We start from the raw sequence: 57,382 nt of genomic DNA, 5'->3' as shown, positions 1-57,382 counted from the left end.
TGCCGCTCCGGCATGGGCTGGAGCGGCCTGGTTCCCATACGGCACCAGGACGGCCGCAGTGTCGTCGTCGACCTGCGGGTCTCCGCCTCCTTCAGCATCGGCGGCGAGGAGTGCTTCCTGCTCTCGGCGCGGCAGCAGCGCCCGCAGTGGACGGTGGGCCAGTCCGTCCTCGACGGGTTCCTCACCCGGTCACCGATCGGCATGGCCGTGCTGGACCCGGAGCTGCGGTACGTCTGGATCAACGACACCCTGGAGCAGTTCGGCGGGGTCCCGCGCGAGCAGCGCCTGGGCCGCCGGCTGAGCGAACTGCTGCCCGGCCTGCACGCGAACACCATCGAGACCCTGATGCGCAAGGTGCTGGCGACCCAGGAGCCGGTCACCGACTACGAGTACCTCGGCTGGAGCTGGTCCGATCCGCACCGCCAGCGCGCCTACTCGACGTCGTTCTTCCCGCTCGTCGACGCCGACGACTCCGTGACCGGCGTCTGCTACATGGTCTCCGACGTCACCGAACGCTGGAACGCCCGGCAGCTGCTGTCGCTGGTCAACGAGGCCGGCACCCGCATCGGCACCACCCTGGACGTGCTGCGTACCGCCCAGGAACTCGCCGACTTCGCCGTCCCCAGGTTCGCCGACTTCGTCGTCGTCGACCTCCTGGAGCCCGTCCTCAGCACCGAGGGGCACGGCACCTGGCTGACCGACGCGGGGCCGGCGCCCGCCCGGCCGGTGATGCGGCGCGCCGCGCTGAAGACCGTCCGCGAGGGCGGCCCCGAGGCCGTGGCGCGGGTCGGCGACCAGGTCGACTTCCTGCCCCCGACGCACGGCGTCGACCTGCTCATCAAAGGGGAGCCGGTCCTCATCCCCGAACTCGCCCCGGAGGACCACCTGTGGATCACCGCACAGCCCACGCGGACCGCCCGCATCCGGGAGTTCGGGCTGCACACCCTGATCTCGGTCCCGATGCGGGCGCGCAACACCGTCCTGGGGCTGACCACGTTCGCCCGCTCGCTCAACCCGCTCTCCTTCGAGCCCGATGACGTCCTCCTCGCCCAGGAACTGGTCGCCCGCGCCGCCGTCTGCGTCGACAACGCCCGCCGCTACACGAGGGAGCACACGGCGGCCGTCACCCTCCAGCGCAGCCTGCTGCCCCAGGCCCTGACCGGCGGCACGGCGCTGGACGTGGCCTCCTCCTACCGGCCGGCGGACGCGGCGGACGGTGTCGGCGGCGACTGGTTCGACGTGATCCCGCTGTCCGGCGCCCGGGTCGCTCTCGTCGTCGGCGACGTGGTCGGCCACGGCCTCGCCGCGGCGGCGAGCATGGGCCGGCTGCGCACCGCCGTGCAGACCCTCGCGGACATGGACATGCCCCCCGATGAACTCCTCGCCCACCTCGACGACCTCGTGCTGCGGCTGGCGGAGGAGGAGAACACGGGCGCGGTGGGGGAGGGGAGCACGGACACGTTCGTCGGGGCGACCTGCCTGTACGCCGTCTACGACCCGGTGACCCGGCGGTGCGCGATGGCCCGGGCCGGACACCCGCCTCCGGTCGTCGTGTCACCCGACGGGCACGTCCACTTCCCCGAGATCCCGGCCGGACCGCCACTCGGGCTCGGCGGCATGGCCTTCGAGGCCACCGAGATCGAACTCGCCGAGGGCAGCCTGTTCGGTCTCTACACGGACGGCCTCATCGAAGGCTGCGACCAGGACGTCGAGCTGGGCATGGCCCGCCTCCGCTCCGCTCTGACCGGCTCCGGTCCCGGCGCCGACCTCGACACGCTGTGCACGGCGGCCGTGCAGCAGCTGGTCGCCGTTCCCCAGCCCGACGACATCGCCCTGCTGCTGGCCCGCACCCACGCCCTGGGCGCCGGCCACGTCGTCTCCTGGGACGTGCCCGTCGCCCCGGCCGCCGTCGCCGAGGTCCGGGCCGAGGCGGTCCGCCAGGTGGTCGCGTGGGGCTACGACGAGCTGGCGACGACCACCGAACTCATCGTCAGCGAACTGGTCACCAACGCCATCCGCTACGCCGAACCGCCCATCCGGCTGAGGCTGTTGCGCGACGCCCGGCTGACCTGCGAGGTCGCCGACGCCAGCAGCACCGCACCCCGGTTGCGGCACGCCCGCAGCACCGACGAGGGCGGCCGCGGCCTCTTCCTGGTGGCCCAGCTCGCCCACCGCTGGGGCGCCCGCTACACCGGAGAGGGCAAGATCATCTGGGCTGAGCAGGAGATCCCCGGAGTGTGACCGGGGCCGCCCGGACGCCCTCGCGCCCTGTCGAATTCGCACGTATGGCCGTACGCTGTCAATTCATAGGAATTCGGCAGCAATTGGGGGAGCCGCCATGTCCGGGGACGCGTACGGTCCGCATCAGGAACCGCCGAACCAGGGACCGCAGAACCACGGCGTCCCGAACCAGGGCTTCCCCGGACCCGGATTCCCGAATCCCGGACCCTACGTGAATCCGGGCCCCTACGTGCCGCCCATGCCGTCGAGTCCGCCAGCCGCCCCGCCGGACCCCCTGCGCGCCACCGCCGTCGCCCTGCTCAACCTGAGCGGCCTCGGCCTCGGCTATCTGCTCCTGCGAAGACGCGTCCCGGCGGCCGCGTGTCTGGCGGCCACCGTCGTCCTGCTGCTCGTGGCCCTGCCCGCGGACGCCGACGGCGTCCCCGCGGCCGCGCTCGTGCTGTACGCCGTCTTCCTCCTGCTGGCCGCCGTCCACGGCTGGTTCGCCGGCCTGCGCACCCGCCTGGTGTGGCCGCAGCGGCCCGTCGCGCTCGTGCTGGGCGTCGTCCTGCTCGCCGTCCCGGTGGGCGGCACGCTCTGGTACGACAGCGCGCGGAAGGAAGCCGTCGAACGCGCCCTCCTCGACCGTCTCGACCACGCCGACCGACAGGTCGGCGCGGCCGGCCGGCAGGACTTCGCCACCGCCGAGTCCGGCTACCGGGACGCCCTGGCCGTCTACCGCGACCTCGCCGTCCACCACGCCGGCTCACGCGCCGCCGCCCAGGTTCCCGACCGCCTGAAGACCTACTACGCGACGGTCGCGGAGGCCTACAGCCACCGCGACTACTGCTCGGCCGTCGCACCGCTCGAATACCTGCGGACGGTGCCCGACTCCATGCCCAAGGACCAGCTCGGCACGCTCACCCACTGGCCCGACGACCGGCTGGCCACCTCGCTGTACGAGTGCGGGGCGGACGGCCTCGCCACCGGCGACACCGGCTGGGTCACCCGGTTCGGAGACCTGCTGAGCACCTTCCCCGACTCCGGCCAGGCCGCCAAGGTGGTACCCGCCGTGGACGCGGCCGAGAAGAAGGCCGCACAGGCCGTCTCCGGCAGCGACCCCTGCACCGCCGTCGAGCGGTTGCACACGCTGAACACCCAGATCACCCAGCTCTCGAACGGGACGGCCGCCGAGGCCGACGGCCTGACCGCGGTCGCCGGCCGCGCGGGCCGCAGCGGTGACGCCGGGGAGTACGAGTGCGGCGTCAAGCAGTACCGGGACGGTGACTTCGAGCAGGCACAGCAGACCATGCAGCAGTTCGTCACCGACAACCCGCACCACAGGAACGCCGGCCGGGCCCGGAAGATAGCCATCGGCGCCGAGGTCGCCCAGACCCTTCCGGCCGCCGGCAAGAAGCTGCCCACCACCGGCTCCGGCGGCGGCATCTCCGTGACCGTCAAGAACGACAGCCCCGACGACATCACCGTCCTGTACACGGGCCCGGTCACCGGCAGCTTCACCCTGAAGGCGTGCGGCAGTTGCAAGGCGTACTCGTTCGCCAGCTCGCTCATCAGCGGCTGGGAGCCGTGCAGCGACAGCGGCAAGAACTACCCGCAGCGCACCATCAGCCTGCCGCCCGGCACCACGTACTTCGTGCACAAGCCGAAGCACGACAGCACCGCGGCCCCGGGCTCCGACACCGCCAAACTGCGCTACGGCTACGTCTACACGGAGTGCGCTTACACGACGCAGACCCTGGGGTCCGCCTACTGAGCGAGGTGTGAGCCTGTCGGCGGGGCCAACTAAGCTCCCGCGCATGAACGACGAGGGCAGGGACGACCCCGCCAGACGGGTGGTCGACGGGCGGTTCGAGCTGGTGGCACGGCTCGGTGGCGGCGGCATGGGCATGGTGTGGCGGGCCACCGACCTGGTGCTGCGGCGCAGCGTCGCCGTGAAGGAGGTACGGCCGGCCGACCCCGGGCTCGCCGAGTGGGACCCCGAGGCCGCGCGGCTGCTGCGGGAACGGGTGCTGCGGGAGGCCCGCGCCCTGGCCCGGGTCGATCACCCGAACGTGGTGACGATCCATCACATCGTCGACGGCGGCCCGGGGACCTACCCGTGGATCGTCATGGAGCTGGTGACCGGCGGCTCGCTCGCCGACCGCCTCGCCGCCGGCCCGATGAACCCGGTCGAGGCCGCGCGCATCGGCCGCGAGGTGCTGGCGGCGCTCCGTGCCGCCCACGAGGCGGGCATCGAACACCGTGACGTGAAGCCGGCCAACGTCCTGCTGCGCCCCGACGGCCGCCCCGTGCTCACCGACTTCGGCATCGCCGCCGTCCGTGAGGCCACCGCCCTGACCGCCACCGGTTCGGTCATCGGCACCCCCGACTTCATGGCGCCGGAACGCGTCTCAGGCAAGGACGGCGGGCCGGCCGCGGACCTGTGGTCGCTCGCGATGATGCTGTACGTCGCCGTCGAAGGCCACCACCCGCTGCGCCGGGGCACGACTCTCGCCACGCTCGCCGCGGTCCTCGCCGAGGACGTCCCGCCACCGGTCCAGGCCGGGCCCCTGACGGACGTCCTCACCCGTGTCCTCGTCCGCGACCCGGAGGCCCGCCCGGACGCCGCCGCACTGGAACGGATGCTGGCCCGGGCCGCCCGGCAGACCGAGTCCCCCACGTCCTTCCCGCTGCAACCCCCGACCGCGCCACCGCAGGACACGTCACCGCAGGGCGCCCTGCCGTGGGACGCGCGGCCGCAGGGCGTCTCGCCGCAGGCCACGGCGCCCATGACCGCCGGGGCCGCCCGGCGCCGCCGCCGGACGCTGCTCCTCCTGCCCACGGCCGCGGTGGCCGTCGCCGGCGTGCTCGCGTGGACGCTGCTGCCGCGCACGGGCGACCACACCTCCGGGGCCACGGACTCCGGCACCGCGCGCACCACGACATCGCCCTCGGCCGGGAGCGGGAGTACCGCCTCACCCACGGCCGCGCGGCAGGCCGCCACCACGGACCTGCTGACCCCGCAGGGCATCCGCACCGCCGTCGCGGCCTTCGAGAAGCAGACCGGCCGGGACCGCTTCGGCAAGCTCGTGGTCTACCCGGGCTACGTCATCGCCTGGCTGATGGTGAAGGGCAGCGACACCGCCTACGACATGTACACCTACCGCGCCGGGCAGGGCGTGCAGAAGGACATCATCTCGGGCACCCTGCCCGGCGACGGGACGCCGGTCCGCCTCGACGGGTTCGCCTGGGACAAGGTCCCCGCCCTGCTGGCCCAGGCCCGCAGACAGCTCAAGGTGCCCGACCCGAACACCCGCTATCTGGTCGTGGACCTGCCGGGCAACGCCTTCGGCGACCCCGCGGGGATGTCCGTCTACCTCAGCAACAAGTACAGCCAGACCGGATACCTCCAGACGGACAAGGCAGGCAAGGTCGTCAAGGTGATGCCGTACGACGGCTGAGCGCGCGCCGCCGCTGCCGCGCCGGGTCTCCGGCGCCTCCTCGGCCACCAGGGTGTACTCGACGGAGGCCCGGCCGACGGCGCGGCGGAAGCAGCGGACGGTTCACCCTGTGAGGGTCCGCACCGGTGTTCCGGCCCGCCATGCCGCGATGTCCTCGACCGCGTCCCGGTAGAACACCTCGTACAGATCCCGGCTGACATAGCCGATATGGGGGGTCACCACGGCGTTCGGCAGGGACCGCAGCGGGTGGTCGGAGGGCAGGGGCTCGTGATCGAAGACGTCCAGCGCGGCCGAGGCGATGGTGCCCTCGGTCAATGCCCTGATCAGCGCCGCCTCCTCCACCACGGGCCCGCGTGAGGTGTTCACCAGGATCGCCGTCGGCTTCATCAGGCCCAGCTCGCGGGCGCCGACGACGCCCCGGGTGCGCTTGCTGAGCACGACGTGGATGCTGAGCACGTCGGAGCGCTCGAACAGTTCGTCCCGTGCCACATAGGTCACCCCCTTCGCCTGCGCGTCCGCGGGCGTCAGGTGCTGGCTCCAGGCGATGCACCGCATGCCGAAAGCGCGGCCGATCTCCGCCACCGCGGTCCCCAGCCTGCCGAGGCCCAGCACCCCCAGCGTGGCACCCCGCAGACTTGTCCCCAGGCCCTCCTGCCAGCCGCCCCGGCGCACCGAGGCCACCTGCTGCGGGATCAGCCGCGCCGCGGAAAGGATGAGCCCCCAGGTGAGTTCGGCCGTGGGATGCGACGCATACCCGGTACCGCAGACCGTGATCCCCAGCCGGCGCGCGGCGTCCAGGTCGATGGCCGCGTTGACCGGCCCGGTGGTGACCAGCAGCCTCAGGCGCGGCAGCTTCTCCAGAGTCGACGCCGGGAACCGAGTCCGCTCGCGCATGGCCACGACCACCTCGTAGTCGGCGAGCGCGGCCACCACATCTCCCTCGTTGCCGAAGGCATCCGAGAAGGCCCGCACGTCGGCACCGAGCGAATCCCAGTCCGCGAGACCCAGTGCCACACCCTGATAGTCGTCCAGGATCGCGATCCGCATCCGCATTCCTCTCGCTCTGTGCTCCGGTCTCCAGGGTGGCACCTGAGCCGTTCCGGAGGCGTCAGGTGCGGTACGCGGTCCGCCCGCGAGGCCTCGCGAACCCGGCCGCCGGACCGCGGCGCCCGCACGCACCCGAGTCCCCCGCCGTCGACCGGTCCTGGGCCCGGAGGAGCCGTACGGCACCGAGGTGGCCGGGGAAACCGGCGACGGCCCGGTCGGCGTCGTCGGCCCGGCGCGCGAACTCGTCCTCCTTTCCCGCGGCGACCACCCGGGTCACCACGGCGGCGGCCACCCGCCGCACCCGCACTTGGTCTGCACCATTGACATGTACGCGCGGTGGGGCCTTCAATGCGGCTCAACCACATATGTATCCGACGGCCACGTATGAGGAAGGCCACCCATGACCCCCCACCCGCACCTCTCCTGGCCCCGCACCCTGTTGAGACTCTTCGCCCTGGTCGCGATCGTGCTCGGCATCCAGGCCGGCCCCGCGCACGACGCCCGCGCCGCCACCCCCGTGAACGTGATCGCCTTCTACGACGGCACGTACGACGCGGCACACATCAGCTTCGACCACGAGGCCAACTCCTGGTTCCCGCAGGCCGGCGCGGCGAACGGGTTCACCTACACCGCGACCACGGACTGGAGCCGGCTCAACGCCTCGACCCTGGCCGGCTACCAGGTCGTCATGTTCCTCGACGACTACCCCCACACCGCCTCCCAGCAGGCCGCCTTCCAGACCTACATGGCGAACGGCGGCGGCTTCATCGGCTTCCACGTCTCGGCGTACAACGACGACACCGGCGACTGGCCCTGGTACCACAACACGTTCCTCGGGACCGGCACCTTCAGGAGCAACTCCTGGGGACCGACCTCGGAGACCCTGCAGATCGACGACCCGAGCCACCCGGCGACCGCGAACCTGCCGGCCACCATCACGTCCTCGGTGAGCGAGTGGTACAGCTGGCAGAACGACCTGCGGCAGAACCCGGCCATCGACATCCTCGCCTCGATGGCCCCGTCCACCTTCCCGGTCGGCACCGACCCCAACCAGACCTGGTACAGCGGCTACTACCCGATCGTCTGGTCCAACCGCGACTACAAGATGGTCTACAACAACTTCGGCCACAACGCGATGGACTACTCGACCAACACCACCCTCTCCTCCACGTTCGCGAGCGCCGAGCAGAACCAGCTCCTGCTCCAGGAGATCAAGTGGGCGGCCGGACAGTCCGGTCCGGTGACCCCGCCGACGAGCGCCACCGGTCCGATCCACGGGTACGGCGGCAAGTGCGTGGACGTCGCGGGCGCCGCCACCGACAACGGCACCGCCGTACAGCTCTACGACTGCAACGGCACCAGCGCCCAGAACTGGACGGTCGGCGGTTCCGGAACCCTCAGCGCCCTCGGCAAGTGCATGGACGTGACCGGGGCCGGCACCGCCGACGGCACCAAGGTGCAGCTGTACGACTGCAACGGCACCGCTTCACAGGTCTGGCAGGCGGGCTCGAACGGCTCCCTGGTCAATCCGCAGTCGGGCAAGTGCCTCGACGCCACCGGCCCCAGCTCGGCCAACGGAACCCGGCTGCAGATCTGGTCCTGCTCGGGAGCCGCCAACCAGAACTGGACCCTCCCGTCCTGAACCGCGGGCGGGCCTGCCGTCGAGCACCACACGGCATGCCCGCCCGGGTCAGTTCGCCGCCCTCTTCACGAGTTCCGCGATCCTCGCCTCGGCGGCCGGGGTCAGGGCGGTCAGAGCGAAGGCCGTCGGCCACATGACGTCCTCGTCGAGGTCCGCCTGGTCGCTGAAGCCGAGTGTGGCGTAGCGCGACCTGAACTTCTCGGCGCTCTGGAAGTGGCAGACGACCTTGCCGTTCCTGGCGTACGCGGGCATCCCGTACCAGAGCTTCGGCGCCAGGTCCGGGGCGGTCGACGTGACGATGGCGTGGATCCGCTCGGCGAGGACCCGATCCGCCTCCGGCATCTCGGCGATCTTCGCCAGCACCTCGCTCACCGCCTCCGCCGCCTTGTCCGCGCGCGAACCGCGGCGAGCCGCCGCCTTCAGTTCCCGCGCGCGCTCCTTCATCGCGCCGCGCTCCTCCTCCGTGAACCCGTCGTACTTCTCCTCGGCGGCGGCACCGGTGGCGGAGGTCTGTGTGCGCTTCATGTCGGGATTCCTCTCCGGCGGAACGTGATGAGGACTCCATGCTAGAAATCCGCGGCACCCGGGGGCTTCTCCGAAACTGACCGGTCAGGCGTCAGCGGCGTTCACCTTAGGTTGCAGGTCCAAGGGCATCTCCGCAGGCCGCACGTAGGTATACGGTCCGAAGCGCTTGCCCCGACAGAAGTGGCTCACGTCAACGGGGATTCGGGCCGAACCCGCCGCGCAGGCGTCGCGCGGACGGCGGCCGGGACCTACACGACGTGGCTCCCGCTGTCGGCCCGGCGGCAGAGCCGCGGTGAACCGGTCGATCGGGAGTCGACAGGCCACCCAGCGCCGCCCCCGTACGTCGCCCTGTCACTCCACTGCTCCGAGGTGCCCTGTGGCCATGCCTTCTCCTGCCTCGTCCCCGTCGTCCGCGCCGCCCGACACCGGCACCCGGCACATCACGGCCACCATCGTGCTGGCCTGCCTCGGGGTGTTCGTCTCGTACCTGCCGGTCGTGGGCGTCTCGGTCGCGCTGCCCGTCATGCAACAGGCACTCGACGCCTCCACCGAGGGCCTGCAGTGGATCACCGACGCCTTCATCCTGCCGACCGCGGCGCTGCTGCTGACCTGCGGCATGGTGGGTGACCTGTACGGCCGCAAGAAGACGTATCTCGCCGGGCTCGCGCTGTTCAGTCTCGGCTGCCTGGTCTGCCTGACCGCGGGCAGCGTCGTCCAGGTCTGTGCGGGCCAGGCGCTCACCGGCATCGGCACCGCCGCGCTGCTTCCGTCCACGCTCGCCCTGATCGGCCACGTCATCCCGGACCCCCGCAAACGCCGTCACGCGATAGCCCTCTGGACGGCGGCCCTCGGCCTCGGACTGACCCTCGGCCCGGTGGTCAACGGCGTGATCGTGGCCCACACCAGCTGGCGCTGGATCTTCCTGCCCTCGCTCGTCCTCGCCGTGGTCACGGCCGTGATCGGCGCCGTCGTCCTCACCGACTCCCGCGCGGAGCGCGAGCGTCACCTCGACATCCCGGGCCAGCTGCTCGCCATCGTCGCCATCACCGGCCTGGTCTACGGCGTCATCGAGGGCGGCAGCGCCGGCTGGTCCTCCGCCCAGGTCGTGATCGCCTTCGTGGCCGCCGCGCTCGGCGCGGTCGGTTTCGTCCTCGTGGAACTGCGCTCCGCCTGCCCGATGCTGGACATGCGCCTGTTCAAGTCGTCCGTGTTCTCCGGAGCGGCGCTCGTCATGGCCGTCACCCTGTTCGCCCAGGTCGGCCTGGTCTTCGCGCTGAGCGAGTACTTCGGGCTCGTCCACCACGCCTCGACGCTGGACATCGGCATCCGTCTCATCGCCATCAACGGTTTCACGGTGGTGCTCGGCCCGCTGGTCGGGAAGCTGATGAACCGGGTCACGCCCGGCCTGCTCCTGGTCACCGGGCTGGTGGTCGGCGGCATCGGCGCGCTGCTCATGAACGCCTTCCAGGCCGGCACCGGCACCGGCGAGGCCGCCCTGGTCATCGGCGTCCTCGGCATCGGCATCGCGCTCGCCATGGCACCGATCACCACCATCGCCATGGACGCCCTGCCGCACCGGCTCGGGGGCACCGCCGCCGCGGCCAACAGCGCGCTCCGCCAGATCGGCAGCGCCCTCGGCCCCGCCGTCTTCGGTGTCATCCTCACCCACCGCACCCTGGCCACCCTGCCCGGCCACCTCGCCTCGTCCGGGCTGAACCCCGCAGACCAGGGCCAGGTGAGCGGCCTGGTGTCCCACGTCGGCATCCAGGCGGGCGCCTTCCTGCAGCTGAAGACCCCGGCGAGCACCGGACAGGCCCAGGCTGCCTACGGCGCGAGCTTCACCGACGCCCTGCACACCTGTGCCCTCGTCGGCGGCGTCGGGATGCTGGTGGCCGCGGTGATCGCGGTGGTGCTCATCGGGATCCGCCCGGCGCGCGCCCCGCAGGCGGCGCCGGAGGCGGCGGTGCACCCGGCCGGCGCCGCCGGCTGAGGCACAGCGCGAAGAAGCCGGCCACCGCCCGGTGGCCGGCCCCTTCGTCTTTCGGTACCCGTCAGCGCGCGAGCAGTTCGAGCGTGTCGATCACCCGGTTCGAGAAGCCCCACTCGTTGTCGTACCAGGCGACCACCTTGACGTGGCGACCGTCGACGCGGGTGAGGGCCGAGTCGAAGATCGACGAGGCCGGGTTGCCCGTGATGTCCGACGACACCAGCGGGTCGTCCGAGTACTCGAGGACGCCCGCGAGCGGCCCCTCGGCCGCCGCGCGGTACGCGGCCAGCACCTCGTCGCGCGTGACGTCCCGCGACACGGTCGTGTTGAGCTCGACGATCGAGCCCACCGGCACCGGTACCCGGATCGAGTCGCCCGACAGCTTGCCGTCGAGGTTCGGCAGCACCAGACCGATCGCCTTGGCGGCGCCGGTCGTGGTCGGCACGATGTTGACCCCCGCGGCACGGGCGCGCCGGGGGTCGCGGTGCGGGCCGTCCTGGAGGTTCTGCTCCTGGGTGTACGCGTGCACGGTCGTCATGAACCCGTGCTCGATTCCGGCGAGTTCGTCCAGCACCGCGGCCAGCGGGGCGAGCGCGTTGGTGGTGCACGAGGCGTTGGAGACGATCGTGTGCAGCTCCGCGTCGTACGCGTCGGTGTTCACGCCGTACGCCAGCGTCACGTCGGCCCCGTCCGACGGCGCGCTGACCAGCACCTTCCGCGCGCCCGCGTCGAGGTGGGCGCGGGCGGCCTTCGCCGAGGTGAAGCGGCCGGTCGACTCCAGCACGATGTCCACGCCGAGGTCGGCCCACGGCAGCTGCGCCGGCTCGCGCTCCGCGAGGACCTTGATACGGCGGCCGTCGACGACGAGGACGTCCCCGTCGACGCTCACCGGGCGCCCGAGACGGCCGGCCGTCGAGTCGAAGGCGAGCAGCCGCGCGAGGGCTGTCGGCTCCGTGAGGTCGTTGACGGCGACGATCTCCAGGGTGCTGTCCCGCTCCAGCAGGGCCCGCAGCACATTGCGTCCGATGCGGCCGAATCCGTTGACGGCGATACGAGTCATAAGTGGTGTCCCTTCGCTACACCACCAGGTTCGCGGCCCGCGCCCAGCCGGGACAGCGGCGAGATCGCCATGGTTCAAAAGGATCCCGCCATCCGGCCGTCCCGCCGTCCGGCCGGCGCCCCGGCAGTCCTACTCGCCCTTGGTGAAGGTGCGCCGGTAGTCGCTCGGCGTCGTGCCGAGAATCCGCTGGAAGTGCAGCCGCAGGTTGGCCCCGGTGCCGAGGCCGACGTCGTCGGCGATCTGCTCGACGCTCCGCTCCGACCGTTCGAGGAGCTCCCGGGCCAGGTCGACACGGGCCCGCATCACCCACTGCATCGGCGTGTACCCGGTGTCCTCCGCGAACCGCCGCGAGAAGGTACGCGCCGACACCCCGGCGTGCCCGGCGAGCGCGTCGAGGGTGAGCGGCTCGCCGAGCCGGTGCAGCGCCCACTCCCGGGTCGCGGCGAACCGCTCACCGAGCGGCTCGGGCACACTGCGCGGCACGTACTGCGCCTGGCCGCCGCTGCGGTAGGGGGCCGCCACCAGCCGCCGGGCCGCGTGGTTGGAGGCGGCCACGCCGAGGTCGCCGCGCAGGATGTGCAGGCACAGGTCGATCCCCGAGGCCGCACCGGCCGACGTCAGCACGCTCCCCTCGTCGACGAACAGCACGTTCTCGTCGACCTTGACCAGCGGATGTTTCTCGGCGAGGGCCCGCGTGTAGTGCCAGTGCGTGGTGGCCCGCCGGCCGTCGAGCAGGCCCGTCGCGGCGAGCGCGAAGGCCCCCGTCGAGATGGCGGCCAGCCGCGCGCCCCGCCGGTGCGCGCCGAGCAGCGCGTCGACGACCGCCTGCGGCGGGTCGTCCCGGTCCGGGAACCGGTACCCCGGCACGAACACGATCTCCGCCCACTCCAGCGCGTCCAGGCCGTCGGCGACGTGGTACGACAGCCCGTCCCCGCCGGTGACCAGACCGGGCGCCGCGCCGCACACCCGTACCTCGTACGGCATGCTCGCCCGGGTCGTGAACACCTGCGCCGGGATACCGACGTCGAGGGGCTTGGCTCCCTCCAGCACGAGGACGGCGACGCGATGCAGGTGGACGGCAGACACATCGACCAGGGTACGAGGACCCGGTCCGGGCCCGGCGGCCCGCCCGCCGGCGTCGCCGGGATCAGAGCTCCTCCTCCATCCGGATCGCCTTGCGCAGTTCCTCGGCCGCTTCCTCCGAGTGCTCGCCGTCGCGCTGGTCGAGCAGCGCCGCGGCGATGCTGTCGAGCTTGCGCTGGATGGCGTGTTCCGCCCGGCGCTCGGAGTTCTTCAGCAGGGCGAGCAGCAGCAGGTTCACGGAGGTCATGACGTCGCCGACGAGCAGCTGCCAGGTCAGTCCGAGGCCCGAGAGGTGCACGGCGACGAAGGCGGCGACCAGGGTGACGCAGAAGCACATGAACGCAATCGAGCTGGTCATGTTCGAGGCAGCCTCGGCCAGCCGCTCGAACCAGCCGCGCCCGTCACGGGAGCGCTCGGCAGGATGCGTCAGGGACATGGAAGAACTCCCACGCGCGCGCGGTGCCCTTCACCACGGTCCCGGCCCGGGTACCCCGTACCGTCCCCCGTCATCCCCGGCCCTGCCACCTCCGGGGGCGGAGATCCGTTCGGGTGGACACCCGCGGGCCGGGACGCCGGCCGGGCGCCCGGGCACGATCATGGAGCCATGTCTGGAGCGGATGCGGAGGTACCGGTGCTGATCGTCGGCGGCGGGCCGGTCGGGCTCACCGCGCGGGCGCTGCTGGGCCGCTGGGGTGTGCCGGCCCTGCTGGTCGACAGGCGCCGGGAGCTCTCCCCGTTTCCCCGCTCCCGCCTGGTCAACGTGCGGTCCATGGAGATCTTCCGGCAGCTCGGGATCGCCGAGAAGATCACGGCGGACGCCTTCGCACCCGAGTACGGCCGGGTGCGCTTCCGCGACACCCTGCACGACCCCGACTTCGCCGGCGCCGTCATGGTCGGGGTGCGCGCCCCGGTCCCCGAGAGCCCGGTCGTCGGCGTGGTCACCTCGCAGGACCGGCTGGAGCCCACCCTGCTCGCCGCCCCCGGGGGAGAGGTGCGGTTCGGGACCGGACTCGTCGGCCTGGAAGCGGACGCGGACGGGGTCCTCGCCGTACTCGTCGACGGCGAGCGCGGCGCGCGGAGCCGGGTCCGGGCCCGGTACGTGGTCGCCGCCGACGGCGCGAACTCCACGGTCAGGAAGCTGCTGGGCATCGCCACCGCCGGGCCGGGAACGCTCGGCGACTACACCACCGTCGTCTTCGACGCCGACCTGGCTCGCTGGTGCGCACACCAGCCCGCCGGGGTCTACTTCACGGCGTTCGGCACCTTCGCGCCGCTCTATCCGGAGGGCGGCTGGGCCTGGTTCGGCCCCAGCCCCGAGGGCACCGGGCAGGCCGACTGGTCCGGCCGCGTCTCGCACGCGCTCGGCTCCGGTGCCGGCGTCCGGGCCGACGTGGTGCGGGTCCAGCACTGGCCGATGACCGCGTACGTCGCCGAGAGCTTCCGGCGGGGCCGGATCCTGCTGGCCGGGGACGCCGCGCACGCGGTCCCGCCGATCGGCGGCCTGGGCATGAACGCCGGCGTCGCGGACGCGCACAACCTGTCCTGGAAACTGGCCGGCGTGCTCCAAGGCTGGGCCGGGACCGCACTGTTGGACACGTACGAAACCGAGCGGCAGCCGGTCGCCCGCGAGACCCTCCGCCAGGCGGTCGCCAACACCCGGCTCCTGCGCCAGGTGCAGAACCTGCGCCGGGAACAACTCCGCGGCGGCTCGGCGGCACCGGTCGAACTGCCCTGGTCGCAACGGTACTTCGCACAGCTCGGCCTGGTGCTCGGTACGGCCTACGACTCCGCCGCCGTCCTCGGCGACGACGACCCGCCCGAGGCCTCCGGCACCGAGTACGTGCCCACCGCGCGGCCGGGCCACCGCATGCCCCATCACTGGCTCACCCCCGGCCGCTCCACACTCGACACGCTCGGCGAGTGGTTCACCCTGCTCACCCCGGACCCCGGCCGCTGGCTGCGCCACGCCACCGGGCCCTGGCCGCTGCGCGTCGAACCGCTGCCCGGGGAACACGCCGGCCGGTACGGCCTGAGCCCGCACGGCGGCGCCCTTCTCGTCCGCCCCGACGGCCACATCGCCGCCCGCTGGGACGGCCTTCCGCTGGCCGGCTCGGCCCTGCGCGACGCCCTGAGCGCCGTCACGTCGTGCGCGGCGGGGCGGTGCTGTCCCTGATCACCAGGCGGGCCGGGACGAGGTCGGTGCCGGGGCGGGAGTCGTCGCCGGTGCGGATCTGGCGCAGGACGCCCTCCACACAGCGGCGGCCGACCTCGGCGAAGTCCTGGTGGACGGTGGTCAGGGGCGGGATGAAGAAGGCCGCGTCGGGAGTGTCGTCGAAGCCGACCACGCTGACGTCGGCCGGGACGGACCGGCCCCGCTCGTGGAAGGCGCGCAGCAGCCCCAGGGCCATCTGGTCGTTGGACGCGAACACGGCCGTACAGTCCGGCTCTTCGGCGAGCGCGAGCCCGGCCGCGTAACCGGACTCGGCCGACCAGTCGCCGCGGAAGGGGGCGGGAGCCGGACATCCCGCCTCCTCCAGCACCGCCCGCCAGGCCTGGGCGCGGCGCTGGGCCGCGTACGAGGACTCGGGGCCCGCCACATGCCACACCGTCCGATGGCCCAGCTCCAGCAGATGCCGGACGGCCCTGCGCGCGCCGTCGGCCTGGTCGGTGTCGACCACGCCGTAGCGGTCCCCGGCGTCCGAGTCCACGACCACCACGTGGACACCGGGGGGCAGTTGCACGGTGGCGGTGTCGAGCAGATGGATCTCCATGATGACGATGACGGCGTCCACCGCCAGCTCGCCCATCCGCGTGAAGGCGCCCAGCACGTTGTCCTGCGTGGCCACGTCGATGGGGATGAGGGTGATCGCGTAGCCCTCGGCGGCGGCATGCGTGGCGATCGCCTCCACGGTGCGGCTGCTGCCCGTGGACGACAGGCTGAACAGGATCACCCCGATGGTGTTGAACCGGCCGTAACGCAGCGCGCGGGCCGCGCTGTTGGGCCGGTAGCCGAGCTCGCGCATCGCGGCCAGCACCTGCTCCCGGGTGGCAGCGATCACCCCGGCATGCCCGTTGGACACCCGCGAGACCGTCTGCGAGGAGACACCGGCGAGTTCGGCGACGTCCGCCATGGAGACCCGCTGCTTGCGGCGCCCGCCCGGCACCCCGGAACCGCGCCGCCCCGCACCGCCCGCGGCCGGTGCGGCCGGCTGCTCCGGCTCGTTCAGGACCATCGCCCCACCCCTCAAGTCTCCTTCATACACAGGAAGTCGGGACCGGGAATCTTGACGGCCGCAGGAGCGGGTGCCACGATTCCGACGCTTTCGAGTTTACGTAAACATCGCCATGTGACCAGCCCGGACGGAGATCCCGTCCACACGTCGCGCAGCGGATGTTCACGTGAACACGTCCGCCTGATGTTTACGTGAACACGCATCCTGGGATCCGATCCCCCCGCGCCGAGCCGCCGTCTTTCGAAAGGGCACGTCGATGCGCAAGACCCCCGCCAGAACCCGTATCACCCCCCGCACCCGCGCCGCCCTCGCGGCGGTCGCGGTCGCCGCGGTCGGCGCCACCACCCTCATCGGCGGCCCCGCGGCCGCCTCCGCCGCCGCGCCCGGCCACGGCACCAGCCAGTTCAAGGGCGTCAACTGGGCCGACCCGCGCGACAACTACGCCGACGACCCCGTGGTCCTGTCCGGCCTGTCGCTCTCCGACAGCTACGCCCGGACCTACGCCAAGGCGACCCGCGTGATCGCGGCCTTCCGCGCCAACCTCGGGGCCAACACCGTACGGCTGCCCATCAACCCGTACACGGTCAACGGCTCGTACTGGAAGTCGTACCGCGGGGTCATCGACGCGGCCTCGGCGCAGGGCTTCAAGGTGATCGTCTCCTACTGGGAGGGCACCGGCGCCGACAAGGACGGCTTCATCGACGACGAGGCCACCTACTGGCCCATGTGGGACACCGTGGTGAAGGCCTACCGGCACGACCCCCACGTCTACTTCGAGCCGATGAACGAGCCGCACGGCTACACCGACGCCGAATGGGCCGACCTGGCGGCGAAGTGGCTGGCGGCCTACCCGTCCGTCCCGCACGACCGCGTCTTCGTCAGCGGCGCCGGCTACAACGACCACGTCACCACCGTCTGCGCCGACCCGCGCCTGAAGGGCACCTACCTCTCCCTGCACCACTACGGCTTCTGGAAGAGCTACGCCACCTACGACCAGTGGGTGGCCGACCTCAAGGAGCGGCTCGGCGACTGTGCCGACCGCACGGTCGCCGACGAGTTCGGCGCTCCGATGACCACGGGCCTCGACTACGACAAGCCCGCTCCCGACGACAACTCCGTCAACTTCATCCAGGCCGACACCGACACGTTCCGCAAGCTCGGCATGGGCTCGGTGTACTGGCCGGGCCTGCGCACCGACGACACCTACTCGATCCAGAAGCTGATCGGCGACGCGTCCCGCCCCTGGCTGGCCACCACCAACCAGTCCGGCGCCGACCGCCTGGCCTGGGCCTGGGGCCGCGGCAGGCCGGTGACCGGCTGACCGACCCGACGGCGGCCGCGGTGCCCACCGGCGCCGCGGCCGCCCCGCCCGGCGCCGTTGCCCCGCATTGAGCCGTGCCCGCCCAGGGCTCTCGGGCCGGGCTGGACCCAGGCACTGCCCGCCGCCCACGACGCCGGGCTCTGCCCGTTGCGGAGCGCTCACCCGGCCCCCTGCGAAGACCGGACCAAGCCGCCCGCACCCCCGATCAGGGCCGCAGACTGCGCAGATACGTCAGCCCCGGCCGGCCCGAGAGCCGGGTCTCACCGGTCACGGTGAATCCGGTCCGGGCCAGGACCGCCCGGGAGGCGGTGTTGTCGAGGGTGGTGGCGGCCCGCAGGGCGGTCAGTCCGTAGGAGTCGACGGCACGCCGGCACACCTCCCGCACGGCCGAGGTGGCCAGCCCCTGTCCCGCGGCCCGCTCGGCGATCCGGTACCCCAGGTCGGCGGCGCCGTCGGCGACGTCCACCAGATTGACCCGCCCCAGCACCGCGCCCGCGGGGTCGACCAGCACATGGAAGTAGCAGATCCCGGCTTCCTGCTCGGCCAGCAGTGCCCGCAGCCGCTCGTCGAACCGGGCGAAGTAGTCGTCGCCGCGATCGGGGATGGTCGCCGCGAAATAGGCGCGGTTCTCCTGCTCGAAGACGAGCAGTGCCGGGGCGTGGTCAAGGCGGAGCGACTGGAGCTCGGGCATGACGACGACAGTAGACACCCCGGCCCGGTGTCCGCCACGGAGTTAGGACTGCCGCAGGTCCTTGACCCGGCGGAGTTTGCCGAGCGAGCGCTCCAGCGTCTCCGGGTCGACGACGGCGACCTCCACGGTGACGCCGACGCCGTCCTTGATGCCCTGGGCGATGGCCTTGGCGGCTGCCTCACGGTCGGCCGGCGCGGCGTCGTGCCGTGCCTCCACGCGGACGGTCATGTGGTCCATCCGTCCGCGCCGGCTGAGCTGGATCTGGAAGTGCGGGGCCACCCCGGGCGTCCGCAGCACGATCTCCTCCACCTGGCTGGGGAAGACGTTGACCCCGCGAAGGATGATCATGTCGTCGCACCGGCCGGTGATCTTCTCGATCCGGCGGAAACCGGGACGCGCCGTACCGGGCAGCAGCCGCGTCAGGTCCCGGGTGCGGTAGCGGATGACGGGCAGCGCCTCCTTCGTGAGCGAGGTGAGGACCAGCTCGCCGCTCTCGCCCCCGGCCAGCACCTCGTCGGTCAGCGGATCCACGACCTCCGGGTAGAAGTGGTCCTCCCAGACGTGCAGGCCGTCCTTGGTCTCCACGCACTCCTGCGCCACCCCGGGGCCGATGACCTCGGACAGCCCGTAGATGTCGACCGCGTGGATGTCCAGGCGCTCCTCGATCTCGCGGCGCATCTCCTCCGTCCACGGCTCCGCGCCGAAGATGCCGACCTTCAGGGAAGTGGAGCGCGGGTCGACGCCCTGGCGCTCGAACTCGTCGAGCAGCGTGAGCATGTAGGAGGGCGTGACCATGATGATCTCGGGCCGGAAGTCCTGGATGATCTGCACCTGACGGGCGGTCATGCCGCCGGAGGCGGGGATCACGGTGCAGCCGGCGCGTTCGGCGCCGTAGTGGGCGCCCAGACCACCGGTGAACAGGCCGTAGCCGTAGGAGACATGGACCTTGTGTCCCGGACGGCCGCCGGCCGCCCGGATGGAACGGGCGACGACGTCCGCCCACATCGACAGGTCGTTCTCGGTGTACCCGACGACGGTGGGGCGGCCGGTGGTGCCGCTGGAGGCGTGCACGCGCCGCACCTCGGACATCGGCACGGCGAACATGCCGAAGGGGTAGGTGTCCCGCAGGTCGGCCTTGGTCGTGAAGGGGAACCGGGCGAGGTCCGCGAGGGTGTGGCAGTCCTCCGGGCGCACACCGGCCGCGTCGAACTTCTCGCGGTACAGCTTCACGTTGTCGTACGCGTGCCGCAACGTCGTGCGCAGCCTGGTGAGCTGGAGCGCCTGGACCTCCTCGCGGGACATCCGCTCGGCCTCGTCCAGCAGTGCCTCGGGAAGCGGCTCTCCCCGGCGGGTGCCCCTGCGGTCGGGCGCGGTCACTTCGCTGCTCATTGCGGCTCCTCATTCTGCGTGCGCAGGGTGCGACTGCGGCCGCGGAACTCCGCGATCACCTCGTCGCCGCGCACGACACTCACGTCGTAGACACCGCTGCGGCCGAACCGGACCCGCTCCCGAGCGGTGGCGACCAGCACGTCGCCCTCGTACGCGGGCGCGACGAAGTCGATGTCGGCGCCGGCGGCGACCGTCACCGGCCCGTGGCTGTTGCAGGCGCAGGCGAACGCGGTGTCGGCGAGCAGGAACACGTGTCCGCCGTGGGCGATGCGGTGTCCGTTGACCTGCGCGGCGGTCACGGTCATCCGCAGTACAGCCGTACCCTCGCCGTGCTCCAGCAACTCGATCCCCAGCCGCCGGGACGCCTCGTCCGCGGCGAACATCGTCTCGACGGGGCCAGGCGCGGTACCGGGTACCTGGGGGGTCATTTCCACCACCTTGTGAACCGACCGAACATTCGGTTAGCGTGCGGCGAGGTCAAGTAATCCAGCAACACACCTGCATGTCAAGAGGTGGACAGCAGGCCGCGGAAGTGCCCGGCGGCCCCTGTCCGGGGCCGCCTGCGCCATCGGCCGCCCGCCGCCCCGCGGCGAGGGCGACCCGCGGCGACGGCGCCCCGTCCACCCCGGAGCCGAGGAGACCGCCTGATGCCCGACGTCTATCTGATCGACGGTGCCCGTACCCCGCAGGGCCGCCACGGCGGCGCCCTGGCCGCCGTACGGCCCGACGACCTCGCCGCCCTCGTCGTGGGCGAGGCCGTCCGGCGCTCCGGCGTCCCGGGCGAAGCCGTGGACGAGGTCGTCCTGGGAGCCGCCAACCAGGCGGGCGAGGACAACCGGGACGTGGCCCGGATGGCGGTGCTGCTCGCCGGACTGCCGCACACCGTGCCCGGCTACACCGTCAACCGGCTCTGTGCCTCGGGCCTGACCGCCGTGGCCTCGGCCGCCCAGACGATCCGCGCCGGTGAGGCGGACCTCGTGGTCGCCGGGGGAGTGGAGTCCATGACCAGGGCGCCCTGGGTGATGGAGAAGCCCGGCACCCCGTGGGCCAAGCCGGGACAGGTGCACGACACCGCCCTGGGCTGGCGGTTCACCAACCCGCGCTTCACCGCCGCCGACCGCGCCGTGCCCGGGGACGCCGGACCCGACGCGGTCAAGGTCACGCTGTCCATGGGCGAGACCGCGGAAGAGGTCGCCGCCCTCGACGGCATCACCCGTGCCGACTCCGACGCCTTCGCGCTGCGCAGCCACCAGCGGGCCGTGGCCGCCCAGGAGGCGGGCCGCTTCGACCGCGAGATCGTGCCCGTACCGGTGCGCGACGGCGCGGTCACCCGGGACGAGGGCCCCCGCCCCTCGACCACCCTGGAGAAGCTGGGCTCCCTGCGCACCGTCTTCCGTGCGGACGGCGTCGTCACGGCGGGCTCCTCCTCACCGCTGTCCGACGGCGCGGCCGCCCTGGTGGTCGCCAGTGCCGACGCGGTCGAGCGCTACGGCCTCACCCCGCGGGCCCGGATCGTCGCCTCGGCCTCCGCCGGCGTGCAGCCCAACCTCATGGGGCTCGGCCCGGTCCCCGCCACCGAGAAGGCCCTGGCCCGCGCGGGCTGGCAGGCCGCCGACCTGGACGCCGTGGAGCTCAACGAGGCGTTCGCCGCCCAGGCGCTCGCGGTGATCCGCCGCCTCAAGCTCGACGAGGCCAAGGTCAACGCCGACGGCGGCGCCATCGCCCTCGGTCATCCGCTCGGCTGCTCCGGCGCCCGCATCCTGCTCACCCTGCTCGGCCGCCTCGAACGTGAGAACGGCCGCCGCGGCCTGGCCACCCTCTGTGTCGGCGTGGGCCAGGGCGTCGCACTCCTCGTGGAGCGGGTGTGAACACGTCGTACGACACCCTCCTGGTCGAGGAGCGCGCCGACCGGGTCGTCGTGACCCTCCACCGGCCCGAGGCCCGCAACGCCATCAGCGGCCGGATGATCAGCGAACTGCACCAGGTCTGCGAGCGGCTGGAGCGTGATCCCAGACTGCTCCTCCTGACCGGACACGGCGGGGTCTTCGCGGGCGGCGCCGACATCGCCGAACTGCTGGAGCGCGGCCGCGACGAGGCGCTCCAGGGCATCAACAGCCGCCTGTTCGACCGCGTCCGGCGGCTGCCCATGCCCACCCTGGCCGCCGTCGAGGGCTGGGCCCTGGGCGGCGGGGCGGAGCTGGCGTACGCCTGCGACCTGCGGATCGCCGGCCCCGGTGCCGTCTTCGGCAATCCCGAGCCCGGCCTCGGCATCCTCGCGGCGGCCGGCGCCTGCTGGCGGCTGCCCGAACTGGTCGGGGAGTCGGTCGCCAAGCAGATCCTGCTCGCCGGCCGCACCCTCGACGCGCCGGCCGCGCTCGCCGCGGGCCTGGTCATCGACGTCGTGCCCGCCCAGGAACTGCTGACGGCGGCCCACGCGCTGCTCGACCGGATGGCACGCTCCTCGGCCACCGCCCTGCGGCTGACGAAACTCGTCGTCGACTCGCCCGGCGCCCACCCCCTCGCCGACGACCTGGCACAGGCCGTGCTCTTCGAGGGGCAGGACAAGAAGGACCGCATGACACGTTTCCTGCAGAGGCGCGCGTCCGAGAGCACGTCGAAGAACGCGTCGACGAACGTATCGAAGACCGCATCGGGGGATGCGTCGAAGAACCCGGAGCAGAAGAGGAGACCCGTATGACGTCGGCACCCAGGACCGTCGTGGTCATCGGCGGCGGCCGCATGGGCGCGGGGATCGCCCAGTCCTTCGCCGCCGCAGGCTCGGCCGTCACCGTCGTGGAGAGCGGGGCGCAGGCCGCCGCCGCGGCGCTGGAGCGGATCGCCGGCAGCCTGCGCCGGGCCGCGGACCGGGGCCGTCTGGCCGAGGCCGCGGATCAGGTGGCCGGCCGGGTGACCGCCGTACCCGCCATGGCGGCGCTGCCCGCGGAGGCCGAGCTGGTCGTGGAGGCCGTGCCCGAGGACGCGGCGCTCAAGGCCCGTCTCCTGAAGGACGCCGAGGACGCGGTGGGCGCCGCCGCGGTCCTGGCCACCAACACCAGCTCCCTGTCGGTGACCGACCTCGCCGCCGTCCTCCGGCGTCCGGACCGCTTCCTCGGGATGCACTTCTTCAACCCGGTGCCCGCCTCCGCGCTCGTCGAGATCGTCGTCGCCCCCGGCACCGCCCCGCACACCGTCGAGGCGGCCCTCCAGTGGACCAGGGCGCTCGGCAAGCAGGACGTCGTCGTCAAGGACTCGCCCGGCTTCGCCAGCAGCCGGCTCGGGCTGGCGCTGGGGCTGGAGGCGATCCGCATGGTCGAGGAGGGCGTCGCCGCGCCCGAGGCCATCGACGACGCCATGCGGCTCGGCTACAAGCACCCCATGGGCCCGCTGCGCCTGACCGACCTGGTGGGGCTCGACGTACGGCTCGCCATCGCCGAGCACCTGCACGAGGCCCTCGGCGACCGCTTCGCACCGCCGCGGCTGCTGCGCGACAAGGTGGCCCGCGGCGAACTCGGGCAGAAGACGGGGCAGGGCTTCTACCCATGGTGACCGTGGCGGGCCGCGGTACGTCGCTTCGGCACCCGCCGGCCGCGCCGCTCACCGCGCTGATCGGCGCAGACCCTTGCCAGACCGGGGAGTGCGCACCTTATGATGAACCGAACGAATGGTCGGTTGGGAGTTGGTGGAGATGACTGAAGCGGCCGGAAGGGACGCCGGACCCGATCTGGAGTCCCATTTCGAGGCGACGATCTCGCATGACCAGCGGATCGAGCCGCGCGACTGGATGCCGGAGGGCTACCGCAGGACGCTGATCCGGCAGATCGCCCAGCACGCGCACTCGGAGATCATCGGCATGCAGCCGGAGGGCGAGTGGATCACGAAGGCGCCGTCGCTGCGCCGCAAGGCGATCCTGTTCGCCAAGGTCCAGGACGAGGCAGGCCACGGCCTGTACCTGTACTCGGCCGCCGAGACCCTGGGCGCCGACCGCGCGGACCTCACCGAGCGCCTCATCGAAGGCCGCCAGAAATACTCGTCGATCTTCAACTACCCGACGCTCAGCTACGCGGACGTCGGCGTCATCGGCTGGTTCGTCGACGGCGCGGCCATCTGCAACCAGGTGCCCCTGTGCCGCAGCTCGTACGGCCCCTACGCCCGCGCCATGGTGCGGATCTGCAAGGAGGAGTCCTTCCACCAGCGGCAGGGCTACGAACTGCTGATGACCATGATGCGCGGCACCGACGCCCAGCGGGAGATGGTCCAGGACGCGGTGAACCGCTGGTGGTGGCCCTCCCTGATGATGTTCGGCCCGCCCGACGACGACTCGCCCAACTCCGCCCGGTCGATGGCCTGGAAGATCAAGCGGCACAGCAACGACGAACTGCGCCGGCGCTTCGTCGACATGACCGTGCCGCAGGCGGCCCGGCTCGGCGTGACCCTGCCCGACCCCGAGCTGCGCTGGAACGAGGAGCGCGGCCACCACGACTTCGGCACCCCCGACTTCGCCGAGCTGAAGGAAGTCATCAGCGGCAACGGCCCGTGCAACGCGCAGCGCGTCGAGCGCCGGCGCGCCGCGCACGAGGAAGGTGCCTGGGTGCGTGCGGCCGCCGGCGCCCACGCCGCCAAGCAGGCCGCCCGAGCCCGCGAGGAGGCAGTGGCATGAGCGACTCCGGGAACTGGCCCCTGTACGAGATCTTCGTCCGGGGCAAGCGCGGCCTCAACCACGTCCACGTCGGCTCGCTGCACGCAGCCGACGACCAGATGGCCCTCACCCACGCCCGCGACCTGTACACCCGGCGCAACGAGGGCGTCAGCATCTGGGCCGTGCGCTCCGAGTACATCGCCGCCTCCACCCGGGACGAGAAGGACCCCTTCTTCGCCCCCAGCGCCGACAAGGTCTACCGGCACCCGACCTTCTACGACATCCCCGACGATGTCCCGCACATCTAGGAGCCGGCGATGAGCGAAGACCACGTCTACCTGAGCCTGGCCGACGGCCACGACGACGGTGACGCCCGCTGGGCGTTCGGCACCGGCTTCGAGGACCCGCTGCACGGCGTCGACACCGCCGTACCCGACACCGTCGACGCCGCCGAACTGGCCGCCCGCTGCCTGGCGCTCGGCGACGACGCCCTGGTGCTGGCGCAGCGGCTCGCCGAATGGGTCACCCGCGCCCCGGAGCTGGAGGAGGAGATGGCGCTGGCCAACATCGGGCTCGACCTGCTCGGCCAGGCCCGCCTGCTGTACTCGCGCTGCGGCCAGACCGACGGCACCGGCCGCACGGAGGACGCCTACGCCTACTTCCGGGACGCCGCCGACTTCCGCAACGTACGCCTCGCCGAACTCCCCAACGGCGACTTCGCCTGCTCCGTCCTGCGGCTGCTGGTGTTCGCCTGCTGGCGGCTCGCCCACTTCACCGAACTGGCCTCCGCGCCCGACCCGGTGCTCGCGGCGATCGCCGCCAAGGGCGTGAAGGAGCTCACCTACCACCGGCAGTACGCCGCCGAGTGGGTCGTACGCCTGGGCGACGGCACACCGGAGTCGCATGCGCGGATGCTGACGGCCCTGGACGCGCAGGCCCCCTACTGGGAGGAGCTGTTCGCCGCCCACGACGCGCGCGACAAGGTGCTGGCGGACCTCCACCAGGTCCTCGAAGCGGCCGGACTTCCCATGCCGAGCGTCCCGTCGCTGCCCGGTCGGGGCCGGGACGGCGAGCACACCGGCCATCTCGCCCCGCTGCTGGCCGAGTTGCAGAGCGTGGCCCGCGCCCACCCGGGGGCGACGTGGTGACCGTCCTGACCGACGTCCGGCGGGCCCGGCACATCGCCGAACAGGTGCCCGACCCGGAACTTCCCATGCTCACCCTCGCCGACCTCGGTGTCCTGCGGGACGTCACCGTCGACCCGGACGGGACCGTGGTCGCCGACCTCACGCCCACGTACTCGGGCTGCCCCGCCATGGCCGAGATGCGGGCCGGGGTCGCCGCCCGGCTGCGGGACGCCGGCTTCGGCAGGGTGCGGATCCGCACGGTGCTCGACCCGCCGTGGACGAGTGACTGGATCACCCCCGAAGGACGCCGCAAACTCGCCGAACACGGCATCGCACCGCCTGGTCCCGCGCCACGGCGCGCCGCGGGTCCCGTCCCGCTGGAGCTGTCGCCGACCCGGCGCACGGTTCCCTGTCCCCGCTGCGGATCGGCCGCCACCGAGGAGACCTCCCGGTTCGCGGCCACCTCCTGCAAGGCGCTGTGGCGGTGCCTCAGCTGCCAGGAGCCGTTCGAGTACGTCAAGGAGATCTGATGGCAGAGCTGACGGCACCGGCCGCCGGTGCCCCCGCGACGACAGCACACCGGCGCCGCCCAGCCTTCCATCCCCTGCGCGTCGCCGCGGTCCGGCCGCTGTGCGAGGACGCCGTGGCGGTCACCTTCGACATCCCCGCGGACCTGGCGCAGGAGTTCGCCTTCGGCCCCGGTCAGTCGCTCACCCTCCGCCGTGAGATCGACGGACGCGACGAGCGGCGCTCCTACTCGATCTGCTCGCCGGCCGGCGCCCCGCCCCGCGTCGGCGTCCGCGAGGTGCCCGGCGGACTCTTCTCCTCCTGGCTGGTCCACGAGGTACGGCCGGGCGACACCGTCGAGGTGATGGCCCCCACCGGAGCCTTCACCCCCGACCTCAGGGTCCCCGGCCACCATGTGCTCGTCGCGGCCGGCTCGGGCATCACGCCCATGATGTCCATCGCCGAGTCGGTCCTGGCCGCCGACGACCGCTCGAAGGTGACCCTGTTCTACGGCAACCGCCGCACCGACACCGTGATGTTCGCCGACGAACTGGCCGATCTGAAGGACGAGTACCGCACCCGCTTCCACCTCGCCCACGTCCTCTCCCGCGAACCCCGCGAGGCCGAACTCCTCTCCGGCCGCCTCGACGGCGAGCGCCTCGGCGCGCTCGTCGCGGGCCTGGTCGACGTCGAGGGCGCCGACCACTGGTGGCTGTGCGGCCCGCACGGCATGGTCCTCGACGCGCAGAAGGTGCTCGCGGAACTGGGCGTCCCCGCCGGGCGGATCCACCAGGAGCTCTTCTTCGCCGACGAGCCGATCGAACCCGTCCGGCACGAGGAGGCGGCGGCGACCGGCCCGGTCAGCGAGGTCACCGTCACCCTGGACGGCCGCTCCACCACCGCACTGCTCCCGCGCGAGCGCACCCTCCTCGACTCCGCATCCCGCCTGCGCCCCGACCTCCCCTTCGCCTGCAAGGGAGGCGTGTGCGGGACCTGCCGGGCGCGCATCACGGTCGGCGAGGCCGACATGCGCCGCAACTACGCCCTGGAACCGGCCGAGGTGGACGCCGGCTACGTGCTGACCTGCCAGTCCTACCCGGTCTCCGAGTCGTTGACCGTCGACTACGACAGCTGACCGGCGCCAGGACCCGGCACGGCTCGTCGACTTCACGCCGGTCGCGGCCCTGGCCCTGCCCCTTCCCCTGTACTGGTCATGAGCTTCGTCTTCCTTGCCCTGAGGCCTCACTCGGCGGCGGAGGGCGGCACGCGGATCACGCTCCAGTCGACTTCCGGGGCCCGCACTGCCGCCCTTTCGACGCCGGCCGCACGGACCAGCAGCTCTCGGGCGATTTCCCCGACGGCCCACGTGGGCGTGTTCGCGGCCAGGACGCGGCCCTCGGCGGTGATCACCACCGCTTCACCGCCCAGGTGCTTGAGCGAGGGAACCACGAGCTGCTCGAAGGCGGCCACCGGGACATCGGCCCCGACGACGCCGAGGAACTCACCGTGCATGATCAACGGCCGGGTGAACGTCAGGATGTAGAGGCCGGCGCAGTGCAGATCGACGTACGGTCCCATGACCGTGCCGTGGCCCTCGTCGCGCGGGATCACGAACCACGGCTTGACGGTGTAGTCGTAGAAGCTCTCACTGCGCGGATCCAGGTTCAGCCGCAAGGGGCGGGGGTCCCCCTCTCCGGTCCGCTGCCACCACTCGAGGTGGAAGGCGGCGTCGTCGAGCGCGTCGGGTGCCATGACCACACCGGTGCCGTTGAACATCTCGCCCCGCTCGCGCAGCAGGGCCTTGAGCGTCGGCCGCAGGGCGGCGAGATCGTTCGTCCCGGGGTGCCTGCCGCGCCGACCGCCGCTGCTCAGGCGCGTTCGCGCCTCGGCCTCCAGGACATCCAGCGCCGAGAAGACGGCGTCCACCGCTTCGCGGACGGATCGGCTGCACTGGACGATGCCGGTGGATGGGGTGCTGGTCATCACTGTGCTCCGTCAAGGAGGGAGGCGCGGCGTGCGCCCACCGGATCAGGCATCGGTCAACCGCAGATGTGTTCGTACCAGATGACGGGCGCCGGCGACCGTGTGTTCCTCGGCCAGGCGGCGCGCGGCCGTGGCGTCCCCGGCCGCGATGGCCACCAGGATCTCGTGATGCTGGTCGGCGAAGGCCGACGCGTCGGGGCCGTCGCCCACCGGCAGCCACAGCAGGGGGCCGAGTTCGGCCTGTAGCCGTACCTCCAGCCGCGTCAGCCGGACGGACTGCGCGGCGATGGCCACCTCGATGTGAAAGCGGGCGTCGGCCTTGCGCCGTTCGGCGGGGGACTCGGCCTTCCGCAGGGCCGTGATCAGCCGGTCCAGGCTCCGTGCCAGGTCGGAGGGGGCGCGTTCGGCGGCGAAGCGCGCCGCGGTCCCCGAGACGGCGAACTGCTCGTCGCCGAGGTCGCGCAGTTCGGCGATGCCGAGTTCCTTCAGCCGGGCCTGATGGATCCTGGCCAGGCCCTCTTCCGGGTCCCTGATGAAGCTGCCGCCGTTGCGTCCGCGCCGGGTCTCGACGAGTCCCTGTTCGCGCAGCATGGCCAGGGCCTCGCGGACGGTGCCGTTGGCGACACCGAGCTGGCAGGCGAGGTCGCTCTCGCTGGGTAGCTGTTCCCCGTCCGCCATGAGCCCGATGGTGACCGCTTCGGAGATCCGGCGGACCACCATGTCCGCCCGTCCGGAGTCGCTCAAGGGCGCGAAGGCGGCGCTCATCACCGGCGAGCGGCCTTCCACTGCCGCCACGGCCCCTCCTCGAAGGTCGCGCATCCGTCACGAGAGATCGTCGTCAGGCTATCAGTCAAACCGTTGTCCTTTGAACTTCAATGTAGTAGGTTTTCGCGCACTTGAGACGCCGGACATGACCGGCCCTCGTCCGCCTCCTCCTCGGCGCGGTCCCGCCGACATCCCTCGCCGCAGCGTGTTTCCCCCAAGGAGCCCGTCGATGAACGACGCCCCGCCGTCCCCGCCGCCCCCCTCCGACGCCGACGCCCGGCGCCTCGCCGCCCTCGGCTACGAGTCCGAGTTCAAGCGCGACATGAGCCTGTGGGCCAACTTCTCCCTCGGATTCACCTATCTCTCGCCCGTCGTCGGGGTGTACACCCTGTTCGCGGCCTCCCTGATGGCCGGGGGACCGCCGATGATCTGGGCGTTCGTGATCGCGGGTGTCGGCCAGCTGCTGGTCGCGCTGGTCTTCAGCGAGGTCGTCGCCCAGTTCCCGGTGGCGGGCGGGGTGTACCCGTGGGCCCGCCGGCTGTGGGGCCGCAAGTGGGGGTGGATGACGGGCTGGATCTACCTCCTGGCGCTGCTGTCCACCATCGCGGCGGTCGCCTACGGCGCCGGGCCGTACGTGGCCGCGGTGTTCGGCTTCGCCTCCAGCACCACGACGACGATCCTGTGTGCCCTCGCGCTCCTCCTGCTCGCCACGGTCATCAACTTCGGCGGTACGAAGGTGCTGTCCGCCGTCGCGGTGTTCGGCTTCGTGGCCGAGATCGTCGGGGCCGTCGTGGTGGGTGCCTGGCTGCTGATCGCCAACCGCCACCACGGACTGGGCGTGCTCTTCCACGGCTACGGGTCCCAGGGGGACCACTCGTACCTGTACGCCTTCGCCGCCGCGTCGCTCATCGGCGTCTTCCAGTACTACGGCTTCGAGGCCTGCGGCGACGTCGCCGAAGAGGTGCCCAACCCCGGCCGGCGCATCCCCACCTCCATGCGGCGCACCATCTACATCGGCGGCGCCGCCGCGACAGCGGTGTGCCTCGCCCTCATCCTCTCCGTCAGCGACTTCGGCGCGGTGATCTCCGGCAAGGACGCCGACCCCGTGACCACCGTGCTCACCGACGCCTTCGGCAGCGGCGGCGCCCGCGTCGTCCTGGTGGTCGTCCTGCTCTCCTTCATCTCCTGCGCGATGAGCCTGCAGGCCGCCGCCAGCCGCCTGACCTACTCCTTCGCCCGCGACCGGATGATCGCCGGCAGCCGGCTCCTGGCGACCTTCTCGGAGCGGCTGCGCGTACCGCCGTACGCCCTGCTGCTCGCGGCGGTCCTTCCCGGGCTGCTCATCGTGGGTTCCGCGTACTCCGCCGACGCCCTGGTGAAGATCATCTCCTTCTCCACGCTCGGTATCTACCTGGCCTTCCAGATGGTGGTCCTCGCCTCGCTGCGGGCGCGGCTGCGCGGCTGGCGGCCGTCCGGCGAGTACCGGCTGGAGCGCTGGGGCCTGCCGGTCACGATCGGCGCTCTCGTCTACGGCGTCGTCGCGCTCGTCAACATCTGCTGGCCGCGCACGCCCGGCACGCCCTGGTACGACAACTACATCGTGCTGGTCAGCGGTGTCGTCGTGGTGGGAGTGGGCGCCGTGTACATGGCCCTGGCCAAGCCGTACGAACGCGGCGACGCCCCGGCCGGCGACGCGCTGACCACGGCGGCCCCGCGGGAGTCGTCCGCGTCGCCCGCCTCCGTCTGAGGCGCGTCAACACCCTCGGTCCGCTTCTCGTACGTCCGCCGCGCCCCGTGCGACGGTGACATCCAAAGGTGGAGTCCAGCATGTCCACAACCCTGCCCACGAAGGCACTCGTCGACGGCTCCTGGCTGGACGGCGGCGCGGGCACCTTCCCCGTGTACTCGCCGCAGTCCGGTGAACTCCTCGCCGAGGTCACCCGGTGCGACGTCGACGACGTGGAGCGGGCCGTCGCCGCCGCCCGCCGGGCCCAGCCGCAGTGGGCCGCCACGCCCCTCATCGAGCGGGTCAAGATCATGCGCCGGGTGCACGCGCTGTTCGCCGAGCGGGCCGAGGACGTCGCCCGCACGCTGACCCTGGAGATCGGCAAGACCGTCGCCGAGGCCCGCGAGGAGGTCATCGAGTACGCGGCGCCGGCCTGGCAGAAGGCCGGCGAGGAGGTCCTGCGGCACCGGGGGCTGTCGTTCCCCTCCACCCAGGAGCAGACGAACAACAAGCGGCTGGTCATGAACCACCGCCCGCTCGGCGTCGTCGGCGTGATCACCCCGTACAACTTCCCCACCGACATCTCCTCGATCGCGCTCGCGCACATCGTCGCCGCCGGCAACACGGCCGTCTGGAAGCCCTCGGAGTTCGCTCCGATCAGTTGCAACCAGGTGGCGGAGATCTTCACCGAGGCGGGTCTGCCCGACGGGGTCATCAACGTCGTGCACGGGTTCGGCGACGTCGGCGCGGCCCTCGTCGACCACCCGCGCGTGGACGGTCTGTTCTTCACCGGCTCCACCGCCACCGGTGAGCGCATCGCACGTGCCGCGGCCCTGCGTCCGCACCTGCTCGAACTCGGCGGCGACGGGCCCTTCATCATCCTCCCCGACGCGGACATCGACGCCGCCGTGGAGGCGGCGGTCAACGGCTGCTTCTACTTCGCGGGCCAGGTCTGCACCTCGGCGGAGCGCCTCCTGGTCCACGAGGCCGTGCATGACGAGTTCGTCACCAAGCTGACCGCCCGCGCCGCCCTGCTGCGCATCGGGGACCCGGCGTCGGACGAGACCGACATGGGACCGGTGCGTAACGAGGCCGGCCTGCGGCGCATCGCCGAACATGTTCAGGACGCCCGCGACCGGGGCGCCGACATCGTCCAGTTCGGCAAGGAGGAGGGCCTGTTCTTCCCGGCGACCATCCTCACCGGCGTCACCCCCGACATGCGCATCGCCCAGGAGGAGACCTTCGGTCCGGTCGCCCCGGTCATCAAGGTCTCCTCGGTGCAGGAGGCCGTCGAGATCGCCAACTCCAGCGACCTCGGCCTGATCGCGTCGCTGTGGACCCGGGACCTCGCCACCGCCTGGCGGGTCGGGGAGGCCCTGCGGCACGGCACGGTCAACATCAACGAGACCAGCAACTACTGGGACCAGCTCGCCCCCTTCGGCGGCACCGGCAAGAGCGGCGTCGGCCGTGAGCTCTCCGGCTGGTTCCTCGACACCTTCACCGAGTCCAAGCTGCTCGTCTTCGAGCTCGGAGACAGCGAACTGCGCTACGACCGCCGCGCGGAAGGGGGTTGGTGACCATACGGACGTCGCGCTTCGCGGGCGTTCGCGCCGCCACCGTCCGCGCGGTCCTCGTCGTCGGCGGCTCTGCCGCACGGGCAGGCGACGACAGGGGCCCGTTCCACGCCGCGGCCGACTCCACTCGCGCGGTGACCGGAGGAACGGGCAAGGGGCGCGAGGCGCGCGGGCAGATGCGTCCGCACGCCCTCGACGCCAAGGCAAGCGCCTGCGGCTTCACGTTCCTCGTGGAGCACTGAGAAAATACATCCACTCTTGGAGGTCATGGATGGTGAGTGCGGTGGGTGTACCGCTCGGCTGGCTGACCCGACAGCAGGACCTGAGGCTGAAGGTGCTGGCGGGCCGAGGCAGCCTGGACCGGGACGTGGTCTGGGCACACAGCATCGAACTCGCCGACCCCGCACGGTGGTTGAACGGTGGTGAGCTCGTGCTCACCACCGGGCTCCGCCTGACGCCGGACCCGGCGGCCTGCCGGGACTATGTCGCCCGCCTCACGAAAGCCGAAGTGACGGCGATCGGCTTCGGGATCGGCCTGTCGCACGAGCAGGTGCCCGAACCGCTCGTCGAGGCGGCCGAGGAGGCCGGGCTGCCGCTGCTGGAGGTGCCGCTGCGCACACCGTTCCTGGCCGTGACCAAGGCGGTGATGGAACGCCTGGCCCAGTTGCAGTACGAGGGCCTCGCCCAGGCCTCGCGCATCCAGCCGCGGATGACCCGGGCCGCACTGCACGGCGGGGCCCAGGCCGTGGTGCGGGAACTGGCCGTCTCCACCCGCACGTCCGTCGTCCTGCTGGACCACGAGGGCCGGGCGCGCGCGGCCCATCCCCCCGGCGCCGGAGCAGTGGACGGCGGCCGGGTGACAGCACTGGCCGGAGCGGAGCGGGCGACGGCCGCGGCCACCTGCGACCAGGACGGAGTGACGGCCGTGCAGCAGGTCCGCGTGGGGCCACGGGTGCACGGCCGGCTGCTCCTGATGGCCGACCGCGCCCTGACACCGGTCGACCATCTTCTGCTCGGGCACGCGGCGTCGCTGGTCGCCCTGGAGGCGGAGAAGCCGCTGCGGCTGCGCGACGAGCAGAACCACGTCAACGGCCTGCTGCTGCGCCTGCTGCTGGACGGGGCCGTCTCCGCCGCCGTCGGCCGGGAGTATCTGGCCGAGGGGGGATTTCCCGTCCGCGACGGCATCCGTGTCCTGGCGTTGCGCGGCGGCAGCCCCCGCCTGGCCCTCGAAGCCGTCGGGACGGAACTCGCCGAGCGCGGACTGCCCCTGTTCGGCCGGGTGTACGACAGTTGCGCCGCGGTCCTGCTGCCGGCCGGGCACGCGGCCACGGCGCAGACGGTCGTGGACGGCGCGCGGGCCCGGCTCCGGCCGCGGCTGTCGGCCGGACTGAGCGCCGCGCACGATCTGGACGACGGGTCCGCGGCCCTGACGGAAGCCCTCAACGCCGCGTCGGTGGCCCGGACGCGGGGCGGAGGGGAGGTGGTGTCCTTCGAGTCGCTGGCCGGCCGGCTGCTGGTCGCCCTGCCGGAGACGAGACGGGTCCTCGCGACGCTGGCCGAGACCCGGCTCGCGCCTCTCGCCGCACACGACACCGCGCACGGCACCGACCTTCTCGCGTCCCTGCGCGCCTTCCTGGAGCACAACGGCGGATGGGAGGCGGCCTCCGCGGCGCTCGGCGTGCACCGGCACACTCTGCGCAGCCGCATGGAGCGCGTGCGCGGCGTGCTGGGTGCGGATCTCGACTCGGCCCATGTGCGCGCCGAACTGCTGATGGCGCTGTCCGCCTGGCAGGAGCCCGGCGAGATCGGCCGCCGCGGCTGACGGACGGTCAGGCGAGCGAGGCGACTTCCCCGGCGACGGCGTCCCCGAGCACGGACAGTCCCTCCCGCAGCAGGGCGTCGGAGATCGACAGGGGCGGCAGGAACCGCAGGACGTTGCCGTAGCTGCCGGCGGTCAGGACGAGCAGCCCGTTCTCGTGGCAGCGCCTCGCGATGCGGGCCGCGAGGCCGGGGGCGGGCACCCGGTCGCCCGCCGGCTCGACGAGTTCGATCGCGATCATCGCGCCCCGGCCGCGTACCTCGCCGATCTCCGGGTGCCGGTCTCCGAGTTCGGCAAGGGCTTCGAGCATGGTGTCGCCGATCTCCCGGGCACGCTCCAGCAGACCGTGGGCCTCGATCTCCTCGAAGACACCGAGCGCCGCCTCGCAGGCCACCGGGTTCCCGCTGAAGGTCCCGCCCAGACCGCCGGCCGGTACCGCGTCCATCAGCTCGGCGCGACCCGTGACCGCGCCCAGCGGCAGTCCGCCTGCGAGCCCCTTGGCCGTAGTGATCAGATCGGGCTGGATCCCCTCGTGTTCGCAGGCGAACATCCGGCCGGTGCGGGCGATGCCGGCCTGGATCTCGTCGACGATCAGCAGGATGCCCCGGGCCCGGCAGATGTCGGCGACGCTGTTCAGGAACCCCGGTGCCGGAACGACGAAGCCGCCCTCGCCCTGGATCGGCTCCACCAGCACGGCGGCCACGTTCTCCGTGCCCACCTGCCTGTCCAGCAGGTCCGCGAGGGCGTACGCGGCCTCTTCGGCGCACCGGTCCGGGCCGGTGGGCCAGCGGTACGGGTATGCCATCGGGGCCCGGTGGACATCGGACGGGAAGGGGCCGAAACCCTGCTTGTAGGGCCTGTTCTTGGCGGTGAGGCTCATGGTGAGCAGCGTGCGGCCGTGGAAGGCGTGGTCGAAGGCGACGATGCCGGGTCGGCCGGTGGCGGCACGGGCGATCTTGACGGCGTTCTCCACGGCCTCCGCCCCGGAGTTGACCAGGATCGTGCGCCTCTCGCCGGGGACGGGTGCCAACTCGTTCAGCTTCTCGCACACGTCGAGATAGGACGCGTACGGGTTGACCAGGAAGCACGTGTGGGTGAACCGGCGCAGCTGCGCCGCCGCGCGCTCCGCCACCGCCGGGGCGGAGTTGCCCACCGTGGTCACCGCGATGCCGCTGCCGAAGTCGATGAAGGAGTTGCCGTCCGCGTCGACGATCACCCCGCCACCGGCCGCCTCGACGAACACGGGCAGGCTCGCGCCGACTCCGGCCGGCACCAGGCGGCGCTGGCGGGCCAGCAGTTCACGGGAACGCGGGCCGGGGATCTCACTCACGACCCGCCGGACCTGCGCGAGATCGGGACCGCCGACCGGCCGGGAAGCACCGGACATGAATCGTCCTCCGGGGTGTGCAGGGATGGGAACGCCGAGCCAAGCACCGCCACCGGCCCACGGCCATGGACGGATCGGCGCGCTGTTCCCGTGGGACGCGGGACATCTCGTCGAGTGCGCCGTCGTGGGGCCGGTGTCCAGAATGACCACCTCACGAGCCCGAATCGCCCACGGCGGCGGGTACGGACGCAGGAAAGGAAGGCCGATGCCACAGAGTGCGGGCGCGAGCGCGACGACAGGTGGACTCTCCCGGTCCCCGCGGACCCTGCGCCACCTGGTCGCGGGGGAGTGGCGGTCCGGTGACGGCGACGAGTTCCGCGACGTCAACCCGGCACGCCCGCACGAGACCGTGGCCGTGGGGCGCCTCGCCCAGGACCGCGACCTTGACCGGGCCGTCACCGCCGCCCGGGACGTCTTCCCCCGCTGGGCGGCCACCCCGCCGCACGCGCGCGGCCGGATCCTGGACCGGGCCGCCGACGTCCTCGACGCGCACGCCGAGGACTGGGGGAGCGAACTGTCCTGGGAGGAGGGCAAGACCCGGGCCGAGGGCGTCGGCGAAGTACGGCGTGCCGCGGAGATCCTGCGGTACTACGCGAGCGAGGCCTCGCGCCCCGTCGGCGAGGTGTTCGCCTCACCGCGCCCGGGCGAGCAGATCCACGTGACGCACCGGCCGGTGGGAGTCGTCGCCGTGGTGACCCCTTTCAACTTCCCTGTCGCGATACCCGCTTGGAAGATCGCCCCCGCCCTCGGGTACGGCAACACCGTGGTGTGGAAGCCGGCCGGCCTCGTTCCGCTCCTGGCCGTACGTCTGGCCGAGGCGCTGGTCGAGGCGGGGCTGCCGGAAGGCGTACTGTCCCTGCTGCTCGGGAGCGGGGCCCTCGGCGGTCGCCTCGTCGAACATCCCGGCGTGGACGCGGTGACCTTCACCGGCTCGACCTCCGTCGGCCGGAGCCTGATCGCCGCGTGCGGCAGGCTGGCCCGCCCGGTCCAGACCGAGATGGGGGGCAAGAACGCGGCCGTCGTCCTGGCCGACGCCGATCTGGAACTGGCGGCCGGCGAGGTACTGGCCGGGGCCTTCCGCTCCGCCGGCCAGAAGTGCACCGCCACCTCCCGGCTCGTCGTCCAGGAACCGGTCGCCGACGAGTTCCTCACCCTGCTGACCGAGCGTGTCTCGGCCCTGCGCGTCGGTGACCCGCTCGCGGCAGGCACGGAGATGGGGCCTCTGGTCTCGTGCCAGGCCCGGGACGAGATCCACAAGGCGGTGGCCGCCGGCGTCGCCCGCCCCGGAGCGGACCTCCTGACAGGCGGCCGGTCCTACGACGACGACCGCATGGCGGGCGCGTACCTGCAGCCGACCGTGGTCGAACTCGCGGGCGAGGACCCGCTGTGGCGCGAGGAGCTGTTCGGCCCCGTGCTGTCCGTGCGCAGGGCCCGCGATCTGGACGAGGCGCTCGCGCTCGCCGAGGACAGCGAGTTCGGGCTCTCCGCGGCCGTCTTCACCGACGACCTGCGCGCTGTGACCGCCGCCACCGAGCGGCTCGACGTCGGCGTGCTCCACATCAACTCCGAGACGGCGGGCGCCGATCCGCACGTGCCCTTCGGAGGATCGAAGCAGAGCGCGTACGGCCCCAAGGAGCAGGGCCGCGCGGCGAGGGAGTTCTACACCCGGACCAAGACGGTGTACGTACGGGCGTCGGGCGCGGCCCGATGACGGGGGAGGGGCCCCTGTCCGGTGTGCTGGTGGCCGACTTCGGACGCGTCCTGGCCGCCCCGTACGCCACCATGCTGCTGGCCGACCTGGGCGCCGACGTGATCAAGGTCGAGCACCCGGTGAACGGAGACGACACCCGGGCCTGGGGACCGCCCTACGCCCAGGGCGAAGCCACGTACTACCTGTCCGTCAACCGGAACAAGCGCTCCCTCGGCCTCGATCTGCGCGACGAGCGTGATCTGCGTCGTGCGACGGAACTGGTACGCCGGGCCGACGTCCTCTTCGAGAACTTCCGGCCCGGCACCATGGACAAGTACGGCCTCGGCTACGACCGGGCCCGTGAACTGAATCCCGGGCTGGTCTACTGCTCGATCACCGGCTTCGGGGCGGGGGCGGGAGCCGCGCTGCCCGGCTACGACCTGTTGATCCAGGCCGTCGGCGGCCTGATGAGCGTCACCGGGCCGGCGCCCGGGCAACCCGTCAAAACCGGTGTGGCCCTGGTGGACGTCCTGACCGGACTGCACTCGGCGATCGGAGTCCTGGCCGCGCTGAGGCACCGCGAGACCTCCGGGGACGGCCAGCACGTCCAGGTCGATCTCCTGTCCTGCCTGCTGTCCAGCATGGTCAACCAGGCGGGCGGCTACACCCTGGCCGGCCAGGTGCCGGGCATCCTCGGCAACCGCCACCCGTCGATCGCGCCGTACGAGACCTTCCCCGCGAAGGACCGCCCGCTGGTCATCGCCGTCGGCAACGACCGGCAGTTCGCCGCCCTCTGCCAGGGCCTGGACGCACCGGGCCTGATCGACGATCCGCGCTTCGCCACCAACACGGACCGGGTCGCACACGTCGACGAGCTCGCCGCGCGGATCCGCGAGTCGCTGGCCAGGAGGACCGCGGCCGACTGGTTCGACCGCCTCACCCCGCTGGGTGTGCCCTGCGGTCCGGTCAACGACCTCGCGCAGGCCTTCGACCTCGCGGAAACGCTCGGACTGGGCCCGCGCGCCACGGTCCCCGGGCAGGACGGCGCCCCACTCCAGTTGGTGGCCAACCCGATCGGCCTGTCCCGCACACCGCCGCGCTACGAGCGCCGACCGCCAAAACTCGGCGAACACACCGAGGACCTCACGGCCTGGCTGGATTCCTGACACCGGTCACCGCCCCCGACAAACGATCACCACCACCCCCCTTGGAGCACACCATGAGCGGCGGCAAGCCGATGAAGGACCCCCTCGACCTGCTCGACATCTCCTCCGTCCTCACCGAGGAGGAGCGCGAGATCCAGGCCACCGTCGCCAAGTTCCTCGCCGACCGGGTCCGCCCGCACATCGGCGAGTGGTTCGAGAACGCCCACTTCGCCCGGGAACTCGCCCCCGAGCTGGGCAAGCTGGGGGTCCTGGGCATGCACCTGGAAGGCTACGGCTGCGCCGGCACCAACGCCGTCAGCTACGGCCTCGCCTGTCTGGAACTGGAAGCCGCCGACTCGGGCTTCCGCAGCTTCGTCTCCGTCCAGGGCTCGCTGTCGATGTTCTCCATCTGGAAGTGGGGCTCGGAGGAACAGAAGCAGGAATGGCTGCCCCGGCTCGCCGCGGGCGAGGCGATCGGCTGCTTCGGCCTGACCGAGCCCGACTTCGGCAGCAACCCGTCCGGGATGCGCACGAAGGCGGTCCGGGACGGCGACGACTGGATCCTCAACGGTTCCAAGATGTGGATCACCAACGGCGGCATCGCGGACGTGGCCACCGTCTGGGCGCAGACCGAGGACGGCGTCCGCGGGTTCCTCGTGCCGCGCGGCACGCCCGGCTTCACCACCCAGGACATCAAGCAGAAGATGTCCCTGCGCGCCTCCGTCACCTCGGAGCTGTACTTCGACAACGTACGGTTGCCCGAGTCCGCGCGGCTGCCGCACGCGCAGGGTCTGCGCGGCCCGCTGTCCTGCCTGAACGAGGCCCGCTTCGGCATCCTCTTCGGAGCCGTCGGAGCCGCCCGTGACTCGCTGCGGTCCGCGATCGAGTACGCCGACGCCCGCGTCCAGTTCGACCGGCCGATCAGCGCCTTCCAGCTCACCCAGAAGAAGCTTGCCGACATGAGCGTCTCCCTGGGCGGCGCCGCCCTCCTCGCCCTGCACCTGGGCCGCCTGAAGGACCAGGGCCGCATCCGCGCCGAACAGATCAGCGTCGGCAAGCTCAACAACGTCCGCGAGGCGATCGCCATCGCCCGTGAGTGCCGCACGATCCTGGGAGCCAACGGCATCTCCCTGGAGTACTCACCGCTGCGCCACGCCAACAACCTCGAGTCCGTTCTCACCTACGAGGGCACCAGCGAGATCCACACCCTGGTCATCGGCCAGGCCCTGACCGGTCAGTCCGCATACCGCTGACCCGCCCCGGGCCCCGGTTCCGGACGCGGAGCACGGCCCAGGACTTCGGCCTGCCGGACCAGGCGATCGTAGCGACCACCGGCGCGCCGGAGTCCTCGCCCGCGACGGCGGGGGCACCGCCGCCACGCCGGTCGCGGGAGCCGCAACGGTGACTCCGCCTGCGCGAAGCCCTCCGACCGGTGGCAGCCGGCGGCCGACGTCGTGATCGCCCGGCAGTAGCCCACCGACGGCGCCGAGCCGGTGAGCTGCCGCCCGGGACGCCGGTCTCAACCTTGCGAAATCCCCTTGTGGGCAAGGTACTTAGCGCGTCCGCGTCGTCCGATCGCCTCCGCCGGGCCGAGTATCCGCGGCACGATCCACGGGAACGACTCGAGGATCCGGCAAGTGATCGAGTCGCTGTACGGCAGGAAGTGCTCCAGCCGACGCTTGCGCAGCGCACGTTCGAAGACGTCCGCGACGTCGTCGGCCGTGCTCACCTTCCCCAGGAAGTTGAGGAGGCTGCCGTCGTGTGTCGCCTCGTGGAGCAGCATCGGGGTGTCGACGGCGCTCGGGTAGACGCCGCTGACCGCGACGCCGGTGCCGCGCAACTCGGCGTTCAGCGCGGCGAGGTAGGCACGCAGCCCCGCTTTCGCCGCCGAGTACGCCGCCGACCCGGGGAGCGAGAGGATACCGCCCATCGACACCGTGGCGACGATGTGCCCCCGGCCGCGCGCCTTCATGGTGCGTGCGGCGGCCGCCGCGATTTCCATGACGGATCCGAGCATGACGTCGAGTTGCAGCCGGAGCACGGCCGGCGTGGACTCGACGACGTCTCCGGGGACGATCACGCCCGCGTTGAGGAAGACCAGGTCCAGACGGTCGGCCCAGTCGTCCTCGATCCGCGCGCAGAGCACGGCGACGGCGTCCCGGTCGGACAGGTCGCAGGCGACGGGGACGGCATCCGCTCCGGCGGCGAGGGCCGCCTTCTTCGCGAGCGTCTCGTCGCGCTCGACGCACAGGAGGGTGCGGCCCTGGGCGGCGAGCCGGCCGCAGACCGCTTCGCCGATGCCGCCGGCGGCGCCGGTGACGAGGGCGAGGGAGGGACGGTCAGGCATGGCTGGGCTCCTTCGGCGGTTCGGACGCGGATGTCGAGGAGGGGGCGGAGGGTGCGCCGGTGCGCAGGGCGTCGAATGTGTGGTCGTCGACGTCGTGCCAGCCGAACCGGTCGCGAAGCTGTGCGAGGTAGGCCATGTACGTCGAGCGCTCGACGTAGTTGGTGTGGCGCGGGCTGTCGAGGTACTTGACGCCGCCGCGCAGGTCCGGGGTGTCGGTCTGCTTGAGCTGGGTCAGCTCGTCCTTGCGGGCGCCTGTCTCCCGGGCGTTGATGTCGATCATGATGAGCTGTGCCATCTCCTCGAACCGCTTGTAGGCGGCGTCCGCGAACTCGACGAACCCGAGCACGTACAGAGAATCCAGCTCGCGCGAGAAGACGTTGAGGTACAGCTGAGGGTGGCCGTGCTTCCACTCCAGCAGCCCGGGGTCGAGGAAGGGCATCCGATACTCGTAGCCCGTCGCGAGGACGATCTCGTCGACCTCGGCCTCGGTGCCGTCGGTGAACACCACCCCGGTCTCCGTGAGCCGTGCGACGTCGGGTCTCGCGACGAGGTCGCCGTGCGCCAGGTAGTGCAGCACCTGGGTGTTCATGATCGGGTGGCTGCTCAGGGCGTCGTGGTCGGGTGCCGGCAGCCCGAGGCGGGTCAGGTCGCCGACGAGCGTGTCGAGCAGGGCGTTGACGTCGCTGGAGAGCACGAGGCCCTTCGGAGGGTCGAGCTTCCCGGTGAGCAGGGCGTCGGTCGGCAGCCCGGCGACGTGCTTGGGCACGAACCGGTAACCGCGCCGGACCGACAGGTACGCCGTGTCCGCGTGCCGGGCGGCGTCGCAGGCGATGTCCACCCCGGAGTTGCCGGCGCCGACGATGAGCACCCGCTTGCCGCGGAACTCGAGGCCGTCCCGGAAGGTGACCGAGTGCCGGACCGTGCCGCGGAAGACGTCCCGGCCGGGCAGCGAGATCTCGTTGGGGTACCAAGTGACGCCGGGACAGACGATGAGTCCGTCGTACTCGTGGACCGTGCCGTCGGACAGCGTGACCCGCCACCGGTCACCGGCCATCGGCTCGGCGGACGTCACCTCCGTGCCGAAGCGGACGTGCCGGTAGAGGTCGTACTGCCGCCCGAAGTCCCTGATGTAGTCGCGGATCTCCCGCCAGCCGGGGTAGTCCGGAAGGTGTGACGGCATGGGCGCGCCGTAGAAGCCGCTGGTGTACTTGGAGCTGATGAAGTGGCAGCTGTCGTACATCGGGCTGCCCGCGTGGCCGGGGTCCCAGATCCCGCCGAAGTCCGGGTTGCGCTCGTACCAGTCGAACGGGACTCCCTCACGCAGCAGGTTACGGGCCATGATCATCCCTGACGGTCCGGCGCCGACTACGCAGTAGCGCCGCGTGTACGTCGGCCGTTCGTGCGGTGCGCGCCCGTCCGGGCGGTGACGGTTCCTGGTGCCGGCCAACTGGGTGTAGGCGAGTGGCCTGCGGGTCCGTAGCCGCAGCGCGGCGAGGACACCGGAGAGGGCCGTGACAACGATGAGTACCGGTACGAGGTTGATGAGCACGTTGTCCGTGCCGGTCAGGGTCGCGTAGTTGGTGGAAGCCAGGGCGAAGGCGGTCCCCAGCCCGAGCGTACCGACGACGGGCGCGACGACGCCCGAGAACAGCCGCCGGTCGCCGCGGCCGCGGAAGAACACCATGACCGCCAGCGCGGTGAATGCCTGCACGAGGACGATCGACAGCGTACCCATGCCGACGACCGCGGCGGCGATGGTCTCGTAGGGGTGCGCGCCCGCCAGGCCCAGCGTGCCGACGACGGCGACCGTCACCGTGGTGACGACGGCGCTGGCGATGTGCGGGCTCTGGTGCACCGGGTGGTAGCGGCCGAGCGCACGGGGCGCGATCTGCTCCCAGCCGAGCGCGAACAGGTAGCGGCTCGCGGCGTTGTGCAGCGCGATCCAGGACGCGAGGACACTTGTGCACAGCAGCACGGCAGTGGCGTCGAGCAGTGCGGTCCCGCCGTACTGCTCGGCGAGTGTGAAGACGAGGTTCCCGAGGTCCTTGCGGGCCCGCTCGGGCGCCGCGGTGCCGCCGGCGCCGCCGATCACGACCCATGCAGTGAGCACGTAGAAAACGGCGATCGATATCACCGATATATAGAGCGCGCGCGGGATGCTGCGGGCCGGATCCCTGGTCTCCTCGCCGTACAGCGCCGCCGACTCGAATCCCACGAAGCTCGTGAAGGCGAACATGAGGGCGATGCCGATCGAGCCGCCGAACAGCTGGCCGGGCGAGAACGATTCGGCCGGGAACGCGGCGACGCCCTTGTGCCCGACGACGAGGACGTCGAGAACGATGAGAACCGCGAACTCCAGGCCCATGAGGAAGCCGAGGAACCGCGCCGAGACGTCCGCGCTGCGGTGCCCGAACGCCGTCACGACGACGACCCCGACCGCGGTGAACACCCCCCACGGGACGTCCACTCCGGATTGGGCGAAGACCAGCGAGGTGAAGTACCCGAAAACCGCGGCCATGCCGACGGAGAGCGACAGGTAGCCCAGCGCCGCGACATACGCGGTCGCGGCACCGGCCGGCCTGCCGAGCCCACGGGCGACGAAGACGTAGAACGCGCCGTCGTTGACGACGCGCTTGCTCATCGCCGAGTAACCGACCGCGAAACACAACAGGACCGCGGCCGCCAGGATGTACGCGGCGGGCAGCGAGATGCCGTTGCCGCGCACGAGTGCGAGGGGCGCGTTGCCCGCGATCGCCGCCATGGGGGCCGCCGCGGCGATGACAAGGAAGACCACCCGTCGGGTGGACAGCACGCGACGCCCTCGGCTCGAGCCCGCTTGGGGCCCGTGTGCGGCCTGCCCGGAGCGTTCGTCTGGTTGATCGGTGCCCACGGTTCCTCCTCCTACTGCTCTCGGTGGTGTTGGTGGGCTGCGAGCGTACGCGGGATTTGGTCACGTGACCAGATATATTGGTCACGTGACCAAAGTGAGACGCTGTGCGAAACTGAGGCCCATGAGTGACGAACCCGTCGAGTCCCCGGAGTCGCCCAGCAGGCGTCGTCGCGCGCAACGCGCCACGAGCGAGGAGCTTGTCGCGGCGGCCGTACGGGTGATCGGCAGGGAGGGTGTCGCCGCCGCCACGACCCGCAAGATCGCCGAGGAGGCCGGCGTCCCGCAGGGTGCCGTCCACTATTGGTTCGCCGACAAGAACGAACTCCTCCAGGACGTGGTCCGTTCCATCGTCGAGCGCCTCGAGAAGACTGTCGCCATGAGCGACCGGCCGGGCGGCGGCGTGACGGTCGAGGACGTGCGGGCGGGTCTGCGGGCCGCGTGGGCCGAGGTGTCCGGCGACGACCCGGGCACCCAACTCGGCTACTACGAGCTCACCGCGCTCGCGTTGCGCAATCCGTCGATGCGCGAGCTGGCCCGGCAGCAGTACGGCAGCTACCGTGAACTGGCGGCGCGCGCCCTCGCCCCGATGCTCGCGGACGTCGAACCGCGACGGGCCGCCGCGGTCGCCCAGTTCGTGGCGGTCACGTTCGACGGCCTGGCGCTCGCCTGGCTCGCCGATCCCGAAGGCACGCAGCCCGAACAGGTCATCGATCTGCTCGCCGACGCGGTTTTCCAAGCGAGGAACGACGGCCCCGCCGCCACCGCGCATCCGTCGAACGCTGGTACCTGACGCCGGATCAGGGGGCTCCGTGTCGCGGGCCGGTGGTAAGGGTCTGCCGGGAATCAGGCGCTTCCGAAGCTGGGCTCGGGGGCGCCTGTCCGAAAGGCTTCAGCAGGAGAGCCGGGACATGCGCGACGGAGCAGCTCGACACGGCAGACGGCCTGCGGATCCGCACCGCCGCACGGCAGGCCGCGCCTGGATGTCTTGAGGTGCCGATATCGGCATAGTGGGCCCTTGAATGGCACGGAATCAGTGGCCAGTGGTCTGCGATAGCACGAATTTCATCGTCCTGCCCTTGCCTGGACAGTGAGTCCAGGGCACAGTGGGGTTCTGATCGCGCGCCCAGATCCGATCCGGCCGCGAAGGGCAGACCGGCCGTCAGACAAGCACGCACAGAGGTTGCAGCAATGACTCGCTTTCGTGATCGGGTGGCGATTGTCACCGGCGCCGGCGCCCCCGACGGCATCGGCATGGCTGTTGCCCGGGGACTGGCGGCAGAGGGCTGCCGGGTGGTGCTGGGCGCGACGTCCGAGCGGATCCACCGGCGTGCGGCGGAGATCGGCGCGGCCGCCATCGGTGTGGTGGCCGACCTGACTGTTGAAGAAGGCGCGGACACCCTGGTCCAGGCGGCGCTGCGACGATGGGGCCGACTGGACGTGCTGGTGAACAACGCCGGTATGACGTCGGTGACTTCGGGGTGGGACGCCGAGGACGACGTGGCCGCTCTGTCACTGGCCGACTGGAACGCGGGGCTGGCCCGTAATCTCACGACGGCCTTCCTGATGGCCCGAGCGGTCGTTCCGCCGATGCGGGCGGCCGGTTATGGCCGGATCGTCTCCGTCGGCTCCACCACCGGGACGGTCAACGCGATGCCTGGGCAGGCCGCTTACACTGCGGCGAAGGCGGGCCTGGTCGGGCTGTCCCAGGCGCTCGCCCTGGAGGTGGCCGGCTGCGGCATCACGGTGAACCTCGTGGCACCCGGTTACGTGGCGACCGGCTCACAGCTGGCCTTCGAGGCGAAGGCCGCGGCAGCAGGTCCCATCGGGCGCAGCGGGACGCCGGAGGAGATCGCCGCTTGCGTGTCGTTCCTGGCGCACGAGTCCGCTTCGTTCGTCACCGGTTCGGTCCTCGTGGCTGACGGCGGTCACAACCTTCCGGAGACCTGGCCTCGGGCCTGACCTCGTCGTCCGAGCTGAGGGTGGGCGTGTCCGGCGCCGCTTTTCCCGGCGTATTTCGCCACCGCCTGCTGGAGTTCGGCGATCACGAGACCGCCGTCAGCACGATCTTGCCCTGGATGTGGCCCTGAGCGGCCCGCGTGTGCGCGCTGCCCGCCTCGGCCAGCGGGTAGGTGCTGTCCACCCCCACCTGGAGCTTGCCCTCGTCGAACAGGCGCCCGATCTCGGCGAGCTGGGGGCCGTTGGAACGCACCTGAATGTTCGAGACCGTGATGCCCAGCCTCGCTGTCTCTTCCGGGTCGTACTGCGCGAAGAACACCGGAAGCATGGTGCCCCCGCGCTTGAGCACGGTCAGGAAGCGTGAGCTGTCCGGGCCACCGACTGTGTCGATCACCAGGTCGACGCCGCTGACCATGTCCGCGGCCCGCGTCCTGGTGTAGTCGATGAACTCGTCGGCGCCGAGCTTGCGCAGGAACTGCTCGTGCCGGCCCGAGGCCACCGCGATCACGTGTGCCCCCTTCCATTTCGCCAGCTGCACCGCGAAGTGGCCCACTCCACCGGCTGCCCCGTTGACCAGCACGGTCATCCCCGGCGTGATCGGCACCGGCTGGTGCACCTGGCCGGTGAAAGGAGACGGCACGTCGTGGCCGAGATCAACCAGGAACTGCCAGGCCGTGAGCACGGCCATCGGCGCCCCGGCCGCCTGCACGTGGTCGATACCGGTCGGCTTGTGAGCCAGGTCCGAAGCCGGCGCGGCCACGTACTCGGCGTACGCCCGGCCGTCGAATCCGGGGAACCGCAGCATGCCGAAGACCTCGTCACCGACGGCGAACCCCGGCACGTCCGGAGCGACCGCCTGGACCACACCCGACACGTCCGTTCCGGGGATCAAGGGGAACTCCAGCGTCGGCCTCATCCCGGCCGGCATGACCTTCATCCCCTCACGCAGGTACCAGTCCGGCGGGTTGATGCCGGCCGCGTGCACCCGGACGAGCACCTCGCCCGGGCCGATCTCGGGAACCGGCACCTCCTCGTACCGCAGAACTTCCGGCCCGCCCGCTGCGTGGAACTGGATCGCCTTCATCGCGCCTGTCGCCTTCCTCGGGAAACGTTGCTCCTTCAGTCAAGGCCCAGGACGCCATGGCGGTCCAAGACCGGTTCGGCAACCTCGTCATTCCGAAACGGCATGACGCGTACGCTGGAAGGGTGAACGATCTCGGACGGGATCTGGACCTGCGGCTGGTGCGCTACTTCACCGTGGTGGCGGCGCACCAGCACTTCGGCCGGGCCGCCGCCGAACTGCACGTGGCCCAGCCGGCGCTGAGCCGTCAGATCCAACGGCTGGAGAAGTACCTCGGCGTACGACTGCTGGACCGCGCCCCCCGGGGCACCCGGCTCACTCCGGCCGGCCGGATGTTCCTCCCCCGGGCCCAGGCCCTGCTGCGGGCCGCCCGCCAGGCCGAGCTGGCCGTGCGCGCACAAGCCGAGACCGAACGAATCACCATCGGCTACGTCGAAGACCTGGTGATCACTGCCGCCGTACGGGAACTGCGCCACCGTCACCCGGATGCCGAGATCGCCACCCGGTACCTGAGCTGCCGCGACGTCGGGGCGCTGTCCGACAAGCGCGTCGACGCCCTGATCGCGCGGGCCCCGCTGCCGCTCGCCGCCGACGACGTGTTCACCACCCCGCTGTACGAGGAGCCCCGCATGCTCGTGGTCGCGCGGGGCCATCCCCTGGCCGACCGCGCCTCGGTGACCGTGGAGGACCTGGCCGGCGAGGAGGCGGCGCCGTGCGCCTTCGAGACCGCGGACTGGACTTCCTACCGGATCCTCGGGGCCGGCGTGCCGCCGATCGAGAGCTACGAGGACAAGCTCGAACTCGTCGCGAGCGGCAGGGCGATCGCCGTGCTACCGGTCGGCGACCGGCGTAGCTCTCTGCGTCCCCACCTCGTGACCGTCCCGATCGAGGGCGCTCCCCCCAGCCCGGTCGTCCTGGTCAGCCGCAAGGGCGACCCGAATCCGATGATCAGGAATCTCCGACGGGCGGCCAGGGCCGTCCTGACCGCCCCGGCAGCCTGACCGGGACCAGCAGACCGTCGCGCATCTGCCGGTGTCGCCCCGGGTCAGGTGGTGCCGGCCCAGCGTCCGACCCTGTGGAACGGCGATCAAGTACGCCGTCTCGGCCAGGAACCGTTGCCGTATCGCGTGAGGACGCAGGGAGGGCAGAAGTCCGACCATGTCGACCCACACGTTTTTTCGGGGTCGTCGTCGAGATGCTCCGCAGCGCCGCGGGTCGGGAGCGGCAGCCCGGCAACGCCTGGATCACCATCCTGGCGTCGTTCTTTCGCTGGAAGTTCCCGGACGCCCTGAGCGGAGAACCCCCCTCCGCCCTGGGGTTCGCCGCCGATGCGGTGCCGCCCCCCTTGCGGCCGCGTGCGGAAATTGCCACGCTGGTTGTTCATACCGCTTGCTCCAGCTCTCACCACGGCGTTCGCGAGACCGCCGGCCCCGACCAGTCCCGGCTCGATACGTTCGTGCGCGCTGCTCTCCCTCCCGGCGCTGAGGCGCGTACACCGCGCCCGGGCACCACAGCGACTGGCCGGACAGCCGCCGCCTCACCTGTGGAGCACACCATGGACACGAGCGAGGAGGCCGCCCGCGGCCTGACCGACATCCAGGACTTCCTGTACCAGCAGGCCCACCTACGAGCGGCACGCCGGCGTGTCTCGGACTTCGTCGCACGGGAGCCGGGGCTGACCCGGGAGCAGATGTCGGACATCGAGCGCTGGTATCTCCAGGAACAGACGTATGTGGCCCACCTGGTGACCGAGCACATCGCCGCCAGCGTCAGCGCGGTGGAACAGCGGCATCGCGCCCGCTTCCGGCACTGGCTGCGCGGAACGCTGACCGCGATGCTCCTGATCACCGCGGCGATGGCGGTGTGCGTCACCATGGTGCTGGTCAGCGCGCAGTAAGCCGAAGGCCGACGCCGGCGGCAGGCCGAGGCAGGCCGGAGGCCGAGGGAACACGGAGAAGGGGCTGGGCGTCCGCGTCGGGCCCCTTCTCGGTCCTGCCACCGGGCCCCTCATGCGCTACTTCTGCCGGGCGAGCCAGTCGGCGAACCTGACCTCGCCGAGGTGCGCGTCCGGGCCCGGCAGCAGGGTGTCCTGCTGGAGCTCGGCACCCCAGTACGTGGCCTGCGGCTCCGTGACGATCTGGCGGGGGTCGTTCTGGGCGGCCAGGCCCATGCGGATGAACTCCTCCAGCTCGAACACCTCCGGACCACCGACCTCCACCACCCCGTGCACCGGGGCGCCGACCGCCGTGCGGCCCACGGCCGCGGCCACGTCGTCGGAGACCATGGGCTGGATCCGGCCGGCGGGCAGGCGCACGGTGTCACCCTCGGTGACCCCGTCGGCGAGCCCCTTCGCGAACTCGAAGAACTGGGTCGCGTGGACGATGGAGCAGGGAACGCCCGACTCCTTGATCAGGTCCTCCTGGGCCTGCTTGGCCCGGAAGTACCCGCTTCCCTGGAGCCGGTCGGTGCCCACCACGGACAGCGCCACATGGTGTCCCACACCCGCCTCGGCCTCCGCCTTGAGGAGATTGGCCGTGGAGGCGCGGAAGAAGTCCATGACCGCCTGGTCCTCGAACGAGGGGGAGTTGGACACGTCGACCACGACCGAGGCGCCCGCCAGGGACTCGGCCAGGCCCTCGCCGGTGAGGGTGTCGACGCCGGTGCTCGGCGCGGCGGCGACCGCCTCGTGCCCGTGCTCGCCGAGCCCGCGGACCACCTTCGAGCCGATGAGCCCGGTGCCACCGATCACTACGACCTTCATGAGGATTCCTCTCTGGTTCTCTTCTGGTGCTTCCATCAGAAGAGACCGCGCAGCCTCCTCGCGTGTGACACGCGGTCCGGGAAACCAGGAGAACGGGCGCGTCACCCCTCCAGCGACGCCACGTAGGGAGCCAGCTTGGCGGGGTTCATCACCCACAGAAGGCGCTCGATGCCTCGTGCCGACACATCGGCGGACAGCAGGGCCACCGGGTTTCCCGAGCCCGCGGCCGAGACCAGGACGGCCGGCCTGCCGTTGGCCTCGACCCAGCGCACCTGGGCCTGCGGCCAGAAGCGCGGGGCGAAGGCGACGAGGTACCGGGAGACGTGCGGCAGCCCGGACACCGGGATCCTCGACGCCCCGCGCACCCCGCCACCGTCGGAGTAGCTGACCACGTCCTCGGTCAGGACCTCCTCCAGCACCGACAGATCGCCCTGCTGCGCCGCGGCGAGGAACACCTCGAGAAAGCGCCGGTGCTCGGCGGAACCGACCGGCTCCCTGCGCTCCGCCGCCAGCCGCTTGCGGGCCCGGCTCACCAGCTGGCGGGCATTGGCCTCGCTGGTCTCCACGATGTCCGCGATCCGCCGGTACGTGTAGTCGAACGCCTCCCGCAGCACGTACGCGGCCCGCTCCACCGGGTTCAGCTTCTCCAGCAGGAAGAGCACCGCCAGGTCGAGCGCCTCCGCGCGCTCGGCACCCAGCTGCGGATCGGTGCTCGTGTTCACGGGCTCGGGCAGCCAGGGGCCCACGTACGACTCCCGGCGCACCCGGGCCGACCGGGTGAAGTTGATCGCCAGCCGGGCGGTCACCGTGGCCAGGAAGGCGGCCGGCTCCTGGACACCGGCACGGTCGGTGTTCTGCCACCGAACCCACGCCTCCTGGACGACGTCCTCGGCCTCCACGGCACTGCCGATCACGCGGTAGGCGATGCCGAAGAGCTGCGGACGCGCCGCGATGAACTCCTTCGTCGCCCGGTCGAGGGAGTCGGCGTGGTCACCGGCGCGCATCCATGTCCTCCAGGGTCGGACCAGCATGCTACAAGGCGGCCGGGCCCCGGCCGGGAGCCGGCCGCCGGGGTGTCGGCAGCCCCCTGGCAGGTCAAGGACCGGGCGGCGGCCGGCAAAGGCACGGGCTGGTGTCGGCCGTGTCGGCCTCATGCCTGACATGAGATGGCCGGGTGGTCATGTGGTGTTCATGTGGCCGCAGTTGGGCTGGGCAAGGGTGCGGTCGTTGTCTGTCAGCCGCACATCGGGAGGGCGCCATGACCACGCACACAGAGTCGACAGAGGACAGACCGGCGGGGGACACGGAAGGGCTCAGCCGCCGGCACGCGCTGGGTCTGCTGGGCACCGCGGGAGCGGGCGCCGCCGCCACCGGCCTGCTGGGAGCGGGTGCGGCCCAGGCCGCACCGCTCGCCGCGCCTGCCTTCCACCTCACCGCGGACTCCTCCGGCGCGCCCCCCGTCCAGGGCCTGCACCTGACCTTCGGAGCGGACCCGCGCACCCAGATGACGGTGTCGTGGATCACCGACCGTCCGGTGACCAAGCCCGTCGTGCGCTACGGCACCCTGGAGCACGGCTTCGGCTCCAGCAAGAAGGCACAGACCGTCACCTACGTCGACGGCACCTCGAACCGCACCGTGTACGTCCACCACGCCCCGCTCAAGGGGCTCACCCCGGACACGGACTACCTCTACCTCGCCACGCACGAGGGGGCGACCCCCGACAGCGGTACGTTCCGCACCGCTCCGCAGGGACGCCGGCCGGTCACCTTCACCAGCTTCGGCGACCAGTCCGCCCCGCAGGTCACCTGGGCGGCCGACGGCACCGTCGGCCTGGACGCCAACTCCACGCCCGCCACGAAGGACATCGTCACCGGTATCGAACAGGTCGCCCCGCTGTTCCACCTCCTCAACGGCGACCTCTGCTACGCCAACCTGGACGTCGACCGGGTGCGCACCTGGAACAACTTTTTCACCAACAACGCCCGTTCGGCGCGCTTCCGTCCCTGGATGCCGGCGGCCGGCAACCACGAGATCGAGAAGGCCAACGGCCCGCTCGGTCTCGGTGCCTACCAGACCTACTTCTCCCTGCCCTCCACCGAGACCGACGCCGAACTCGCCGGCCTGTGGTACGCGTTCACGGCCGGTTCGGTGCGGGTCATCGTGCTGCAGAACGACGACAACTGCCTGCAGGACGGCGGCGACATCTACATCAGCGGCTACTCGGGAGGCCGTCAGCTCGCCTTCCTGGAGAAGGAACTCAAGGCGGCGCGCTCCTCGCAGGACATCGACTGGGTGGTCGTGGCCATGCACCAGGTCATGGTCAGCTCCTCGGACGCCAACGGCGCGGACCTGGGCCTGCGCGAGAAGTACGGCCCCCTGTTCGACCGGTACGGCGTCGACCTGGTGCTGTGCGGTCACGAGCACAACTACGAGCGTTCCCTGGCCGTTCGCGGCGTCGTGGGCGGCAGCGAGACGCTGACACCGAACCCGGTCTCCCCGGCCACCGACGACATCGACGCCGACCTGGGCACCGTGCACATGGTCCTCGGCGGCGGCGGTGTCTCGGGCACCACGAACCAGAAGTTCTTCAAGGACGGCACCGGCAAGGTGATCACCGCCGTGTCCGCGACCGCCGGGTCGAACGGCAAGCGCACCTCCACCTACGTACCGGAGAAGGCGGTGTGGGTGGGCGTCCGGGACGTCGAACACCCCTACGGCTTCGCCGCCTTCACCGTCGACCCCGGCCGGCACGCCGGTGACACCACCCGGATGCACGTGACGTACTACAACGTGAACAAGCCGAACGGTGAGCTGTCGGTCTTCGAGACCTTCAGCCTGCACCGCAAGCGCTCGGACGGCCAGGCCGGCTGATCCCGCGACCAGCGGGAAACGCGGGCCGGGCGGCGACCGCCCGGCCCGCGCCGCGTTCCGGTTCGGGCGGGACGGCGGCCTTGGTCACCGGTGGGGCCGGGACCGGCGAACTCTCCTTGCGCCGACGAGAGAGAGCGGCGTGGCGCCCACTGGAAATACTTGGATTCGCAAGTATAGGCTCCCGGATGGGGGCGATTGGTGAGAAAAGCCGGACGCCGTCAGGAGAACCGTGGCGCCGTCACACCCGATCGATCTCACGGTTCGGCAACATGTCAAGCGTGTCGCGGTTCCGCCGGTTGACTGCCGCCCGGCGTGACGTGTGCGGCGGTGTCCGGCGGTGCCGCGGCGTTTTGGGGTCAACCACTCCTGGAAGGAAGTGCCGTGGCACCGGTGCTGGTCGGACTCGAAGGTCTGCTGGCGGGGGAGCGCATCCCGGTCCTGGACACCCGCGTCACCTTTGGGCGCAACTCGGAGAACACCGTCGTCATCTCGAGCCTGAGCGTCTCCCGCTTCCATGCGGAGATCGTCTTCGACGAGGACAAGGGTTACGTACTGCGCGACCTGGAGAGCAGCAACGGCACTCTGGTCAACGGGGAAGAGGTGGAGTCCCGGCTGCTGCAGCCGGGCGACGAGATCACCCTGGGGGACCAGGAGTTCCGCTTCGAGGTGGCCGACGCCATGGAGACGCTGATGGCGCTCTCCCTGCCCCGGTCCGTCACACACGGTGGGCAGGAAGGGGACAAAGGGCCCGTCCTGCGGGTCACCGTCGCCGGCGGCGGGCCCGTCGGGCTGTCCCTCGCCCTGCTCCTCGAGCACTTCCTCGGCCCCCAGGTACAGATCACCGTCTACGACGGCAGGTGGCGCAAGCAGGGCCGCACCGTCGTCTGGAAGGGCCAGGACGAGGGCAACGTACGGCGCCAGCAGGTCGTGACCGTGCAGAGCCGCCAGTACCTCGCGTGGCCCGAGGAGGTACAGGCGCGCCTCTTCGATGCGGAGCACTACACGGAGATGTGGCCCTCCGGCCCGGACTCGGTCGGCGACCACAGCCCGCGCAACATGCGCATCGCCTACATCGAGGACCGCCTGCTGGAGCTGGCGAACGAGAAGCGGGACCGGATACGCCTGATACCCGCCCGGTTCGACGCGGCTCAGCAGCAGGACGAGCTCGCCACCCAGCACGTCCTGGCCATCTGCGACGGCGGCCGGTCACGGACCCGGGACCACTTCGCCGCCCGGTTCGGCAAGGCCGACGAGTCGATCTACTCCCTCGACGGCCGCCACCTGCAGGACGTCGTCCTCGGCCTGCGCGTGAAGTCCGGCCTGCCCGACCCCATGGCGGTCCTGCTGACGGTCGCCCAGAACCGCTTCCTGCTCAACTCGCTGCGCGGCGAGGGCTTCCTCAACATGCGGCTGACCGACGCCGAGGCGGCCGAGGTGATCGGCCTGGACCCGGTCCGCCGCGTCTTCGAGGAGTGCATCGCCTCCCGGCCGTGCCTGATGGACCGCGACGAGTACGGAGACTTCCAGTGCTCGACGCACGGCACGCTCTTCCTGCCCGCCCTGGTCAAGGGGTCGGCCCTGTGGCGCCGGGTGCGCGAGGGACTGCTGCTGTTCGGCGTCGAGTCGGACGACCTGACGGCGGTCACGAGCTTCCGCCTGGACATGGTGCAACGCCCGCGGTTCTCCGCCGAGTTGCTGCCTCCCACCACCACCTCGCCGGGCACGTACGGGTTCCTGCTCGGCGACGCCGCCAACGCGATCCACTTCTGGCCGGGCCGCGGTCTCAACAGCGGCCTCGCCTCCGCCATCTCGCTGGCCCGTTCCCTCAACGGGGCATGGAACGGACGGTCGTTCCGGGACGCGGACTTCCTCCGGCACGAGGCGGCGATGTCGATGCTTCAGTACCGGCACAAGAGCCGGGCGTGGAAGGCGATGGTCACCACCGACGACCAGGGTGCCACCTGGGCGATCAAGGACATCATCGGCCACGGCATCGACGGGATCCCCGAAGAGCCCGACCGCGAGGCGGACACCAGGACACTGCTGGAGCGCATGCAGGCCATCCGTGCCCGCCTGGAGCCCCGCCTGCCGGGCATGCCGGACGACGAGGCGATCCTGGAGCGCCTGCGCACCCTGCAGCCCGCCACCCTGCGCATGCTCGTCCTCAGCGGCGCCTGGGACACGCTGACGATGGGCGGTGAGGAGGTCGACATCGACATCTTCTACGGCCAGGACTCGTCCGCGGCCGCCGCGGCGGTGGAGGCCCTGGAACCGGCCGCCCAGGCCTGACCGCCAGGCACCCGGGCGTCTGCGGGCGAGACGTCCGGGCAGCCGCCGCCCGCCACGGCGAACGCCGTCACCGCGGACCGGCCCCGTCACCCGACCCTCCCCACCGGAGCCACGCCCACCGGCGGGCGGGTCGGCCCCGCCCCCCTTCCTGCGCAAGCCCTGCCTCGTGGACGCAACCGCGAGGCAGGGCTTGCGCGGTTGTGCTCGGTCGGCCGGAGGCGCGGCTGGACGGGGCATGCCCCAGCACCGCCGGGCGCTCCTCTCCGTCGGAGCCGTCCTGAGCCGATCGCAGCAGCAGAGCCCTGCGGGCGGCCCCGACGTGGCGGCGCATCGCGGCGACGGCCGCGTCGGGGTCGCGGGGGAGTACGGCCAGGAGGACGGCCTGCTCTGACGAGGGGGTGGAGCAGCGTGTCGTAGGCGCGGTACGCCGGCGTCGGCTCAGCACGCGCTCCCTGCCGGTGCCGACGGCGATCTGAGGGGCGCTGATCTCCGCCGCGGCCCTGGCTTCGACGCTGGCGGTGGCGCTGGTCGCCCTGGTGTTCGTCGGCTCGGCCTGCACCGATGGGCGGTCCGGCGGCGACCAGCGACTTCGCCCGGCTGTTCCTGCTCCCGGGCGTCGCCCACTGCGGTGGCGGCCGGGGCCCGAGCAACCTCGACGCCCTCACCGCGATCGTCGACTGGGTCACGAAGGGCAGGGCTCCCGACAGCCTGCTGACCACGTCGGTCGACAGCAGCGGAACGGTCACGTCCTCCCGCCCGGCCTACCCCTTCCCCTACGTTGCCACGAACACCACGGGCGGACCGTCCGACGACCCCTCCAGCTACCCCCCCGTGCAGTCCACGGCCGAGGCGGGCCTGACGCTGAACTGGCTCGGCTCCTTCCGCTCCGGTTACGAGACGGTCGGAAACTGGGTCCACGGCAAGTGGGTGGTGACCAAGGAGAAGGCGTGAGCGCCTGACCGGCGGGCCCGGCGCGCCTCCGACAGCAGGGCGTCGGGCCAGGGCGCCACGGGTGGCGTGCGGCCGCCGCCGGCCCCTGGGCTGCCTCCCGGCGGCAGCCCAGGCGCGGGCCGCCCGGGGCCGGCACGGCTGGGGCGCGCACCGGGACAGCGACCAGGCGTTCACCTGACTCTCGCCGAAGTCGGGTTGGGGCCGAGCGAGGGGTGTGACGGTAGTTTCGCTCGTGCGCTGAGCGAGCCGGGCCGGGTGTGTTTCGCCCTGCCCGGAGAGGCCCGCGGCCCGCGACCTGGCAGTGCCTGGTCCTGGACGGCGGCCCTCCGGCGGCCCCGGCCCTCTGACCGGCGGCCCGGCACTCCGCCGGAACTGCCCAGGGCGGCTGTCCTGGTGGCTGGGACTGCCCCGAGCCCTCTGCGCCGGGCCTCAGGACCATGGTGGGCATTTCCCACCGGGCTCCATCGGGCCCTGCGGGGTGGGCGAAGGGAGACACACATGGCAATCGGGCCCGCCGACGTCTCGGAGCCGACCGAAGTCGACACCGGGCGTCTGGAGGACGCGTCACCACGCCGCGTCCTGCTGATCGTCCTGGCGATCGTCGCCGCGACGGAGATCGTCCCGTTCCACTACTCGTTCATCAGTATGTCCGTGCGCCTCATCGGACCGGACTTCCCCTCGGCCGGCAGCCAACTGGCCTGGCTGAACACGCTCTACGCCCTGGTCGGCGGGGTCACCGTGCCCATCGCGGGCAAGCTGTCCGACATGTTCGGCAAGAAGAGCGTCATCCTCGTGTGCCTGCTGTTGTCGATGGCCGGCTCCGCACTGGACGCTCTCACCCACTCCTGGTCCGTGCTGCTGGTGGGCCGTGCCCTCCAGGGGCTGGCATTCCCGGTGCTCGCGATCTCGTACGGCCTGATCCGGGACCTGGTGCCGCGCCGCATGGTCGCCGTGGCCATCGCCGTCGCGGGTGGCGGCACCGGGTTGGGGGCCGTGCTCGGCCCGATCGCGGGCGGCGCGCTGACCGACCACTACAGCTGGCGGTCCCTGTTCTGGTTCTGCGCGGCCTACACGGCCGTCACGGGCCTGCTCATGCTGATCGTGGTCCCGGAGAGCAAGCTGCGCGTGCGGTCCCGGCTCGACTACGTCGGTACGGTACTGCTCGGCGCCGGAGTCGCCCTGGTGCTGGTCTATCTCAGCCGGGGCAGCGACTGGGGGTGGGGCCGTCCCGCCACGCTCGCCTGGCTGATCGGCGGCCTGGCGCTGCTCGTGATCTTCTACGGATGGGAGACCCGGACAGCCGAACCGATCATGGACCCGGCGCTGCTGCGTTCCTCCCGGCTCATGTCCCTGCTGGTGTGGGCGTTCCTGCTCAACGTCTGTACGCAGGGCCTCAGTTACCTGCTGGGATATCTGGCCGAGGGGCCGGGTGGCGCCACGGGCGACGCGCTGAAGCAGCAGGTGGCGGCCGGCGCCGCCCAGCAGGCCGCCCAGCAGTCGGGGGCACCGGTGGCCAGTCTCCAGCAGTTCTTCACCGTGCAGGGCGAACTGCCGGGGATGAACCTGACGCTGTTCCAGTTCACGGTCCGGGTTCTGCTTGTCATGTCCGTGCTCTATGTGGTGGTCGCTCCGCTCACCGGATGGGCCGCCACCCGGTTCGGGCTGAGGCTGCCGGCCGCCGCATGCGCCTTCTTCTTCGGCCTCGGGAGTCTGCTGCTGTTCTACTACCACGGCAGCGTCCTTCAACTCGCCCTCTGCGCACTGCCGCTGGGCGTGGGCGCGGGCATCTTCCTGGGCACGGTGCCGAACATGCTGATAGAGGCGGTGCCTCAGGAACAGCAGGGGGCGAGCGCGGGGATGTACGGGGTGTTCGGCAGCTTCGGCAGTGCCGCCGCGACAGCCGTCGCCGCCGCGGTCATGGCCGCCCATCCGCTGGTGCTGCACGTCAGCATGCCCGGCCATGAATCCGACACCGAACTGCGCTCGGGCGCGCTGGCCCAGCTGTCCACGGAGACCGCCTACACCCGGTTGTTCCTTGTCTTCGCCGGTGTCGCGCTGGTCGGCCTGGTCGTCGGTCTGTCGATGCGGCACTTCCGGCAGCCGGCCACGGGCGGGAGGCGGGCCCGGCCGTGTGGATGTACTCCTCCGGCCCGGCGTTCGCCGGCATCCTCTACGACGAGGGCAACGAGGTCCAGAAGAAGATCGCGCAGATCGCCG

48 protein-coding genes and 1 pseudogene (1 of these 49 cut by a window edge) are annotated in these 57,382 nt (G+C 71.7%); 31 read left to right on the top strand and 18 right to left on the bottom strand.

The genetic code is table 11. The features are described 5' to 3' along the window. The 3 genes from AB0P24_RS13100 to AB0P24_RS13090 form a co-directional block, all read left to right on the top strand. On the top strand, positions 1-2,241 hold the 3' portion of the coding sequence (locus AB0P24_RS13100; RefSeq protein WP_365793224.1) for a SpoIIE family protein phosphatase. It extends 234 nt beyond the left edge of the window; only the last 2,241 of its 2,475 coding nucleotides appear in the window; its start codon lies off the left edge, out of view; the stop codon is at positions 2,239-2,241. A 238-nt stretch (positions 2,242-2,479) separates the two neighbouring features. Further along, positions 2,480-3,994, top strand: a complete 1,515-nt coding sequence (locus AB0P24_RS13095) for a hypothetical protein (protein ID WP_365793222.1) — start codon at positions 2,480-2,482, stop codon at positions 3,992-3,994. Between the two features lie 43 nt (positions 3,995-4,037). Then, on the top strand, positions 4,038-5,681 hold the full coding sequence (locus tag AB0P24_RS13090) for a serine/threonine-protein kinase (protein ID WP_365793220.1): 1,644 nt from the start codon (positions 4,038-4,040) through the stop codon (positions 5,679-5,681). 102 nt (positions 5,682-5,783) lie between these two features. Here AB0P24_RS13090 and AB0P24_RS13085 read toward each other — a convergent pair whose 3' ends face one another. After that, on the bottom strand, positions 5,784-6,728 hold the full coding sequence (locus AB0P24_RS13085; protein ID WP_365793218.1) for a D-2-hydroxyacid dehydrogenase family protein: 945 nt from the start codon (positions 6,726-6,728) through the stop codon (positions 5,784-5,786). Between the two features lie 61 nt (positions 6,729-6,789). Next, positions 6,790-7,035, bottom strand: a complete 246-nt coding sequence (locus tag AB0P24_RS13080; protein WP_365793216.1) for a hypothetical protein — start codon at positions 7,033-7,035, stop codon at positions 6,790-6,792. A 93-nt stretch (positions 7,036-7,128) separates the two neighbouring features. Here AB0P24_RS13080 and AB0P24_RS13075 point away from each other — a divergent pair, with 93 nt between their 5' ends. Further along, a complete protein-coding gene (locus tag AB0P24_RS13075; protein ID WP_365793214.1) occupies positions 7,129-8,370 on the top strand; it encodes a ThuA domain-containing protein in 1,242 nt (413 codons plus the stop codon). A gap of 48 nt (positions 8,371-8,418) precedes the next feature. Here AB0P24_RS13075 and AB0P24_RS13070 read toward each other — a convergent pair whose 3' ends face one another. Further along, positions 8,419-8,895: a DUF1801 domain-containing protein gene (locus tag AB0P24_RS13070; protein ID WP_365793212.1), complete on the bottom strand. Its 477-nt coding sequence runs from the start codon at positions 8,893-8,895 to the stop codon at positions 8,419-8,421. A 382-nt stretch (positions 8,896-9,277) separates the two neighbouring features. On the opposite strand from AB0P24_RS13070, the gene AB0P24_RS13065 reads away from it, so the two are divergent. Then, the gene (locus tag AB0P24_RS13065) at positions 9,278-10,885 is read left to right on the top strand and encodes an MFS transporter (protein ID WP_365793210.1); all 1,608 of its coding nucleotides are present in this window, start codon (positions 9,278-9,280) and stop codon (positions 10,883-10,885) included. Between the two features lie 61 nt (positions 10,886-10,946). Here AB0P24_RS13065 and gap read toward each other — a convergent pair whose 3' ends face one another. From gap to AB0P24_RS13050, 3 genes are all read right to left on the bottom strand, one after another. After that, on the bottom strand, positions 10,947-11,942 hold the full coding sequence (gene gap / locus AB0P24_RS13060; RefSeq protein WP_365793208.1) for a type I glyceraldehyde-3-phosphate dehydrogenase: 996 nt from the start codon (positions 11,940-11,942) through the stop codon (positions 10,947-10,949). A 129-nt stretch (positions 11,943-12,071) separates the two neighbouring features. Next, positions 12,072-13,028: a helix-turn-helix domain-containing protein gene (locus AB0P24_RS13055; RefSeq protein WP_365793206.1), complete on the bottom strand. Its 957-nt coding sequence runs from the start codon at positions 13,026-13,028 to the stop codon at positions 12,072-12,074. A 61-nt stretch (positions 13,029-13,089) separates the two neighbouring features. Further along, positions 13,090-13,461, bottom strand: coding sequence for a low affinity iron permease family protein (locus AB0P24_RS13050; protein WP_365793204.1), 372 nt, complete (start codon positions 13,459-13,461; stop codon positions 13,090-13,092). A 168-nt stretch (positions 13,462-13,629) separates the two neighbouring features. Between AB0P24_RS13050 and AB0P24_RS13045 the strand changes: the two genes are divergently transcribed. Next, positions 13,630-15,198 carry an FAD-dependent monooxygenase gene (locus tag AB0P24_RS13045; protein ID WP_365793202.1) on the top strand — a complete coding sequence of 523 codons (1,569 nt, stop codon included), beginning with the start codon at positions 13,630-13,632 and terminating at the stop codon, positions 15,196-15,198. Here the strand turns inward: AB0P24_RS13045 and AB0P24_RS13040 are convergent. Further along, positions 15,164-16,156 (bottom strand): LacI family DNA-binding transcriptional regulator, encoded by a 993-nt coding sequence (locus tag AB0P24_RS13040; protein WP_365793419.1) that lies wholly within the window; start codon positions 16,154-16,156, stop codon positions 15,164-15,166. The two genes, AB0P24_RS13045 and AB0P24_RS13040, sit on opposite strands and share 35 nt — an antisense overlap. A gap of 358 nt (positions 16,157-16,514) precedes the next feature. Between AB0P24_RS13040 and AB0P24_RS13035 the strand changes: the two genes are divergently transcribed. After that, the gene (locus AB0P24_RS13035; protein WP_365793200.1) at positions 16,515-17,579 is read left to right on the top strand and encodes a cellulase family glycosylhydrolase; all 1,065 of its coding nucleotides are present in this window, start codon (positions 16,515-16,517) and stop codon (positions 17,577-17,579) included. Positions 17,580-17,784: 205 nt separating this feature from the next. On the opposite strand, the gene AB0P24_RS13030 is transcribed toward AB0P24_RS13035, so the two are convergent. Genes AB0P24_RS13030 through paaI form a run of 3 tightly spaced genes read right to left on the bottom strand, consistent with a single transcriptional unit; the run spans position 17,785 to position 20,087 of the window. Beyond that, positions 17,785-18,270, bottom strand: coding sequence for a GNAT family N-acetyltransferase (locus AB0P24_RS13030; RefSeq protein WP_365793198.1), 486 nt, complete (start codon positions 18,268-18,270; stop codon positions 17,785-17,787). Positions 18,271-18,312: 42 nt separating this feature from the next. Beyond that, on the bottom strand, positions 18,313-19,659 hold the full coding sequence (gene paaK, locus AB0P24_RS13025) for a phenylacetate--CoA ligase PaaK (RefSeq protein ID WP_365793196.1): 1,347 nt from the start codon (positions 19,657-19,659) through the stop codon (positions 18,313-18,315). Continuing rightward, positions 19,656-20,087: a hydroxyphenylacetyl-CoA thioesterase PaaI gene (paaI, locus tag AB0P24_RS13020; RefSeq protein ID WP_365793194.1), complete on the bottom strand. Its 432-nt coding sequence runs from the start codon at positions 20,085-20,087 to the stop codon at positions 19,656-19,658. Before paaI ends, paaK begins: the two co-directional genes overlap by 4 nt. A gap of 219 nt (positions 20,088-20,306) precedes the next feature. Between paaI and AB0P24_RS13015 the strand changes: the two genes are divergently transcribed. From AB0P24_RS13015 to paaE, 8 genes are all read left to right on the top strand, one after another. Next, positions 20,307-21,527, top strand: a complete 1,221-nt coding sequence (locus AB0P24_RS13015; protein ID WP_365793192.1) for a thiolase family protein — start codon at positions 20,307-20,309, stop codon at positions 21,525-21,527. Then, positions 21,524-22,357, top strand: coding sequence for an enoyl-CoA hydratase/isomerase family protein (locus tag AB0P24_RS13010; RefSeq protein WP_365793190.1), 834 nt, complete (start codon positions 21,524-21,526; stop codon positions 22,355-22,357). Before AB0P24_RS13015 ends, AB0P24_RS13010 begins: the two co-directional genes overlap by 4 nt. After that, on the top strand, positions 22,354-23,205 hold the full coding sequence (locus tag AB0P24_RS13005; RefSeq protein ID WP_365793188.1) for a 3-hydroxyacyl-CoA dehydrogenase family protein: 852 nt from the start codon (positions 22,354-22,356) through the stop codon (positions 23,203-23,205). The genes AB0P24_RS13010 and AB0P24_RS13005 overlap by 4 nt, the downstream gene beginning before the upstream one ends. 139 nt (positions 23,206-23,344) lie before the next feature. Beyond that, the gene (gene paaA, locus AB0P24_RS13000; RefSeq protein ID WP_365793186.1) at positions 23,345-24,316 is read left to right on the top strand and encodes a 1,2-phenylacetyl-CoA epoxidase subunit PaaA; all 972 of its coding nucleotides are present in this window, start codon (positions 23,345-23,347) and stop codon (positions 24,314-24,316) included. After that, positions 24,313-24,603, top strand: a complete 291-nt coding sequence (paaB, locus tag AB0P24_RS12995) for a 1,2-phenylacetyl-CoA epoxidase subunit PaaB (protein WP_365793184.1) — start codon at positions 24,313-24,315, stop codon at positions 24,601-24,603. Before paaA ends, paaB begins: the two co-directional genes overlap by 4 nt. A 9-nt stretch (positions 24,604-24,612) precedes the next feature. Further along, positions 24,613-25,443, top strand: a complete 831-nt coding sequence (paaC, locus tag AB0P24_RS12990) for a 1,2-phenylacetyl-CoA epoxidase subunit PaaC (RefSeq protein WP_365793182.1) — start codon at positions 24,613-24,615, stop codon at positions 25,441-25,443. Further along, complete coding sequence (gene paaD, locus AB0P24_RS12985) at positions 25,437-25,952, top strand: 1,2-phenylacetyl-CoA epoxidase subunit PaaD (RefSeq protein WP_234534590.1); 516 nt, start codon at positions 25,437-25,439, stop codon at positions 25,950-25,952. Before paaC ends, paaD begins: the two co-directional genes overlap by 7 nt. Then, positions 25,952-27,064 (top strand): 1,2-phenylacetyl-CoA epoxidase subunit PaaE, encoded by a 1,113-nt coding sequence (gene paaE / locus AB0P24_RS12980; RefSeq protein WP_365793180.1) that lies wholly within the window; start codon positions 25,952-25,954, stop codon positions 27,062-27,064. The genes paaD and paaE overlap by 1 nt, the downstream gene beginning before the upstream one ends. A 107-nt stretch (positions 27,065-27,171) precedes the next feature. Here the strand turns inward: paaE and AB0P24_RS12975 are convergent, their stop codons facing one another. Both AB0P24_RS12975 and AB0P24_RS12970 read right to left on the bottom strand, forming a co-directional pair. Then, positions 27,172-27,912 (bottom strand): cache domain-containing protein, encoded by a 741-nt coding sequence (locus tag AB0P24_RS12975; RefSeq protein ID WP_365793178.1) that lies wholly within the window; start codon positions 27,910-27,912, stop codon positions 27,172-27,174. A 45-nt stretch (positions 27,913-27,957) separates the two neighbouring features. Continuing rightward, positions 27,958-28,707, bottom strand: a complete 750-nt coding sequence (locus AB0P24_RS12970) for an FCD domain-containing protein (RefSeq protein ID WP_365793176.1) — start codon at positions 28,705-28,707, stop codon at positions 27,958-27,960. 199 nt (positions 28,708-28,906) lie between these two features. Here AB0P24_RS12970 and AB0P24_RS12965 point away from each other — a divergent pair, with 199 nt between their 5' ends. The 4 genes from AB0P24_RS12965 (at position 28,907) to AB0P24_RS12950 (ending at position 33,799) form a co-directional block, all read left to right on the top strand. Next, on the top strand, positions 28,907-30,424 hold the full coding sequence (locus AB0P24_RS12965; protein WP_365793174.1) for an amino acid permease: 1,518 nt from the start codon (positions 28,907-28,909) through the stop codon (positions 30,422-30,424). Positions 30,425-30,504: 80 nt separating this feature from the next. Then, on the top strand, positions 30,505-31,980 hold the full coding sequence (locus AB0P24_RS12960; RefSeq protein ID WP_365793172.1) for an aldehyde dehydrogenase family protein: 1,476 nt from the start codon (positions 30,505-30,507) through the stop codon (positions 31,978-31,980). After that, positions 31,977-32,219, top strand: coding sequence for a hypothetical protein (locus AB0P24_RS12955; RefSeq protein ID WP_365793170.1), 243 nt, complete (start codon positions 31,977-31,979; stop codon positions 32,217-32,219). Before AB0P24_RS12960 ends, AB0P24_RS12955 begins: the two co-directional genes overlap by 4 nt. Before the next feature lie 41 nt (positions 32,220-32,260). After that, a complete protein-coding gene (locus tag AB0P24_RS12950; protein WP_365793168.1) occupies positions 32,261-33,799 on the top strand; it encodes a PucR family transcriptional regulator in 1,539 nt (512 codons plus the stop codon). Between the two features lie 7 nt (positions 33,800-33,806). Here AB0P24_RS12950 and gabT read toward each other — a convergent pair whose 3' ends face one another. Further along, positions 33,807-35,183: a 4-aminobutyrate--2-oxoglutarate transaminase gene (gene gabT, locus AB0P24_RS12945; protein WP_365793166.1), complete on the bottom strand. Its 1,377-nt coding sequence runs from the start codon at positions 35,181-35,183 to the stop codon at positions 33,807-33,809. 205 nt (positions 35,184-35,388) lie between these two features. Between gabT and AB0P24_RS12940 the strand changes: the two genes are divergently transcribed. From AB0P24_RS12940 to AB0P24_RS12930, 3 genes are read left to right on the top strand one after another with little or no spacing between them, the layout of a single operon-like run. Next, on the top strand, positions 35,389-36,894 hold the full coding sequence (locus tag AB0P24_RS12940; protein WP_365793164.1) for an aldehyde dehydrogenase family protein: 1,506 nt from the start codon (positions 35,389-35,391) through the stop codon (positions 36,892-36,894). Then, a complete protein-coding gene (locus AB0P24_RS12935) occupies positions 36,891-38,039 on the top strand; it encodes a CoA transferase (protein WP_365793162.1) in 1,149 nt (382 codons plus the stop codon). Before AB0P24_RS12940 ends, AB0P24_RS12935 begins: the two co-directional genes overlap by 4 nt. Before the next feature lie 53 nt (positions 38,040-38,092). Next, positions 38,093-39,271 carry an acyl-CoA dehydrogenase family protein gene (locus AB0P24_RS12930; protein ID WP_365793160.1) on the top strand — a complete coding sequence of 393 codons (1,179 nt, stop codon included), beginning with the start codon at positions 38,093-38,095 and terminating at the stop codon, positions 39,269-39,271. A 266-nt stretch (positions 39,272-39,537) separates the two neighbouring features. On the opposite strand, the gene AB0P24_RS12925 is transcribed toward AB0P24_RS12930, so the two are convergent. After that, positions 39,538-40,365, bottom strand: a complete 828-nt coding sequence (locus AB0P24_RS12925) for an SDR family oxidoreductase (RefSeq protein ID WP_365793158.1) — start codon at positions 40,363-40,365, stop codon at positions 39,538-39,540. Further along, entirely contained in the window at positions 40,358-43,177 is a 2,820-nt protein-coding gene (locus AB0P24_RS12920) for an amino acid permease (RefSeq protein WP_365793156.1), read from the bottom strand. The genes AB0P24_RS12925 and AB0P24_RS12920 overlap by 8 nt, the downstream gene beginning before the upstream one ends. A 199-nt stretch (positions 43,178-43,376) precedes the next feature. Between AB0P24_RS12920 and AB0P24_RS12915 the strand changes: the two genes are divergently transcribed. Both AB0P24_RS12915 and AB0P24_RS12910 read left to right on the top strand, forming a co-directional pair. Next, a complete protein-coding gene (locus AB0P24_RS12915) occupies positions 43,377-44,045 on the top strand; it encodes a TetR/AcrR family transcriptional regulator (RefSeq protein WP_365793153.1) in 669 nt (222 codons plus the stop codon). A 419-nt stretch (positions 44,046-44,464) separates the two neighbouring features. Further along, positions 44,465-45,214, top strand: a complete 750-nt coding sequence (locus AB0P24_RS12910; RefSeq protein WP_365793151.1) for an SDR family NAD(P)-dependent oxidoreductase — start codon at positions 44,465-44,467, stop codon at positions 45,212-45,214. Between the two features lie 82 nt (positions 45,215-45,296). Here the strand turns inward: AB0P24_RS12910 and AB0P24_RS12905 are convergent, their stop codons facing one another. Further along, positions 45,297-46,295, bottom strand: a complete 999-nt coding sequence (locus AB0P24_RS12905) for an NADP-dependent oxidoreductase (protein ID WP_365793149.1) — start codon at positions 46,293-46,295, stop codon at positions 45,297-45,299. Between the two features lie 122 nt (positions 46,296-46,417). On the opposite strand from AB0P24_RS12905, the gene AB0P24_RS12900 reads away from it, so the two are divergent. Beyond that, positions 46,418-47,293, top strand: a complete 876-nt coding sequence (locus AB0P24_RS12900; RefSeq protein ID WP_365793147.1) for a LysR family transcriptional regulator — start codon at positions 46,418-46,420, stop codon at positions 47,291-47,293. Between the two features lie 554 nt (positions 47,294-47,847). Further along, a complete protein-coding gene (locus AB0P24_RS12895) occupies positions 47,848-48,189 on the top strand; it encodes a hypothetical protein (protein ID WP_365793145.1) in 342 nt (113 codons plus the stop codon). 117 nt (positions 48,190-48,306) lie between these two features. On the opposite strand, the gene AB0P24_RS12890 is transcribed toward AB0P24_RS12895, so the two are convergent. Both AB0P24_RS12890 and AB0P24_RS12885 read right to left on the bottom strand, forming a co-directional pair. Next, positions 48,307-49,053, bottom strand: coding sequence for an SDR family oxidoreductase (locus AB0P24_RS12890; RefSeq protein ID WP_365793143.1), 747 nt, complete (start codon positions 49,051-49,053; stop codon positions 48,307-48,309). Between the two features lie 101 nt (positions 49,054-49,154). Then, positions 49,155-50,057 (bottom strand): RNA polymerase sigma-70 factor, encoded by a 903-nt coding sequence (locus tag AB0P24_RS12885; protein ID WP_365793141.1) that lies wholly within the window; start codon positions 50,055-50,057, stop codon positions 49,155-49,157. A gap of 254 nt (positions 50,058-50,311) precedes the next feature. Between AB0P24_RS12885 and AB0P24_RS12880 the strand changes: the two genes are divergently transcribed. The 5 genes and pseudogenes from AB0P24_RS12880 to AB0P24_RS12860 all read left to right on the top strand — a co-directional run. Further along, complete coding sequence (locus AB0P24_RS12880; protein ID WP_365793139.1) at positions 50,312-51,925, top strand: metallophosphoesterase family protein; 1,614 nt, start codon at positions 50,312-50,314, stop codon at positions 51,923-51,925. Positions 51,926-52,306: 381 nt separating this feature from the next. Beyond that, on the top strand, positions 52,307-54,214 hold the full coding sequence (locus tag AB0P24_RS12875; RefSeq protein WP_365793137.1) for an FHA domain-containing protein: 1,908 nt from the start codon (positions 52,307-52,309) through the stop codon (positions 54,212-54,214). A 235-nt stretch (positions 54,215-54,449) separates the two neighbouring features. Then, positions 54,450-54,605, top strand: a complete 156-nt coding sequence (locus AB0P24_RS12870) for a hypothetical protein (protein ID WP_365793135.1) — start codon at positions 54,450-54,452, stop codon at positions 54,603-54,605. A 170-nt stretch (positions 54,606-54,775) separates the two neighbouring features. Beyond that, entirely contained in the window at positions 54,776-55,165 is a 390-nt protein-coding gene (locus tag AB0P24_RS12865; protein WP_365793133.1) for a tannase/feruloyl esterase family alpha/beta hydrolase, read from the top strand. Between the two features lie 498 nt (positions 55,166-55,663). Then, positions 55,664-57,262 (top strand): annotated as a pseudogene (locus AB0P24_RS12860) (MFS transporter); the annotation flags it as partial. Positions 57,263-57,382 lie beyond the last annotated feature (120 nt).

This window comes from Streptomyces sp. NPDC086519, from assembly GCF_040686075.1.
Classification (GTDB): domain Bacteria; phylum Actinomycetota; class Actinomycetes; order Streptomycetales; family Streptomycetaceae; genus Streptomyces; species Streptomyces shenzhenensis.
This window is presented reverse-complemented; position numbering and strand designations above follow the sequence as displayed.

Excerpts from the sequence above, each read along its gene's own strand:
- AB0P24_RS13095 (WP_365793222.1), top strand. The coding sequence starts at position 2,480 with ATGCCGTCGAGTCCGCCAGCCGCCCCGCCGGACCCCCTGCGCGCCACC.
- AB0P24_RS13090 (WP_365793220.1), top strand. The coding sequence starts at position 4,038 with ATGAACGACGAGGGCAGGGACGACCCCGCCAGACGGGTGGTCGACGGG.
- AB0P24_RS13085 (WP_365793218.1), bottom strand. The coding sequence starts at position 6,728 with ATGCGGATCGCGATCCTGGACGACTATCAGGGTGTGGCACTGGGTCTC.
- AB0P24_RS13075 (WP_365793214.1), top strand. The coding sequence starts at position 7,129 with ATGACCCCCCACCCGCACCTCTCCTGGCCCCGCACCCTGTTGAGACTC.
- AB0P24_RS13070 (WP_365793212.1), bottom strand. The coding sequence starts at position 8,895 with ATGAAGCGCACACAGACCTCCGCCACCGGTGCCGCCGCCGAGGAGAAG.
- AB0P24_RS13065 (WP_365793210.1), top strand. The coding sequence starts at position 9,278 with ATGCCTTCTCCTGCCTCGTCCCCGTCGTCCGCGCCGCCCGACACCGGC.
- gap (WP_365793208.1), bottom strand. The coding sequence starts at position 11,942 with ATGACTCGTATCGCCGTCAACGGATTCGGCCGCATCGGACGCAATGTG.
- AB0P24_RS13050 (WP_365793204.1), bottom strand. The coding sequence starts at position 13,461 with ATGTCCCTGACGCATCCTGCCGAGCGCTCCCGTGACGGGCGCGGCTGG.
- AB0P24_RS13045 (WP_365793202.1), top strand. The coding sequence starts at position 13,630 with ATGTCTGGAGCGGATGCGGAGGTACCGGTGCTGATCGTCGGCGGCGGG.
- AB0P24_RS13040 (WP_365793419.1), bottom strand. The coding sequence starts at position 16,156 with ATGGCGGACGTCGCCGAACTCGCCGGTGTCTCCTCGCAGACGGTCTCG.
- AB0P24_RS13035 (WP_365793200.1), top strand. The coding sequence starts at position 16,515 with ATGCGCAAGACCCCCGCCAGAACCCGTATCACCCCCCGCACCCGCGCC.
- AB0P24_RS13030 (WP_365793198.1), bottom strand. The coding sequence starts at position 18,270 with ATGCCCGAGCTCCAGTCGCTCCGCCTTGACCACGCCCCGGCACTGCTC.
- paaK (WP_365793196.1), bottom strand. The coding sequence starts at position 19,659 with ATGAGCAGCGAAGTGACCGCGCCCGACCGCAGGGGCACCCGCCGGGGA.
- paaI (WP_365793194.1), bottom strand. The coding sequence starts at position 20,087 with ATGACCCCCCAGGTACCCGGTACCGCGCCTGGCCCCGTCGAGACGATG.
- AB0P24_RS13015 (WP_365793192.1), top strand. The coding sequence starts at position 20,307 with ATGCCCGACGTCTATCTGATCGACGGTGCCCGTACCCCGCAGGGCCGC.
- AB0P24_RS13005 (WP_365793188.1), top strand. The coding sequence starts at position 22,354 with ATGACGTCGGCACCCAGGACCGTCGTGGTCATCGGCGGCGGCCGCATG.
- paaA (WP_365793186.1), top strand. The coding sequence starts at position 23,345 with ATGACTGAAGCGGCCGGAAGGGACGCCGGACCCGATCTGGAGTCCCAT.
- paaB (WP_365793184.1), top strand. The coding sequence starts at position 24,313 with ATGAGCGACTCCGGGAACTGGCCCCTGTACGAGATCTTCGTCCGGGGC.
- paaC (WP_365793182.1), top strand. The coding sequence starts at position 24,613 with ATGAGCGAAGACCACGTCTACCTGAGCCTGGCCGACGGCCACGACGAC.
- paaE (WP_365793180.1), top strand. The coding sequence starts at position 25,952 with ATGGCAGAGCTGACGGCACCGGCCGCCGGTGCCCCCGCGACGACAGCA.
- AB0P24_RS12975 (WP_365793178.1), bottom strand. The coding sequence starts at position 27,912 with ATGACCAGCACCCCATCCACCGGCATCGTCCAGTGCAGCCGATCCGTC.
- AB0P24_RS12965 (WP_365793174.1), top strand. The coding sequence starts at position 28,907 with ATGAACGACGCCCCGCCGTCCCCGCCGCCCCCCTCCGACGCCGACGCC.
- AB0P24_RS12960 (WP_365793172.1), top strand. The coding sequence starts at position 30,505 with ATGTCCACAACCCTGCCCACGAAGGCACTCGTCGACGGCTCCTGGCTG.
- gabT (WP_365793166.1), bottom strand. The coding sequence starts at position 35,183 with ATGTCCGGTGCTTCCCGGCCGGTCGGCGGTCCCGATCTCGCGCAGGTC.
- AB0P24_RS12940 (WP_365793164.1), top strand. The coding sequence starts at position 35,389 with ATGCCACAGAGTGCGGGCGCGAGCGCGACGACAGGTGGACTCTCCCGG.
- AB0P24_RS12935 (WP_365793162.1), top strand. The coding sequence starts at position 36,891 with ATGACGGGGGAGGGGCCCCTGTCCGGTGTGCTGGTGGCCGACTTCGGA.
- AB0P24_RS12930 (WP_365793160.1), top strand. The coding sequence starts at position 38,093 with ATGAGCGGCGGCAAGCCGATGAAGGACCCCCTCGACCTGCTCGACATC.
- AB0P24_RS12925 (WP_365793158.1), bottom strand. The coding sequence starts at position 40,365 with ATGCCTGACCGTCCCTCCCTCGCCCTCGTCACCGGCGCCGCCGGCGGC.
- AB0P24_RS12915 (WP_365793153.1), top strand. The coding sequence starts at position 43,377 with ATGAGTGACGAACCCGTCGAGTCCCCGGAGTCGCCCAGCAGGCGTCGT.
- AB0P24_RS12905 (WP_365793149.1), bottom strand. The coding sequence starts at position 46,295 with ATGAAGGCGATCCAGTTCCACGCAGCGGGCGGGCCGGAAGTTCTGCGG.
- AB0P24_RS12895 (WP_365793145.1), top strand. The coding sequence starts at position 47,848 with ATGGACACGAGCGAGGAGGCCGCCCGCGGCCTGACCGACATCCAGGAC.
- AB0P24_RS12890 (WP_365793143.1), bottom strand. The coding sequence starts at position 49,053 with ATGAAGGTCGTAGTGATCGGTGGCACCGGGCTCATCGGCTCGAAGGTG.
- AB0P24_RS12885 (WP_365793141.1), bottom strand. The coding sequence starts at position 50,057 with ATGCGCGCCGGTGACCACGCCGACTCCCTCGACCGGGCGACGAAGGAG.
- AB0P24_RS12880 (WP_365793139.1), top strand. The coding sequence starts at position 50,312 with ATGACCACGCACACAGAGTCGACAGAGGACAGACCGGCGGGGGACACG.
- AB0P24_RS12870 (WP_365793135.1), top strand. The coding sequence starts at position 54,450 with ATGCCCCAGCACCGCCGGGCGCTCCTCTCCGTCGGAGCCGTCCTGAGC.
- AB0P24_RS12865 (WP_365793133.1), top strand. The coding sequence starts at position 54,776 with ATGGGCGGTCCGGCGGCGACCAGCGACTTCGCCCGGCTGTTCCTGCTC.